This window comes from Photobacterium kasasachensis, assembly GCF_050336885.1.
GTDB lineage: Bacteria > Pseudomonadota > Gammaproteobacteria > Enterobacterales > Vibrionaceae > Photobacterium > Photobacterium kasasachensis.
In genome coordinates, this window is the sequence record NZ_JAKJSH010000019.1 from 1 (window position 1) to 57,671 (window position 57,671).

A 57,671-nucleotide genomic window follows, 5' to 3' on the forward strand; every position below is an offset into this window, starting at 1 on the left:
AGGATAAACAGAATTTGCTTGGCGACCATAGCATTATGGACCCACCTGATCCCATGCCGAACTCAGCAGTGAAACGTAATAGCGCCGATGGTAGTGTGGGGTCTCCCCATGTGAGAGTAGGACATCGCCAGGCTTCCAATTTAGATTATCGCAGTGAACGTGCGGTGATTTGAGTGGAGCGGTAGTTCAGTTGGTTAGAATACCGGCCTGTCACGCCGGGGGTCGCGGGTTCGAGTCCCGTCCGCTCCGCCACTTATACTAAACCCAAGCAGAAATGCTTGGGTTTTTTTATCTCTGTGATTTAACTTTGCTCTTCGAGCAAAAGAGTCCCGCCGGAATGCCGGCCCAGCCGCTCCGCCACTTATTAAGAAGCCTCAGCAGAGATGCTGGGGCTTTTTTGTGTTTGTTAACTCTGTCCACCCTTTGGTCGGATAGCCCGAGACTAGGCGTCTCCGTCGAAAGACTCGGGCTTTCTTACGCCTTTAAGGTATGTTCTGTAGTGGTCTAATAAAGCCGGACACCATTTTAGGTGGTAAAGTTACCACTCATTAAGAGGTGTTCAATGACCAAAAAACGTCGATCATTTAGTCCAGAGTTTAAGCATGATGCAGCAAGCCTAGTGCTTGACCAGAACTATTCAATTCCAGAAGCAAGCCGTGCCGTTGATGTTGGAGATACAGCATTGCGGCGCTGGGTCGAGCAACTAAAAGAGGAACGGAATGGAGCAACGCCGAACTCTAAAGCGTTGACGTCAGAGCAGCAGAAGATCCAAGAACTAGAGGCTCGTATTCATCGCCTGGAGCGAGAAAAAGCCATTTTAAAAAAGGCCACTGCTCTTTTAATGTCGGACGAACTCGAACGTACACGCTGATAGACCAGTTGAGGGAGCATGATACGGTTGAAATGGTCTGTTCCGTGTTCGAAGTCGTCTCATCAAGCTACTACGAGTACAAACAAAGACAGCGACACGTTAATGTTGAGCGATTGGCTTTACGCAGTGAAGTAAAGCGTTTATTTACGCTAAGCCGTAGTTCGGCTGGCAGTCGCTCTATCGTTGCAATGATGCACGAGCGTGGTTATACCGTCGGTCGTTTCAAAATGAGACACTTGATGAAAGAAGCCAGGCTCATGAGTAAGCAACCTGGCTCTCATGCATATAGAAGTGCGAGCATTGAGCGTCCAGATATCCCGAACCATCTGAACAGAGAGTTCGATGTCAGCGTGCCAAATCAAGTGTGGTGTGGTGACATTACATATATCTGGGCTGGAAATCGATGGTGCTATCTCGCCGTCGTTATTGATTTGTTCAGCCGTCGAGTTGTTGGTTGGGCGCTATCTGACAAGCCAGACGCGGCATTAGTAACAAAGGCACTAGCGATGGCTTACGAACAAAGAGGCTGTCCTGAGGGCATACTGTTTCACTCTGACCAAGGGTGCCAGTACGCCAGCCGTAAGTTCCGACAGCACTTGTGGCGCTACCGCATGGAGCAGAGCATGAGCCGCCGTGGTAACTGTTGGGATAATGCGCCGATGGAAAGACTGTTCCGAAGCTTGAAGTCAGAATGGGTGCCCACAGCGGGTTACCGCTCTGTGTCCGAAGCAATGAAGGATATCAGTTTTTATCTGATGGACTACTACAACTGGCAACGACCACACAGTTATCGTGGTGGTATCGCACCAGCTGAAGTAGAAAATCGACTTAACTTACTGTCCGGAATTAGTTGACCACTACATTCGCCCAGCGGTCGAATGAGTCCTGCTGGAATATCGGCACTGCCTAGGTGTGCCTGTTAACTCACAGAGATGCTGACTCAACTACCTGTAAAGAGTCTTTCAGAGTAAGCGCTATGCCGCTTTATATTAAAACTAGTTATAGGTAGTGATGCTTGGATGATGAGAGATATAAAAAAACAGCCTCCGAAGAGGCTGTTTTTTAGTCTCCTGATATTGAACTGTATAGCTATAGCAGCAAGCGAACAGCAGCAAGGTCTGTCGCTACGATGATTCCCGCATTCTGCATGTCGGCACAAGCTTGTTCTGTGGTATCGGGAGCAATCCCGCGGCAAGCTGAAAGATTAACAATAACTTTAAACTGTCCAGTCTGTTGCAGTTGTAAGGCGGTTGTTTTCACACAGTAGTCTGTCGCCAAGCCGCCGACAAGAATAGTGGTGACCTTTTGGCTATCAAGCCATTCGATCAGCCCAGTACTCAGTCTCTCTTCCAGATCATGAAAGCAGGCACCATAAGGGTGAAGATCAGGCTCGATCCCTTTCCAGATAACATGATCGTAATCGGTGACGGCTGGTAATCCTGGGATTGTTTTAAATCCAGCTGTACCTGGGACGGCATGAGCTACCCAGGTTAAGTCTGCATTGGGGTGAGGTAACGGTTGAAGCATTTTATCATGGCTATCAACGACCCATACCGCCTGGGGAGGGTGCGCATCTTTCGTCAATATCCGTAGATCAGCCAGCTCTGCCTGGGCATTGAGCGCGGGAGCGATTTGATCTCCCTCCGGTACAGGCAGCTCATCAGGACAAAGAGGGCTGAAAGTACGTTGCGGATCTACATCAATAGCGGCGATAGTCATGCGTATTTCCTCTACAGGATTTGATTAAGAATATGATCAGCCTTTATTCTGCGGATCCGTTTAATCAACTTCCGTACTGGAGCCGGATAGGTATCGACTTTCTCGATAAATTTATAGCTACCGACAAGCTGAGTATGGCTCAGAATACAGTCGAGCTCTTTTTGCTTCTGCTCGGCTAAAAGTTGGCTCTTATCATGCACTAAGATGGCATTCTCAAGATCTAACTTCCAAGCTCTTGGGTTGAGGTTATTACCTGTGATCAGCATATAGCTGCGGTCAACCCAGATACCTTTAAGGTGGAAGCTGTTGTCATTGTGCTTCCAGAGGTGGATAGCTAGTTGGCGACGAGCAATAGCCCCTTCATTCTGCTTGGCAAAGTTTCTCAGGTTCACCTCATAGAGGTAAGGGAGGCCTGCAATGGTCTTGAACGGCTCGTTAGGCGGAATGTAAAAGTCATTCGCTGTTTTATCACCGACGACAATGGTAACTTTTACGCCTCGTCGGATTGCACGCTTTACTTCACGGCTAATGAGACGGGGGAAATTAAAGTAAGGAGTACAAATGGTCAGCTCTTTCTGCGCACTGGCAATCAGGGTGCAGATATGCTGATTCAGTTTGTTTTTCCGCTTTCCGAGGCCAATCAGAGGTGTTAAGCCGACTTGATCGCTACCGACAGACTCAGGAGAAAAAGAATAACTCGCACGTTGTAATTGGTTGCGAAGATCTTTGATCGCTCCTTTCAGCGCCTTGGTTTCAGGGCGAATTGCCTGGCTCAAGCAATTCACAGCATCACTGTCTGCCAACGTTTCCTTAATGAGCTTCGCCATGCTATCGGCCAGATGAGCATTCTGTATGACGTGGTATCGGTCGTAACGGTAACGCTGATGCTGTGCAAGGTAGACATCATTAAGGCTAGCACCGCTATAGATAACCTTGTCATCAATCACAAAACCCTTCAGGTGCAATACACCGAAGACTTCTCTGTTACGCACCGGAACACCCAGTACATCAATTTGATGCTCATAGCTTTCTGCGAACTCGCGGTATAGTGCAGCATTTCCATCTGATTTAGCGGCACCAATAAGCCCTCGCTGCGCGCGATGCCAGTCGACCAGTACCTTAATATCCAAATCAGGGTTTGCCTGCTTGGCTTCATACAGTGCTGTTAGGATGCCTCGTCCAGCATCATCGTCTTGCAGGTAGAGAGCTACCAGATAAATACGCTGCTTAGCCTGAGTGATTTCTTGGTGAAGACGTTCGCGGAAAGATCCTGCATCTAGAAGTGTCTCTAAATCTTCCGGTTTGTGTGCAATACATGGCAATTGCTCAATGCGCTGCCTGTTAGCAATAGCTGAATCCATTATCGCCTCGTTTACGCGACCTATTAAAGATAAATCTGTTAATTTAGAGCGGAATTATACCAGAAAATTCCCTGATTCTATCAATACCATTATTGGCTTGGGTCACGGATAGGTTGAATAACTGTAAATTAGGGTTGATACCGCATTGCAATCAGCTTCTTTCCACTTTGCCGGTAGCGCCGGAGACGACTCAATAGCGGCTCGGGAAGTTCGCTCTCGGGGAGCGTGATAAAGTTTGCCCCCTGATATAGCGTCTCTAGGTGAGCAAAGGCAAAACAATAACAGGGTGTTTCTATAAGTTGTTGATAACAGCCTGTTAGTAGCTGTTTGGCTAAACCCATACCACGTTGTTCTGGGTGTACTAACATACCGGTGAGTAACTGATAGTTGTCAAATTGCTTGAATCTGACACAGCAGATGATACTGCTGTTATCCTCTCCCACCCAGATAACTTCATCTTTTTTGGCTTTCCCTGCTGGGTAGTAAGATTTATAGAAACGGTTGATCAACGGAAAACGGAGGGGTTCTAGCGGGTGGAATCTAAGCTTGCTCATGGGAAAACACTGCGTTGTCAGAATGAATCAGTTAAAATGCGGCCAATAGTATAAATGGTATGGTTCGATATTAGCATGAAAGTTTTGCAAGAAAGGTCGCTGGCGCCTTTTCACACCTTTGGCATAGAGGTCGCAGCCGAACATATTGTCGTTGCGGAGACGGCAGAGGATTTGGTCGCCATTTGGCAGCATGAACAATATCGGACTTTACCTAAGTTGATTGTCGGACAGGGAAGTAATTTACTGTTCTGTGAAAACTATGCAGGTGTTATCGTGCTGAACCGTATATCGGGCATCGATATAACGGAAACGACAGACAACTATCAACTGCATGTCGGCGCCGGTGAAGACTGGCACCAGCTGGTATGCACAACCATTGAAAACAATATGCCCGGTTTGGAAAATCTCGCGCTAATTCCCGGGTGTGTCGGTTCATCCCCTATCCAGAACATTGGCGCATATGGTGTAGAGCTAAAAGATATCTGCCAATACGTGGATGTGGTTGAGCTGGTAACTGGCAAGCTTTCCCGGCTGTCGGCAGCCGACTGTCAGTTTGGATATCGTGACTCAATCTTCAAGCATGCAATGAAAGATAGCCATGCCATCATTGCGGTTGGTTTGGAACTGCCGAAAGAATGGCTACCGAACTTAGGCTACGGCCCGCTGGCAAAATTTGATCCCGACGCCGTATCGGCCAAAGACATTTTTGACGAAGTGTGCCGAATTCGTCAAGAAAAGCTGCCTGATCCAGCAGTGCACGGCAATGCCGGAAGTTTCTTCAAAAATCCTGTGGTTGACAGTGAGAAGCGAGATGCACTATTGCAGGAGTACCCTCAAATGCCGAGTTATGACGTGGGGAATAGGTGTTACAAACTGGCCGCAGGTTGGCTGATAGATCAGTGCGGCCTGAAAGGCTATGAGGTTGGCGGCGCGAAGGTGCACGAGCAACAAGCGCTGGTGCTGGTAAACCATGCGCAGGCGACAGCCCGGGACGTCATTGAACTGGCGAATGATATAGTTATAACGGTGGACAGGACGTTTGGTGTCACCCTCGAGCATGAAGTACGCTTTATGGCTGCCTGCCAAGAGACAAAACTGGCGGAGATGATGTCATGATAGATCATGCTACACGTTTGGCGTTAGTCGCCATGTTATCGGATGGCCGATTCCATTCCGGTGAGGCGTTAGGAGAGTCGCTTGGGATCTCACGGGCGGCGATAAGCAAGCATATTAAAACGCTGCAAAGCTGGGGATTGGATATCTACCGGGTTCAGGGTAAAGGCTATAGCCTGGCATCAAAATTGGAACTGCTTGATTGCGATAAAATTTTAGCTCAGGTAAAGTGCTCGAGCTTAGATCTCATCCCTGTGATTGACTCAACCAACCAATTTCTGCTGGATCGGGTTGGTCAGCTACCCCAAGGCGCTGTCTGCCTGGCTGAGTATCAGGAGTCGGGCCGTGGCCGACGAGGAAGGCAGTGGCTTTCTCCGTTTGGTAGTAATTTATACCTTTCTATGTATTGGCGCCTTGATGCCGGTATGGCCGCTGCTATGGGGTTAAGCCTTGTTGTCGGAGTGGCGATAGCCGAGGCTCTGCAATCTCTCGGGGCAGATGATATCAAAGTCAAATGGCCCAACGATCTGTATTACCAAGATAGGAAGCTGGCCGGTATTCTTGTCGAAATGACAGGTCAGGCCGGAGAGGCTGCCCACCTGGTGATCGGGATGGGACTGAATGTTGCGATGACTGAGCAGGAAGGATCGGATATCGGCCAGGCGTGGACCAATTTGACGCAGGCTTGCAGCCACCTTCCGGAGCGAAACCAGCTGGCAGCAACGCTGATCCGGCGTTTGTACGAAACGCTTGAGCATTACGAGAGTGTTGGCCTGGATGGCTTCATTGAGCGCTGGAATCGATTAGATAACTTTTTGGATCGCCCTGTGAAATTATTAATTGGTGAGCGTGTGGTAGAAGGAATAGCCCGCGGAATTAATAGTCAGGGGGCGTTATTACTGGAAACCGAACAAGGTATTACGCCTTACGTCGGTGGTGAAATCAGCCTTAGAGGTTGTTAATGCAATTATTAATTGAAGCGGGCAACACCTATGTCAAGGTTGCCCAACTGTTTGACGATGGCAATTTCGAGCTATTAGGCCGATATCCAAGCCGTAAGCTGGAAATGGTGCTAGAGCCGCTGTTAGAGAAGGAAGTTAACAGAATCGTCTTTGCCAGTGTTGGCCCGGTGGAGGTCGATAACTCCATCCAGCGTATTGCCCAATTGGCCAATATTCCGGTAATGCAGGTAAAAACGCTGCGTAAAGATTTTGGCGTAAAGAATGCCTATGCCGAGTACCAATATCTGGGCGTCGATCGCTGGCTGACCTTGGTGGCCATTCGGCAGGAATTTAAAAGGCCAACAGTGATTGTCGATATCGGCACGGCGCTAACCTTTGATGTGCTGTCCGAAGACGGCAAGCATCAGGGCGGTTGGATAGCACCTGGCTACCAGCTCATGATGAAATCGGTACTGGAAAACACCACCAAGGTTTTTTCGGATCGCGAGCACAGTGAAACAATCAGCTTTGCTGACAATACCGCTGATGGTCTGAAAAATGGCTGCCGGGCTGCACTGCTGGGGCTGATTGAATATGGCCTGGGGCAAGCCCGCGATAAACTGAAGGCCGAGCCTGAAGTGATCCTATGCGGTGGAGGCGTTCGTCATTTACCTGTGTCTTGGTCAAAACACTACCGACACCGTTCAGACTTGGTACTGGAAGGCCTTGCTTTGTATGCAAAATGCCGATGATGGCTAAAATTACAACGCTTGATAGAAAAAACTGAAAAAAAAATAATATAGGTATTGCAAGGGCTGGGATCATTCTCTAGAATGCGCAGCACTTAAGCCGACTTAGCTCAGTAGGTAGAGCAACTGACTTGTAATCAGTAGGTCACCAGTTCGATTCCGGTAGTCGGCACCAGTTTCTTTGCAACACCCCTGGAGGGGTTCCCGAGTGGCCAAAGGGATCAGACTGTAAATCTGACGGCTCTGCCTTCGATGGTTCGAATCCATCTCCCTCCACCATTTTCAAATGATTGAATAGCTCTACGAGTTACGAGTTTTGCGGGCATCGTATAATGGCTATTACCTCAGCCTTCCAAGCTGATGATGCGGGTTCGATTCCCGCTGCCCGCTCCACACTTTTGTGTGCTGATATAGCTCAGTCGGTAGAGCGCACCCTTGGTAAGGGTGAGGTCGGCGGTTCAAATCCGCCTATCAGCACCACTCCCTCTCCAAGTCACTTCAATCCTTTTGATATATACTCTACAAACCCATGATTGGTTGTGTGGTCGTAATGCCACCAAATGCCGTGCCTAGAGGGACTATCCATGTCTAAAGAAAAATTTGAACGTACAAAACCGCACGTTAACGTTGGTACTATCGGCCACGTTGACCACGGTAAAACTACTCTAACAGCTGCTATCTGTACTACTCTGTCAAAAGTATACGGTGGTGAGGCTAAAGACTTCGCATCTATCGATAACGCTCCAGAAGAGCGCGAACGTGGTATCACAATCTCTACTTCTCACGTAGAGTACGATACTCCAAGTCGTCACTACGCACACGTAGACTGCCCAGGACACGCCGATTACGTTAAAAACATGATCACTGGTGCTGCGCAGATGGACGGTGGTATCCTGGTTGTTGCTGCAACTGACGGCCCTATGCCTCAGACTCGTGAGCACATCCTACTAGGCCGTCAGGTTGGTATCCCATACATCATCGTGTTCATGAACAAGTGTGACATGGTTGATGACGAAGAACTACTAGAGCTAGTAGAAATGGAAGTTCGTGAACTTCTATCTGAGTACGAATTCCCAGGTGACGACTGCCCAGTAATCATGGGTTCTGCTCTTGGCGCACTAAACGGCGAGAAAGAGTGGGAAGACAAGATCGTTGAGCTAGCTGAAGCACTAGACAACTACATCCCAGAGCCAGAGCGTGCGATCGACCGTCCGTTCATCCTACCTATCGAAGATGTATTCTCAATCCAGGGCCGTGGTACTGTTGTAACTGGTCGTGTTGAGCAGGGTATCATCACTGTAGGTGACGAAGTTGCTATCGTAGGTATCAAAGAAACTACGCTAACTACTTGTACTGGTGTTGAGATGTTCCGTAAGCTTCTTGACGAAGGCCGTGCTGGTGAGAACGTTGGTGTTCTACTACGTGGTACTAAGCGTGACGAAGTTGAGCGTGGTCAGGTTCTTGCTAAGCCAGGTTCTATCACTCCGCACACTACTTTCGAGTCAGAAGTATACGTTCTGTCTAAAGACGAAGGTGGCCGTCACACGCCATTCTTCAAAGGCTACCGTCCACAGTTCTACTTCCGTACAACTGACGTAACTGGTACTATCGAGCTACCAGAAGGCGTTGAAATGGTAATGCCTGGTGACAACATTAAAATGGTTGTTACTCTAATCGCTCCTATCGCGATGGACGAAGGTCTACGCTTTGCGATCCGTGAAGGCGGTCGTACAGTAGGTGCCGGTGTTGTTGCTAAGATCGTTGAATAATATTTGACGACAAGGCACCAAAAAGGGCATCATTTGATGCCCTTTTTCTGCGTTCGATTTTTGGTCAGGTTGTTTTTTGGTCAGGAACGCAGAGTAAAAGTTTATTGAGATGAAGTTTTTTCCATGTAATTAAGGCGTTAGCGCTTTCCTTCATTTATGGCCTCGCACTTGCGGGGTTATTTTCGTCTATATTGAGACTAGTTACAGGTTGGTTGTATGAAAGCGAATGCCGAAAACCAAAGCAGCTCTAGCAGTATGGATGGCCTAAAATGGGTCGCTGTATTTGCTTTGCTAGCTGCCGCTGTGGTTGGTAATTACCTGTACAGTGATGTTTCTGTAGTGTTGCGCGCCTCGGCCGTTGTAGTTCTTGTAGCTGCAGCTGGTGGTCTTGCCGCACTTACAGCAAAAGGTAAAACCGCGATTACGTTTGCCCGCGAATCGCGCATGGAAGTCCGCAAGGTAGTATGGCCTACTCGTCAGGAAGCTACGCAGACAACCTTTATCGTTTTAGCTGTCACTGTCATTATGGCGTTAGCCTTGTGGGGTATCGACGGCATCATGGTCCGTCTAGTCCGCCTAGTTACCGGTGTGTGAGGTAAGAGTTCATGAGCGAAGCTCCAAAAAAACGATGGTATGTAGTACAGGCCTTTTCAGGTTTTGAAGGTCGTGTAGCGCAATCACTACGTGAGCATATCAAGATGCATAGCATGGAAGACTACTTTGATGAGGTACTTGTACCTACTGAGGAAGTGGTTGAGATGCGTGCAGGTCAGCGCCGTAAGAGTGAACGTAAGTTCTTCCCAGGCTATGTGCTTGTACAGATGGTGATGAACGATGAGACATGGCATCTGGTACGTAGTATCCCTCGTGTAATGGGGTTCATCGGCGGCACTTCAGACCGTCCAGCTCCTATCTCTGATAAAGAGGCGGATGCCATTCTTAACCGTCTTCAGCAGGCAAGTGAATCACCAGTTCACAAAACTGTCTTTGAGCCGGGTGAAGTTGTACGTGTTACCGACGGGCCTTTTGCAGACTTTAACGGCGTTGTAGAAGAAGTTGACTACGACAAGAGCCGCGTGAAGGTTTCTGTATCGATCTTCGGCCGTGCAACACCGGTTGAGCTTGAGTTCGGTCAGGTTGAAAAAAGCTGATCAATAATTAATCAGCTGTTATTGTCAGGGGCGTGAAATTGGACTATAATTTCGCGCCCTTTCGTTAGACGGGGAGTCTGTTCTTTTACGAATAGACGTTCGAACCCAAATTTAGGTATATAGCAATGGCTAAAAAAGTAGAAGCATACATCAAGCTGCAGGTAGCAGCTGGTGCAGCAAACCCTAGTCCACCGGTTGGTCCAGCTCTTGGTCAGCACGGTGTGAACATTATGGAATTCTGTAAAGCGTTCAACGCTAAGACTGACTCAATCGAGAAAGGTCTTCCAATTCCTGTTGTTATCACAGTATACAACGACCGTTCTTTCACGTTCGTTACTAAGACTCCACCTGCAGCAGTTCTTCTGAAGAAAGCAGCAGGCGTTAAGTCTGGTTCTGGCCGTCCTAACACTGAGAAAGTTGGTACTGTTACTGACGCTCAGGTTCAGGAAATCGCTGAAACTAAAGCGGCTGATATGACTGGTGCTGACATCGAAGCTATGAAGCGTTCGATTGCAGGTACTGCTCGTTCAATGGGCCTAGTGGTAGAGGGTTAAGACAATGGCAAAACTGACTAAACGCATGCGCGTTATCCGTGACAAAGTTGACGTAACTAAAGAGTACGAAATCAACGAAGCTGTTGCTCTTCTTAAAGAACTAGCTACTGCTAAATTTACTGAAAGTGTTGACGTTGCTGTTAACCTTGGCATCGATGCACGTAAATCAGACCAAAACGTTCGTGGCGCAACTGTGCTACCACACGGTACTGGTCGTGATATCCGTGTTGCTGTGTTCACTCAAGGTGCAAACGCAGAAGCTGCTAAAGAAGCAGGCGCTGACCTAGTAGGTATGGAAGAACTTGCTGACCAGGTTAAGAAAGGCGTGATGGACTTTGACGTTGTTATCGCATCTCCAGATGCAATGCGCGTTGTAGGCCAGCTTGGTACTATTCTTGGTCCACGCGGTCTGATGCCAAACCCTAAAGTTGGTACTGTAACTCCTAACGTTGCTGAAGCAGTTAAGAACGCTAAAGCAGGTCAGGTTCGTTACCGTAACGACAAGAACGGCATCATCCACACTACTATCGGTAAAGTGGATTTTGACGCAGCAAACCTTAAAGAGAACCTAGAAGCACTTCTAGTTGCTCTGAAGAAAGCTAAGCCTTCTTCTGCTAAAGGTACTTTCATCAAGAAAGTTAGCATCTCCACCACTATGGGTGCAGGTGTAGCGCTAGACCAGAACTCTCTGGAAACTAACGCACAATAATTTGCAGAACTGCCAGGTTAGTGTATAATCTGGCGTTCACAAATTCATGGCTGAGGCTAATTGCTTGTAAATTAGCCTTCGTCCAAGACCGTAGGCGTTCTTAGGAACTTAATACTACCTACGTAGACGGTGCCAGAACATGATTGATGTAAATCTGTCTTGGATCTGCGCCGTAAAGACTCTCCTGTCATACTGGCAGTGAGTGGTGTAATGACTGGGGTAACCCAGCTAAATCCAGGAGCTAATCCAATGGCATTAAATCTTCAAGACAAAAAAGCAATTGTTGCTGAAGTCAACGAAGCTGCCAATGGTGCCCTGTCTGCAGTTGTTGCTGACTCTCGTGGCGTTGCAGTTGATGCGATGACTTCTCTACGTAAACAAGCTCGTGAAAACGGCGTTTACCTGAAAGTTGTTCGTAACACACTAGCACGCCGTGCAGTTGAAGGTACTGACTTCGAGTGTCTACAAGACACTTTCGTTGGTCCTACACTGATCGGTTTCTCTAACGAGCACCCAGGTGCTGCAGCGCGTCTTTTCAAAGACTTCGCTAAAGAGAACAAAGATTTCGAGATCAAAGCAGCCGCATTCGAAGGCGCTGTTGCTGACGCAGAAATTCTTGCGACACTACCAACTTACGACGAAGCGATTGCACGCCTAATGATGTGCATGAAAGAAGCTTCAGCTGGCAAGCTGGTACGTACTATCGCAGCTCTACGCGATCAGAAAGAAGAAGCAGCGGCATAATTGCCCTGGTTTTTCACTGGTTGCTATTTAAACTAATTGTTGATTTCAAAGAGAATTGTTATGTCTATCACTAACGAGCAAATCCTAGACGCAGTTGCAGAAATGTCTGTAATGCAAGTTGTTGAGCTTATCGAAGCTATGGAAGAAAAATTCGGTGTTTCTGCTGCAGCTGCAGTAGTAGCAGGCGGCGCAGCAGGCGGTGAAGCTGCTGAAGAGCAAACTGAATTTGACGTAATCCTAACTTCTGCTGGTTCTCAGAAAGTTCAGGTTATCAAAGCAGTACGCGGCGCAACTGGCCTAGGTCTGAAAGAAGCTAAAGGTCTTGTAGACGGCGCTCCAGCACCTCTGAAAGAAGGTGTTGACAAAGCTGAAGCTGAAGCTCTTAAAGCTCAGCTAGAAGAAGTTGGTGCTTCTGTTGAAATTAAGTAATTTTTACTTAATTTCTTAGCCTGAAAAGGCTAATGGCTGGTGGCTAATTGCCACCGGCCTTTTTGCGCTGTAGGGTAGTGGTGTTTTTCACATTGTTTTGCAACCACTAACTGTGCAAAAAAACAGCTCTTTTTTGATGCTGTTCCTACAATAAACAGTGTTATTAGTCACTGCTCCTCGTTTTGAGCAGTTTGGATCACTTATCAGCGATCTGAGGAACCTATGGTTTACTCTTATACCGAGAAAAAGCGTATCCGTAAGGATTTTGGTAAGCGTCCACAAGTGTTGGACATACCATACTTGCTGTCGATCCAGCTTGAGTCTTTTAAAAAGTTCATCGAGCAGGATCCGGAAGGGCACTACGGTCTAGAAGCTGCCTTTCGTTCTGTTTTTCCAATTCAGAGCTATAACGGCAATTCCGAGCTGCAATACGTTAGCTATCGTCTCGGTGAGCCGGTCTTCGATGTTAAAGAATGTCAGATTCGTGGCGTAACATACTCTGCACCGTTGCGTGTGAAGCTACGTCTTGTCATGTATGACAAAGATGCGCCAGCTGGCACCGTAAAAGACATCAAAGAACAAGAAGTTTACATGGGCGAGATTCCGCTCATGACTGATAACGGTACATTCGTTATTAACGGTACCGAGAGGGTTATCGTATCCCAGCTGCACCGTAGCCCGGGTGTCTTCTTCGACAGCGATAAGGGTAAAACCCACTCCTCAGGTAAAGTGCTTTATAATGCACGCGTAATCCCATACCGTGGTTCATGGTTGGATTTCGAATTTGATCCTAAGGATAACGTATTCGTACGTATCGACCGTCGTCGTAAGCTTCCAGCTTCAATTATTCTTCGTGCGCTAGGTTACACAACCGAGCAAATCCTTGACATGTTCTTCGAGAAAGTAAACTTCGAAGTTCAAGGTAAGTCTCTGGTTATGGAACTTGTGCCTGACCGTCTGCGTGGCGAAACTGCAAGCTTCAACATCGAAGCGAACGGTAAGCTATATGTAGAGCAAGGCCGCCGAATCACAGCCCGTCATATTCGCCAGCTTGGCAAAGACGGTGTTGACCATATTGAAGTCCCTGTTGAATACATCGTGGGTAAAATCGCATCACGTGATTACGTGAACGAGGAAACCGGCGAGCTAATCGCAGCAGCTAACCAAGAACTAAGCCTAGAGACTCTGGCTTTGCTTTCTCAAGCAGGTCACAAGTCACTGGAAGTTCTGTTCACCAATGACCTGGATTACGGTCCGTACATGTCTGACACCATCCGTGTCGACAGCACGACTGACCGCCTAAGTGCGCTAGTAGAAATCTACCGCATGATGCGTCCTGGTGAGCCGCCAACACGTGAAGCCGCAGAGCAGCTATTCGAAAGCCTGTTCTTCTCAGAAGATCGTTACGATCTCTCTGCTGTTGGTCGTATGAAGTTCAACAGCTCTCTTCTACGTGATGAGACAACGGGTGCGGGTACCCTGGATCACTCTGACATCATTGACGTGATGCGCAAACTGATCGACATCCGTAACGGCCGTGGTGAAGTTGATGATATCGACCACCTTGGTAACCGTCGTATCCGTTCTGTTGGCGAAATGGCTGAAAACCAGTTCCGTGTTGGTCTAGTTCGTGTTGAGCGTGCAGTTAAGGAACGTCTAAGCCTAGGCGATCTTGACGCTGTGATGCCTCAGGACCTAATCAATGCGAAGCCAATTTCTGCGGCAGTTAAAGAGTTCTTTGGCTCTTCTCAGCTGTCTCAGTTTATGGACCAGAACAATCCACTGTCAGAAGTTACTCACAAACGTCGTATTTCGGCGCTTGGTCCAGGTGGTCTGACTCGTGAGCGTGCTGGCTTCGAAGTTCGAGATGTTCACGCGACCCACTACGGTCGTCTATGTCCTATCGAAACGCCAGAAGGTCCAAACATCGGTCTGATCAACTCACTGTCGGCATTTGCCCAGTGTAATGCTTACGGTTTCCTGGAAACTCCATACCGTAAAGTAATCGACGGCAAGGTAACCGAAGAAATCGACTTCCTGTCTGCGATTGAAGAAGGCCAATATGTTATCGCTCAGGCGAATGCCGCGCTTAATGAAGACGGTTCTTTCGCTGACGAATTGATCACTGCTCGTCAGAAAGGTGAATCAGGCCTGCACCCACGCGACCATGTTCAGTACATGGACGTTGCAACCAACCAGGTTGTATCGGTGGCGGCATCTCTGATCCCGTTCCTAGAGCACGATGATGCAAACCGTGCCCTTATGGGTGCGAACATGCAGCGTCAGGCTGTTCCGACACTGCGCGCTGACAAGCCGCTAGTTGGTACAGGTATCGAGCGTAACGTAGCCGTTGACTCCGGTGTAACTGCCGTTGCCAAACGTGGCGGACAAGTACAGTCAGTAGATGCTTCTCGTATCGTTATCAAAGTTAACGAAGACGAGCTGGTACCAGGCGAAGCGGGTATCGACATCTACAACCTGACTAAGTACACCCGTTCTAACCAGAACACATGTATCAACCAGCGTCCGACTGTGATGCCGGGTGAGCCTGTGGCTCGTGGCGATGTGCTTGCTGATGGTCCTTCAACCGACCTGGGTGAGCTGGCGCTTGGTCAGAACATGCGTATCGCGTTCATGCCTTGGAACGGTTACAACTTCGAGGATTCCATCCTAGTTTCTGAGCGTGTTGTACAGGAAGATCGCCTGACAACTATCCACATCCAAGAGCTATCTTGTGTGGCGCGTGATACTAAGCTGGGTGCTGAAGAAATCACTGCTGATATCCCTAACGTGGGTGAAGCGGCGCTTTCTAAGCTGGATGAATCAGGTATCGTTTACATTGGTGCTGAAGTGAAGGGTGGCGACATCCTGGTTGGTAAAGTGACGCCTAAGGGCGAAACTCAGCTAACACCTGAAGAGAAGCTACTACGTGCTATCTTCGGCGAAAAAGCATCTGATGTGAAAGACTCTTCACTACGTGTACCGAACTCTGTGTCTGGTACGATCATCGACGTTCAGGTATTTACCCGCGATGGTGTAGAAAAAGACAAGCGTGCGCTTGAAATTGAAGAGATGCAGCTGAAAGAAGCGAAGAAAGATATCACGGAAGAATTCCAGATCCTTGAGGGTGGTCTTCTTGCACGTGTTCGTACGCTTCTGCTTTCTGCTGGTTACAGTGAAGACAAGATTGCTTCAATGGACCGCGAGAGACTGTTTGCACAGACACTTGATGACGAAGCACAGCAAAACCAGCTGGAGCAGCTTGCAGAGCAGTATGATGAACTGAAAGCTGAGTTCGATAAGAAGTTTGAAACCAAGCGTCGTAAGATCACACAGGGTGATGACCTAGCGCCGGGCGTACTTAAGATTGTTAAAGTATACCTAGCGGTTAAGCGTCGTATCCAGCCTGGTGATAAGATGGCGGGTCGTCACGGTAACAAGGGTGTAATCTCTAAGATCAACCCTGTTGAAGACATGCCGTACGATGAGAAAGGTCAGACAGTCGATATCGTACTGAACCCACTGGGTGTACCATCTCGTATGAACATCGGTCAGATCCTCGAGACTCACCTGGGTCTTGCAGCGAAAGGTATCGGTGACAAGATCAACGAGATGCTGAAGCAGCAGCAAGAACTTCACAAGTTCCGTGAATTCCTGCAAAAAGTCTACGATCTGGGCGATACGCGCCAGAAAGTTGATATCGCTGCTCTATCTGACGACGAAGTACGTACGTTGATTAAGAACCTACGTAACGGTCTACCGATTGCAACGCCTGTATTTGATGGTGCACCTGAAGCATCAATCAAAGAGCTGTTGAAACTGGGTGATCTGCCTGAGTCTGGTCAGCTGAAACTGTTTGACGGTCGTACCGGTGACATGTTTGAGCGTCCTGTAACCGTTGGTTACATGTACATGCTGAAACTGAACCACTTGGTTGATGACAAGATGCATGCCCGTTCTACCGGTTCTTATAGCCTTGTTACTCAGCAGCCGCTGGGTGGTAAAGCACAGTTCGGTGGTCAGCGTTTCGGTGAGATGGAAGTATGGGCGCTGGAAGCATACGGCGCAGCTTACACTCTACAGGAAATGCTAACTGTTAAGTCGGATGACGTTAACGGCCGTACGAAGATGTATAAGAACATCGTCGATGGCGACCATCGTATGGAACCTGGTATGCCGGAATCCTTCAACGTATTGTTGAAAGAAATCCGCTCGTTGGGTATCAACATCGAGCTGGAAGACGAATAAGCCTAGGCTAGTTACCTATACTTATTTAGTTACTCCGGTATAAATATGAAGGCGCCAGTAGACTGGCGCCTTTATGGGTCAACTCCTCACAGGAGCCGAATGTGAAAGACTTACTTAAGTTTCTGAAAGCACAACACAAGACTGAAGAATTTGATGCAATCAAAATCGGTCTTGCTTCACCTGACATGATCCGTTCATGGTCTTTCGGTGAAGTTAAAAAGCCAGAAACCATCAACTACCGTACTTTTAAGCCTGAGCGTGACGGTCTTTTCTGTGCACGTATCTTTGGCCCGGTAAAAGACTACGAGTGTCTTTGTGGCAAATATAAGCGCCTGAAGCACCGTGGTGTTATCTGTGAAAAATGTGGTGTTGAAGTTACTCAGACCAAAGTACGTCGTGAGCGTATGGGTCACATCGAGCTAGCTTCACCTGTAGCCCACATCTGGTTCCTTAAGTCACTGCCATCTCGTATCGGTCTGTTAATGGACATGCCGCTACGTGACATCGAGCGTGTACTTTACTTCGAATCTTACGTAGTGATCGAACCGGGTATGACCAACCTTGAGCGTAGCCAGCTGCTGTCTGAAGAACAGTACCTGGATGCACTTGAAGAGTGGGGCGACGAATTCGACGCGAAAATGGGTGCAGAAGCGGTTAAAGCATTGCTGGCCAACATGGACCTGAATGCCGAAATCGAGCTGATGCGCGAAGAGCTAGATGAAACTAACTCTGAAACCAAGCGTAAGAAACTAACCAAGCGTCTTAAGCTTGTAGAAGCATTCCTGCAGTCAGGTAACAACCCAGAGTGGATGATCCTGTCTGTACTGCCAGTTCTGCCGCCGGATCTACGTCCGCTGGTACCGCTGGACGGTGGTCGTTTCGCAACTTCGGATCTGAACGATCTGTACCGTCGCGTTATCAACCGTAACAACCGTCTGAAGCGCCTTCTAGACCTGGCTGCTCCTGATATCATCGTACGTAACGAAAAACGTATGCTTCAGGAGTCTGTTGATGCATTGCTAGATAACGGTCGCCGTGGCCGCGCTATCACAGGTTCAAACAAGCGTCCTCTGAAATCTTTGGCTGACATGATCAAAGGTAAGCAGGGTCGTTTCCGTCAGAACCTACTTGGTAAGCGTGTTGACTACTCAGGTCGTTCTGTTATCACCGTAGGTCCATACCTGCGTTTGCATCAGTGTGGTCTTCCTAAGAAGATGGCACTTGAGCTATTTAAGCCATTCATCTACGGCAAGCTAGAGACTCGTGGTCTGGCGACAACGATCAAAGCTGCCAAGAAGATGGTAGAACGCGAAGAAGCGGTTGTTTGGGATATCCTGGACGAAGTGATTCGCGAACACCCAGTAATGCTTAACCGTGCACCAACACTGCACCGTCTAGGTATTCAGGCATTCGAACCAGTACTTATCGAAGGTAAAGCGATCCAGCTTCACCCACTAGTGTGTGCGGCCTATAACGCCGACTTCGATGGTGACCAGATGGCGGTACACGTACCTCTGACTCTGGAAGCACAGCTTGAAGCACGTGCACTGATGATGTCTACCAACAACATCCTGTCGCCAGCGTCTGGTGATCCGATCATCGTACCTTCTCAGGACGTTGTATTGGGTCTTTACTACATGACGCGTGAGAAAATCAACGCGAAGGGTGAAGGCATGTACCTTGCTGGACCTGCCGAGGCAGAGAAAGCATACCGTACTAAGAGCGCAGAGCTTCATGCTCGCGTTAAAGTACGCATCACAGAGCATCGCTATGACGAGCAAGGTAACCTGGTTGCTGATACTAAGCTTGTTGATACGACTGTGGGCCGTGCAATGCTATGGACGATCGTACCAAAAGGTCTTCCATACAGCCTGGTGAACACTGAAGCTCTGGGTAAGAAACAAATATCTAAACTGCTTAACACTTGTTACCGTGAACTGGGCATGAAAGATACCGTTATCTTTGCTGACCAGATCATGTACACAGGTTTTGCTTACGCGGCACTGTCTGGTGTTTCTGTTGGTATCGACGATATGGTTGTACCAGAAGCGAAATACACCAAGATCGCAGAAGCTGAAGCAGAAGTTGCTGAAATCCAGGAACAGTTCCAGTCTGGTCTTGTAACTGCCGGCGAACGATACAACAAAGTTATCGATATCTGGGCAACTGCCAACGAGCAGGTTGCTAAAGCGATGATGGATAACCTGTCTTTCGATACTGTTATTAACCGTGACGGTGAAGAAGAGCAGCAGAAATCGTTCAACAGCGTATACATGATGGCCGACTCAGGTGCTCGTGGTTCCGCAGCACAGATTCGTCAGCTAGCGGGTATGCGTGGTCTGATGGCTAAGCCGGATGGCTCAATCATCGAAACGCCGATCACTGCGAACTTCCGTGAAGGTCTGAACGTACTACAGTACTTCATCTCTACTCACGGTGCTCGTAAGGGTCTTGCGGATACCGCACTTAAGACAGCGAACTCCGGTTACCTGACTCGTCGTCTGGTAGACGTTGCACAGGATGTAGTTATCACAGCAGACGATTGTGGTACGCATGCTGGTATCACCATGATGCCTCTGATCGAGGGTGGTGATGTTAAAGAGCAACTGGGTGATCGTGTTCTTGGCCGTGTTGTTGCTGAAGACGTTATCAAGCCGGGTACAGACGAAGTACTTGCTCCACGTAACACGCTACTTGATGAGAAGTGGTGTGAGATCCTGGAAGCAAACTCTGTTGACCAGGTGAAAGTACGTTCGGTAGTAACCTGTGAGAACGACTTCGGTTGTTGTAAGAACTGTTACGGTCGTGATCTGGCTCGTGGTCACTTGGTTAACCAGGGTGAGGCAGTGGGTGTTGTTGCTGCTCAGTCAATCGGTGAACCGGGTACACAGCTTACGATGCGTACGTTCCACATCGGTGGTGCGGCATCTGCGGCAGCTGCAGAAAACAGCATTCAGGTTAAGAACAATGGTTCGATGAAACTACATAATGCCAAGTTTGTTACTAACAACGAAGGCAAGCTAGTTATCACTTCTCGTGCGTCAGAAATGAGCGTTATCGATGAGTTCGGTCGTACCAAAGAGAACTACAAACTGCCATACGGCTCACACCTGACTAAAGGTGATGCTGCGGAAGTTAAAGCTGGCGAAGTTATCGCTAACTGGGACCCGCACACAATGCCAATCATCACTGAAGTGGCAGGTCGTGCTCAGTTTGTTGACCTGATTGATGGCGTAACGGTTTCTCGTCAGACTGATGAGCTAACAGGCCTGTCTATGATCACTGTACTTGACGCTGCAGAGCGTACCGGTGCAGGTAAAGACATGCGTCCGACAGTTAAGCTAGTTGATGAAAACGGTAACGACGTAATGATCGCCGGCACTGAAATGCCAGCTCAGTACTTCCTGCCGGGCAAAGCAATCATCCAGCTTGAAGACGGTGCCATGGTTGGTATCGGTGATACGCTAGCACGTATCCCTCAGGCTTCTGGCGGTACGAAAGATATCACCGGTGGTCTGCCACGAGTTGCTGACCTGTTCGAAGCACGTAAGCCGAAAGAGCCAGCAATTCTTGCTGAAATCACGGGTACGGTTTCGTTCGGTAAAGAGACGAAAGGTAAGCGTCGTCTGATCATCACACCTGCCGAAGGCAATGCATACGAAGAAATGGTTCCTAAGTGGCGCCAGCTGAACGTATTCGAAGGTGAGAAGGTCGAGAAAGGTGATGTAATCGCCGATGGTCCAGAGGCTCCGCACGATATTCTACGTCTACGTGGTGTACACGCAGTTGCAGAATACATCGTGAACGAAGTTCAGGAAGTTTACCGTCTACAGGGCGTTAAGATTAACGATAAGCACATTGAAACTATCGTTCGTCAGATGCTTCGTAAGGTAACGATCACTGTTTCTGGTGACTCTGAGTTCCTACCGGGTGAGCAGTTAGAGTACTCTCGCGTAACTATCGCAAACCGTAAGCTTGAAGCTGAAGGTAAGCTACCGGCTACGTACGAGCGTGATCTGCTTGGTATCACCAAAGCGTCTCTGGCAACTGAGTCGTTTATCTCGGCAGCATCGTTCCAGGAAACGACTCGCGTACTAACAGAAGCTGCGGTTTCTGGTAAGCGTGATGAGCTACGTGGCCTGAAAGAGAACGTAATCGTTGGTCGTCTGATCCCTGCGGGTACTGGCTTCGCCTACCACCAGGAGCGTCAGCGTCAACGTGATGCAGAGCTAGAGCCTGTAGCACCTCAGGTTGATGCAGAGCAAGCGTCTCAGGATCTTGCAGCACTGCTAAATGCTGGCCTGACTGACGAAAACTAATAGGTTTCGTCTCTTGAGCTAAGCAATAAAAAGGCACCCAATAGGGTGCCTTTTTGTTTATGGGGCTAATTCGCTTGAGATAAGTTGATAAGAGCCGCTATGTTATTGATATAAAAATCCCCAGTGTCAGCGAACACTGGGGATAGCAAGAGTTTCAGGGCAAGTGAGCGTGCAGGTGACTAGGGCATAGACACTCATAATCACGCATAGGCCGAAGAGAGCTGTGGGCGAGACAGCGAGAATTAGCCGGACTGAACAGGCTTCGTTGCTGTCTAGGTCATTTCTGCGTTCATGCCTAGTGGGGCTTTACGCTCCCGGCGGACACGCTAAGCTTTCGCTGATTAGCTCAATCAGGTTATCTTCTAATGCAAATCGGAGTTCGATCAATTCGCCGACAGAAGACAGATCGTTGTCAAAGTCGGGAATATCACCCCCTTCATCGACAGAGCAGTAGCGGTCGGTAAAATTCAGCAAAGGGTCGGTTGTCTGGGTGATTTGTGAATATAGCCGCGAGATATCTTCAGTAGGCGAATAGCCAGTTGCATTCCAGCGTTCCATCACCATGTCATAGATTTTGAAATGGCCTTCGGAGATATAGTCGACAAGCTGTTGGCTGAAAAGTTGGAGTTGTGAAGCGGTTGGAAGCTGGCGTGTATTGTGTTCAAACGGGGGGAGCCCCGCTAACTTGCAATAGTCGATCAGTAATTGCTGACGGGACATCAGCCAGTGATCGATGACATCGCTGGTGCCGCCCCACTGTTTCTGTACTTGCTCGAATTTACTTAACATGACCATGCCCTCATGATCGATCAGTACCGACACAAGGGCACTGATTTCGATACCTGTGAAACTCTTAAAAAAGAGAACCTTGTATGACGGATCAATAATCCGTTACTAGGTTTAGATTGCCAGTAAAAAGCAAACCCTGCAAGGATGGATGTGACATTGATGTTAAAAAAACAAGAATTAGCGTATTGGTGTATAGTTAAAAATCGTAAGTTATATTTGATTAATCATACACTTCCCCTGATGACTCCGGCCCAGGCAGGGGGAAATAGCGAACAGGCGCGCCATATTGGCGAGTATCACAAAAAGCCGGTTTATTGGCTGGAAGCCACTGAAAATTATAAGGAAGAAGATTTTTATTCTCAAAGGGAATTGTTGAACCTAGATAGTACTCTCTTCAATTTGGCAGGCAAAGCGACGCAACTCTCCCACATGCTGCACACTCAGGCTTATTGTTCTGCCTGCGGTGCGCGTTGCGAGCTGGTATCAACGGAGTTGGCGATGGTGTGCCAGGGTTGTCTAGCGCATCATTATCCGCGCTTATCTCCCTGCGTGATCGTTGCGGTGCGTAACCGGGACAAAATCCTGCTGGCTCAGCACCCGCGGCATAAGACAGGCATGTACACGGTGATCGCCGGGTTTGTCGAGGCCGGAGAAACGCTGGAGCAGTGTGTGGCCAGGGAAGTCGAAGAGGAAACAGGGATCACCGTCAAAAACATTCGTTATTTTGGCAGCCAGCCCTGGGCCTTTCCGTCTAACCTGATGATGGGTTTTCTGGCGGACTATGACAGCGGTGAGCTGAAGCCCGACTATGAAGAGCTGAGCGATGCTATCTGGGCGACGAAAGATCAACTGCCGGCACTGGCTCCGGAAGGAACGATTGCCAGAGCATTGATTAACCATACTTTATCGTTGATGGCTGAACGGTAGGATAAAAAAACCCTCCTAAGTGGAGGGGTAAGGTGCAGTTATTTGCTCTCGACGAGCAAAATCATTGTTATTATTGCTAGCGCGCAGATTTTGTACCATGGGAGCCCTGTGAGTCGCAAACCTAGTGAACAGATTGTTGCCGTAAACATGATCTGCTTAACAATTGGGCTCTTTTGTTGCTGTCATGGAGTGATACAATACGCCGCAGAATTAACCCATGGAGTCCAGAATGAGCGAATTAAAGAATGACCGCTACCTACGTGCGCTGTTGAAGCAACCGGTAGATTGCACACCGGTATGGATGATGCGTCAGGCAGGCCGCTATCTGCCAGAGTATCGTGCTACACGTAGTGTTGCTGGTGACTTCATGTCGCTATGTAAAAATGCCGAGCTGGCGAGTGAGGTAACCCTTCAGCCACTGCGCCGTTTTCCGCTGGATGCTGCAATTCTGTTCTCAGATATTCTGACTATCCCGGATGCGATGGGGCTGGGGCTGTACTTCGAAACGGGTGAAGGCCCTAAGTTCGAGCGTCCGATCACTTGCAAGGCCGATGTCGATAAAATTGGCTTACCGGATCCGGAAGGTGAGCTGCAGTACGTAATGAATGCCGTTCGTCAAATCCGTAAGGATCTTCAGGGCGAGGTGCCGCTCATTGGCTTCTCTGGCAGTCCGTGGACACTGGCCACCTATATGGTTGAAGGTGGAAGCTCTAAAGCCTTCACCAAGATCAAAAAGATGATGTATGCTGAGCCGGCGACACTGCACCTGTTGCTGGATAAGCTGGCTGACAGTGTTGTCGAGTATCTGAATGCCCAGATCAAAGCTGGTGCGCAGTCAGTGATGGTATTTGATACCTGGGGTGGTGTTCTGACGCCGCGCGACTACAACGAGTTCTCGCTGCGCTACATGCACAAGATCGTCGATGGCCTGATCCGTGAAAATGACGGCCGCCGTGTTCCTGTGACGCTGTTTACCAAGAACGGTGGCATGTGGCTGGAGCAGATCGCAGCAACGGGCTGTGATGCAGTAGGTCTTGATTGGACCATCAATATTGCTGATGCCAAACGTCGTGTCGGTGACAAAGTGGCCCTGCAGGGGAATATGGACCCATCTATCCTGTATGCTCAGCCAGAACGTATCCGTCAGGAAGTCGCGACAATTCTGGAAGGCTACGGCGACGAGGGAACCGGTCACGTGTTCAACCTTGGCCACGGTATTCACCTGGATGTGCCGCCTGAAAATGCAGGTGTGTTTGTGGAAGCGGTACACGAGCTGTCCAAGCCATATCATAAATAAGAGTGGGTTCCTGGGTACTAGGTTACTAGGCCCGAGGAAGAGGATTAAGAGCCCATGCAGTCTTACTGTGTGGGCTCTTTGTTTTCTCGCTTCTCGAAACTAGTCTCTCTACACTCCCAAATGCTGGTGGACGTAGTCGCGGATGTACGGTACCACCTCTTCCTCGAACCATGGGTTGCGCTTGAGCCACAGGGTATTGCGGGGGGAAGGGTGAGGCATCGGAATGTACCGGGGAGCCCACTGGCGCCATGCCTTCACCGTCTCGGTCAGTGTTTTGGGTTTGTTGGTCAGATAGCGCTGCTGGGCATATTGGCCGACCAATAACGTCATGCCGACATTAGGCAGTAATGGCCAGACTTGCGGGTGCCATTGCGGGGCACACTCTGGTCTTGGCGGGAGATCTCCCGACTTTCCTTTGCCCGGGTAGCAGAGCCCCATCGGCATGATGGCGATTTGGCCCGGATCGTAAAAGGTGTCGCGGTCGAGCTCGAGCCATGTCCTTAGACGGTTGCCGCTCGGATCGTTCCACGGGATCCCGGTCTCATGGACGCGCGTTCCCGGTGCCTGACCAACAATCATAAGCTTCGCTGTCGAGGCTGCCTGGATGACCGGACGTGGCCCGAGGGGAAGATGATCCTTGCAGATCTCGCACTGGCGGATTTGATCCAGCAGGTTATCAAGTTGTTGAACTGCCATAACGGTTGCCTGTAGTGACTAGTAGCCACGTTTAAAATCAACTTGGTACATCATCGGTTGTTGTTGGATATACCGTCGATAGTTTGCCGCAAATATCTCGAACACCTGCTCAGGAAAGCTCTCTGCAGCAATATGGGGAGTTATCGTAACGTTAGGGTGTTGCCAGAAAGCGTGGCTCTCGTCGAGCGGCTCCTGCTTGAATACATCAAGGTAGGCATGGGTTACACAGCCTTGCGCGATGGCGTTCAGCAACCCCTGCGCGCATACCGCATTACCTCGTCCTACGTTAAACAGTAGTGTACTTCTGCAATGGCTCAAGGTCTTGGCATTGAGGAGATTATTGGTGTCAGCCGTCGCGGGAAGGGTCGAGACGAGAATATCAGCCAACGCCAGCCCTTCAGTCAGCCGGGAGAGCGGATAGACGTGGTCGAAGCTCGTTTCTTGCGAACGACCCGAGCGATTGATACCGATGACTTCAAGGCCAAGAGCCTTGGCAACCCGGGCCAGATGTGAGCCGATAGATCCGGTGCCCAGAATGACCAGGGTTCTTTGGGCCAGTGAAGAATATGGAAGCGGCCGCCATTGGTGTCTGGATTGTTGTTGACGGTACTGGCTGAGATGGCGGGTATGATCCAGGGTATACCCCATCACATACTCGGCAATCAACTGGCCGAAGTGGCCCCGGATATTGGTTAGGGTGTAGTCCTGCCGGATGTCCGGCCGGGTCAGCGCATCAATGCCCGCAAAGGTCGACTGCAGCCATATCAGCGCCGGGTAATCGTCGAGCTTGTCGGCAATGCGGGGTGGATCGGCCAAAATGACGGTGGCGTGTTCAGGGTTTTCGGTTATTTCGAGATCCGGTAGCTGAGCCCGGGCGAGCATTTGTCGGTAAGCCTTCTCCTGCCGTGCCACAATCAATAACTGGTTCATTCCTTTATCCTTGTTTGCTGACAATATCTACCTGCCGTGTCGCAGTGGGCGGTATGCCTATATTGGTGTCGCTTGATGTTGAAGTGGTCTGGCTATACAAGTACACTTCGGGACAAATCACAATCGCAGATTATCCCATGCTAAAGAATCCTGTTCAGCTTCGCCTAGAAAAATTAGAACCATGGCAACACATCACCTTTATGGTCTCCCTGTGTGAGCGTATGTACCCCAACTATGTATTGTTCTGCCGAGAAACTGAATTTGCCGATGAGCAGAAATATCGCTCAATTCTTGACAGTATCTGGGAAATTCTAACGGTCAAAACGGCGAAGATTAATTTCGAGAAGCAGCTAGAGAAGCTAGAAGAGCTAGTTCCTAGTGCCGATGAGCATGATCTTTACGCGGTTAATCCTGCAATTGATGCCTGTGTTGCGTTGGCAGATCTGCTTCATGCCATGCTGGATCGTGATTTGATGCTGGAAACCCTGACGAAGCTAAGCTCGCTGTCAGCGGAAACGGTGGCAGATTTGGAATTTGCCCAGAGCGGCATTGAGATCACCAACGAGAACCAGAAAGAGAATGAAGCGGTCTGTGCCGAGTGGGATATGCAGTGGGCGATTTTCCGTGCGCTGAAGGAAGCCGAGCGTCGCGACATTGAGTTGATTAAAGACTTGCGACAAGAATTACGCGATGAGCCTGTCAGCAATATCGGCATTGAGCTATAAGCGATTATACTTAATTGAGAAAGGGCCCGTCAGGGCCCTTTTTTGTATTTTCCTGCCGAGCAGTGAAAAGGCACAGTGCGGCCTGCTGGGAGATGTAACCGTGATGTAAAGTTATAAAGCCCAAAAGTCGATTTCGTTTGTGGTTGTTTGTGCTTTTAATTGGAGGAATATTGGTCAATATCACTTATTTTGTTTTTTAGCTTGTATTGTCTGACTGCTGCCGTTTATAAAAAAGGTGTCGCGGAAAACGCTTTGGTTTTCCTATTTTTTTACCTGTCAGCTAGGACGAGTTATGCCTGTATCAGCTATCAATAGTGCTGTTTACTGCAATGGTTTCAAGGCCGTTGCGGCTAGCCTGCTCCTCCTGCTCTCTCTGGGTCTTATCCGGGGCTGACAGGCCGTATCTCATTTTTCCTGTCAGCTTGAAGCGAAGCTGACAGGTCCATATTCTCGCCCGAATTCACCTTAGTTTCCTTCAAGCGACTGCTGAAGAGGATAACTATGTTAAGTGCACGTAATATCGCCGCCTTGGGTTTTATGACTTTCGCCATGTACCTTGGCGCCGGCAACCTGATCTTCCCTCCGTTTCTTGGCTTGCAGGCTGGAGAGCATTTTGCTGCCGGTATGGCCGGGTTCTTGCTGACCGGGGTCGGTCTGCCAGCACTAGCCTTGGTGATAGTGGCACTGGTAAAAGGTTCAGACAACCTGACCGCTGCACTGCCAAAGCCTGCAGCAACCAGTTTTTGGGTGATGGTCTTTATCGTAATAGGGCCGGCATTCGTGATCCCGAGGGCGATCACCGTGGCCTATCAGTTTAGCTTTGCGCCTTTTATCGGCGAAGCCGCCCTTTTGCCATTCACCGCTTTCTTCTGCCTTGCAGTTATCATGTTTGCCCTGTATCCCGGCAAATTAGTCGATACGCTAGGTAAGTGGCTGACCCCTGTGCTGGTGGTGATTTTGACCGTGTTGGCAGCCACCGCCTTATTGTCTCCCGGTGGTGATGTCCTAGCGGCATCTGGTCCTTATCAAGACAAAGCTTTTGCTGAAGGCCTGACTCAGGGTTACATGACAATGGATGCACTGGGCTCGATTGGCTTTGGTTGGATTATCTTCCGCGCTATTCGTGAAATGGGCGTGGAATGTCCGAAGGCTACTGCCAAATACACCCTGATGGCTGCAGTCATGTACGCGGTAGCTATGGCATTGGTGTATTTGTCGCTGGCCTATATCGGCTCGACCAGTGCTGATTTGGGTACGTCTTTTGGTAACGGTGGCGAGATCCTAACGGCGTTCACCCTGGTCAACTACGGTGCCTTGGGCAGTGTCTTGCTGGGCGCGGTGATGATTCTGGCTTGCCTGACTACTGCAATCGGGGTGACAACCGCAGGCAGTGAGTTCTATAGCAGGACGTTCCAGCCAGTCACCTACCAGCGCAGCGTGTGGGTGACAATGCTGGTCGCCGGGCTGGTGGCTAATCTTGGCTTGGAGCAGTTACTGGCTATTACTTTGCCGGTTGTGGTTGCCTTGCACCCGGTTGCGATAGCACTGTTATTGATTGCGCCACTTCGCCGCCGTTTGACGACATCGGCTGTGATGGCTGCAGTGGTCACTGCGTTGGGTTTTGGCTGTGTGGATGCCTTGCATATCCTCGGCAAGATGCCGGCAGGGATTGATGCCTGGTTAGTACAATACTTGCCGCTTTATAGCGATTATGCCGGATGGGTGATACCAAGCTTGGTGGTGATTGCTTTAGGTGTGATGAGAAATCGGTTTCCACGCTCAGAGCTAGCGTTGCAACCGTAAACTAAGCGACCGACAGCTTTTCAGAAAAACAAAGGGGCCATTGGCCCCCTTGTTTATGATGGCGTGTGATCACTCATCATCCTTGCTTTCAATTACACCGTGGGTCTTTTTCCAGGCCTCCCAGCGCTGATACGCCAGCTGCTGCATGTCGGTGTTCTTGTCGGCTTCATCGACAATCTCCTCGCCGACGAGGTGCTCAAAAATATCTTCCATGGTCACAATACCCTGTACGGTCCCGTATTCATCGACGACCAGAACCAGCTGCGAGCGCTCTTTCATTAGCTGCTCAAAAGCTTTTGGCACACTGGCGTTGTTCATGATCACCGGGATTGGGCGCATCAGGGTGCCCAGCTCGCGATGGCCGCGGCCGGCCTGACTTTCAGCAAACAGCTCAAGGCGATGAGCGAAGCCGATAATATTGTCTTTTTGCTCACTGAAGACCAGCGGACGGGAGAACGGGCTGTCCTTGTGCTCGGACAGGAACTCGTTGATCGGCTGTTCGGCATCGACCCTGAACAGCACCGGGCGTGGTGTCATGATCTTGGTCACGCTGACATCACGGAACTGGAGCAGGTTGTTCATGATCTTAGACTCGCCTTCCGCCAGTTCGCCCGATTCCTTGGCCAGCATCGCCATGGCAGACAGCTCATCACGCAGCTTGGGTGCTTCATGGCCGCGGGAAAGGCGACGGGTTATTTGCTCCGACACCCAGACAAACGGAGTCAGCGCCCATACCATCCAGCGGAGCATGCTGGCAGAGGCCGGCGCCAGCTGGCGCCAATAGGTCGCACCGATGGTTTTCGGAATGATTTCTGAAAATAGCAGGATACCGATAGTCAGAACGCCGGAAAATACGCCCAGCCACTGGCTGCCGAATACGACCGCTGCCTGAGCACCGGCGGTTGCTGCCCCGATGGTGTGGGCAATGGTATTTAAGGTCAGGATCGAGGCGAGCGGGCGATCGATATTGTCTTTTAGGGCAGCAAGTCGAGGAGCTGCCGGGTGGTTCTGCTGGCGCAGAGTACCGATATAACTTGGCGAAATACTAAGGAGCACGGCTTCGAGCACCGAGCAAATAAACGAAACACCTATCGCAATTGCGATGTAAATCGTAAGGAGTAGCATGCTTACCTTGTCAGCTAATAAGGAAATTACGCCTATATTAATTGGTGCTCTAGGGAATAAATACAACTATTTCATTTTTCGGATTGGTAACATTTTGTGAACTTGCGCTCAGTTTATGGTTAAAGAGCCCGCACCTAACCACATGATAGCCGACAAACCTTTGCCACACGGGCTTCTTTTGAATTAGAGTTGATGCGTCTGAAGAAAAACCTTAGAAGGGAAACCTAATGAACAAGACCCAACTTATTGACCTGATCGCTGAAAAAGCAGATCTTTCTAAAGCTCAAGCGAAAGTAGCACTAGAGTCAACTCTAGACGGTATCACTGACGCGCTTAAGGAAGGTGACCAGGTTCAACTAATTGGCTTTGGTACATTTAAAGTAAACCACCGCGCAGCACGCACTGGCCGCAACCCGCAAACTGGTCAGGAAATCCAGATTGCAGCTGCGAACGTTCCTGCATTCGTAGCGGGTAAAGCACTGAAAGACTCAGTGAAATAATCTATACTCCGCCAGGTGATTCACCTGGCGGAGCTATTGTTATGAAACGTCTTCTTCCTTTTTTTCTTATCTCGCTCCTGGCTGGATGTGAAACTACCTCTGTTCCCGAAAATACCATCACCCCTATTCTGACCCATACTGGCGGCCAGACGATGGGCGATGCGACGTCACTGTACTGGTACACCTCGCAGCAAAACCGTCCGGTGAAGCTGGCCGAAGTGGTGACAGCCGGAGACTACGGCCAATACCAATCTGATTATCGCTGGCGTGACGGCAAGTTACGCGAGATCAAGCGTGAGGGAACTCGGTTGTACGAGAATACCCTTAAGCCCTTTACCCTTCATGTTCGCTATGACACCCAGGGAAGCGCGGTCTTTCAGCGCTACTCCGTAGACGGGGCTGTGCTGCCATTGTCTGACTCTCAGCTCTACCAGCTAACCCAGCAGGCCAAGAATGCCATCCGTGTTGTCAGAGAGCAGCGCAAAGACGGCCTGTCTCTGATACAGGGGCACTGGCAGGGGAATCGTCTGACACGTTGTGGAACGGACAAGCCGATGGTGATGAGTTTTGACCCGGCCTTGCCCGAATTTACCGCCCGGCAGCTTAGCCAGCAGGGGCAGAACCGCTTCATCGCGGTATCCGGCAAGGTGCGCCGCGAGAGTATCGAGGCAAGCCAGCTGCTGATGCTGACTGGTGACGGTAAGCAATGCATCGCTCCTCCTGTCTTGCTCGGCAATTAAGCCCTGATTCTTGTTTGTTCTCCTACGGGAGGCGAAACAAAAAACGCGCTGAGTCAGCGCGTTTTTTATTTCTGGGTATCGAAGGGGGGCGTTATGCCTGTTGCTCGCGCTCTATCGCACGGTAACCGATGTCATTGCGATGGAACATACCATTCCAGCTTACCTGTTTGGTCAACGCATAGGCGCGTTGCTGGGCTTCTGAGACCGTATTACCAAGAGCCGTGGCACAAAGCACTCGGCCGCCGTTTGTCACAAGCTCACCTTCTGGGTTATTCGCCGTGCCGGCATGGAAGATTTTTTGACCGTCAGCCTGTTCTGCAGGTAGGGTGATCACGTCGCCCTTGTCATAGTCAGCCGGGTAGCCACCGGCAGCCAGTACTACGCCGATTGAGGCGCGCGGGTCCCACTTAGATTCAGCCTGATCAAGCTTCTCGTCAATCGCCATGAGGCAAAGGTCGACCAGATCCGACTCCATACGCATCATGATTGGCTGGGTTTCCGGATCGCCGAAGCGACAGTTGTACTCGATGACCTTCGGGGTACCGTCAGCGGCAATCATCAGGCCGGCATAAAGGAAACCGGTATACGGGTGGCCTTCTGCATCCATACCACGTACCGTTGGATAGATAACCTCTTCCAGAATACGCTCATGAATCTCAGGCGTGACGACAGGGGCTGGTGAGTAGGCACCCATCCCCCCGGTATTCGGGCCTGTATCTTTATCACCCACACGCTTGTGATCCTGGCTGGTGGCCATTGGCAGCACGCTTGAACCGTCGACCATCACGATGAAGCTGGCCTCTTCGCCCTCCAGGAACTCTTCGATAACTACACGGCTGCCGGCTTCACCGAAGACGTTACCTGCCAGCATGTCTTTAATCGCATCTTCCGCTTCTTCAAGGGTCATCGCGACAATGACGCCTTTACCAGCGGCTAAACCATCGGCTTTCACCACGATAGGCGCACCTTGCTCACGTACATAAGCCAGGGCAGGTTCGATGTCGGTGAAATTAGCGTATGAACCTGTTGGGATTTTATGGCGAGCCAAAAAGTCCTTGGTAAATGCTTTGGAGCCTTCCAGTTGGGCGGCAGCCTGTGTCGGACCGAAGATTGGCAGGCCGGCCTCGCGGAAAGCATCGACAACGCCGATGACCAGTGGAGCTTCAGGGCCAACGATGGTCAGCTCGATGGCTTTCTCCTTGGCAAAGGCAACCAGGCCGGCAATATCCTCAACGCCGATGGCTACGTTTTCCAGCTTTGGCTCCAGTGCCGTACCGGCGTTGCCCGGCGCCACATATACAGTCTCAACATTTGGGTTTTGCGCTGCTTTCCAGCCCAAAGCATGTTCACGGCCGCCGGCGCCTATGATTAATACGTTCATAATATTTCCTTTGATTACTCCTCCCCTTTTTAAGGGGAGGTTGGGAGGGGTTTAGGTAGCTAGCGCTTCAAACCCCCTCTAACTCCCCCTTGAAAAGGGGGAGAACCAAAAAATTAGTGGCGGAAGTGGCGCATCCCGGTAAAGATCATCGCCATGCCGTGCTCGTCGGCGGCGTCAATGACTTCCTGATCGCGCATAGAGCCGCCCGGTTGGATAACGCACTTGATACCGGCTTCGGCGGCGGCATCAATACCGTCGCGGAACGGGAAGAAGGCATCGGATGCCATTACGCTGTCTGCCACTTCCAGGTTCTCGTCGGCGGCTTTGATACCGGCAATTTTCGCCGAATACACGCGGCTCATCTGGCCGGCACCGACGCCGATAGTCATATTGCCCTTGGCATAGACAATGGCGTTCGACTTAACGTACTTGGCAACCTTCCAGCAGAACAGGGCATCACGTAGCTCTTCGTCGCTTGGCTGGCGCTTGGAGACTACTTTCAGGTCGTCCTGGCTAACCATTCCCTGGTCACGGTCCTGAACCAGCAGGCCGCCGTTAACACGCTTGACGTCAAAGCCTGTGGTCTTGGTTGACCATTCGCCACACTCTAGCAGGCGAACGTTTTTCTTCGCCGCAACAACGTCGATAGCAGCTTCAGATACAGACGGGGCGATGATCACTTCCACGAACTGGCGCTCGACAATCGCCTGCGCGGTTTCGGCATCCAGCTCATGGTTGAAGGCAATGATGCCGCCAAAGGCTGATGTCGGGTCCGTCTGGTAAGCACGGTTGTAGGCTTCAAGAATGTTGTCGCCCAGTGCGACGCCACAAGGGTTGGCGTGTTTGGCGATGACACAGGCTGGTTGGTCGAATTCTTTTACACACTCAAGCGCAGCATCGGTATCAGCGATGTTGTTGTAGGACAGGGCTTTGCCCTGGATTTGGCGCGCTGTAGACACAGAGGCTTCTTCCGGGTTTGCTTCTACATAGAAAGCTGCTGCCTGGTGACTGTTCTCACCATAGCGCATGTCCTGCTTCTTCTCGAACTGCTGATTGAAGGTACGTGGGAACTTACTTTTGTTTTCAGGAGAAGGTTTGTCACCTTCCTTGTTGTCGCCGTAAGACGGCACCATAGTGCCGAAATAGTTGGCGATCATGCCGTCATAGGCGGCGGTGTGTTCAAAAGCGGCGATAGCTAAATCAAAGCGGGTAGCATGGGCCAAAGAGCCGCTGTTGGCTTCCAGTTCGGCCAGAACGCGGTCATAGTCATGGGCGTTTACCACAATCGTCACGTCTTTGTGGTTTTTCGCCGCCGAGCGAACCATCGTCGGACCGCCGATATCAATATTTTCAACCGCGTCTTCCAGCGTACAGCCTGCCTTGGCGACTGTCTGGGCAAATGGATACAGGTTCACCACCACCATATCGATCGGGTCGATACCGTGTTGAGCCATGATCTCATCGTCCTGGCCGCGGCGGCCCAATACGCCACCGTGTACTTTCGGGTGAAGTGTCTTGACCCGGCCGTCCATCATTTCCGGGAAGCCGGTATAATCTGATACTTCGGTGACCTTGATACCTTGCTCGGCAAGCAGGCGAGCTGTACCGCCAGTAGAAAGGATGTCAACACCACGGTTGGCAAGAGCTTGTGCGAACTCAACAATACCAGTTTTGTCAGATACGCTGATCAGCGCACGGCGAATAGGACGAGCGTTTTCCATTGCTACCATCTCTTTTATACACGGGGAATATTTGCCAAAATCTAACACAAGGATGGTGCTGGATTTTGGTAAATACCCTCATTAGAATCGAAGAGTGCCAGCTCTCGGGTAAGGGCTGCGATTTTTTGTCGCTGGCGCATATATTACATGAAATCCGACGTTGCGCAAACGTTTGCGTGGTGTGTTTTACGATGTTTACCGCAGGTGTTGGTATTTATAGAGAAATGGGTTGGGTATGTATTTGATAGGACAGCTGGCAAAGCTGTGTGACGTCAGTAGCGACACATTAAGGTTTTATGAGAAAAATGGCCTGCTCAAGCCTGCGGGCCGCAGCGACAGCGGATATCGCCTTTACAGCGAGGCTGATTTGTCACGGGTGAAGTTTATTATGCGCTCCAAGGCCATTGGCCTGAGCCTGGATGAAATTCGGGAACTACTGGATATTCGGCTCGAAGCCTGCCAGCACAGCTGTGCAGAGGTCAAAGCTATTACTCAGGCGAAACTGGATGAAGTCGACAAGAAAATGGCGGAGCTCAAGCGCATTCGGTTAGCCCTGAAGAAAATCAATGATGCCTGCTGTGGCCATGTCGATGACAATGCCAGCCACTGCTCTATTCTGGAAGCGCTGGGGGATCATGATGACGAGCCGGATAAATCTGATTCTAGTACTCAGTGCTGCTCAGGGCGTTGTAAAGGGGAGTGACGAGCCCGGATATATCTGGTTGGGAAAGCAGAGAAACTGTGATAGTTTCGAATTATCACGTCGTTATTGATAGGGAATGTCATGTTAAAGGTAAATGAATACTTTGATGGTCAGGTCAAGTCGATTGGCTTTGAAACCCAGGGCGAGCATACCAGCGTCGGGGTAATGGTACCGGGCGAATATACCTTCGGGACGGCTGCGCCGGAGCGTATGACGGTCGTCAAAGGTGCGCTAACAGTGAAGCTGCCGGGTCATATCGAATGGGAAACCTATAATGCCGGTGATGATTTCGAGGTGCCGGGTGACTCCTCCTTCCAGGTGAAAGTCACGGACACGACGGCCTACCTGTGCGACTACTTATAAGTTGTTATACCTGTTATTGAGATAAAAAAGCTTCGCCTCGGCGAAGCTTTTTTGATGGGCTATTGTTTCGGGATCAGCACGGTATCGATGATATGGATAATACCGTTGCTGGCCTCTATTCCTCCGGCAATGACCTTGGCACCGTTGACGGTAACGCTATCCTCGCCATTTTCGATGGTCACCGTTCCCCCTTGCAGGGTCTTGGGCAGTTTCAGCATGCCGACTTCTTTAGAGGAAATGGCACCTGGCAGGACGTGATATTTGAGCAGGGCCTGAAGCTGTTCTTTGTTTTCCGGCTTGAGCAGCTCGGCCAGCGCCCCTTCCGGCAGTTTGTTGAAGGCATCGTCAGTCGGTGCCAGAACGGTAAACGGTCCTTTCCCTTCCAGCGTGCCGCTCAGACCTGATGCCCGTATTGCCATCACCAGAGTTTGAAAGTCACTATTGGTGGCAGCAACCTCGACCAGGTTGATCTTTGGTTTTTCGTGATGAGTGGCGATGGCCAGACCTGATAGGGTGAGCAGGAATAAAGCACTCAGTGAATAGGAAAGAAAGCGTTGTACTGTCTTCATTGGTTAACCCTCGTTGTTATTGCTTGGTTGTTATCAGAGCTTTGTACGTACAAAGAGGGAGTATGGTTCACAGAAGAAGGTGCGTTGTCTTAAAAACAGAAAAGGCCTGACATGTGGTCAGGCCTTTGGTAGTTCGGGGTGAACCTAAATTAGTTCATGCCGTATTTTTTCAGCTTCTTGCGAAGTGTACCGCGGTTGATACCCATCATAGTAGCTGCGCGCGTTTGGTTACCGCGGGTGTACTGCATGATGGTGTCTAGTAGCGGCTGTTCAACTTCAGCAAGTACTAGCTCGTACAGATCATCGACTTCCTGACCGTTTAACTGAGCAAGGTAGTTTTTAAGCGACGCTTTGACAGAGTCACGTAGTGGCTTCTGTGTGATTTGGTCCTGTGAAGTAACAGTTGTCACTGTTAGTGCTTCGGAAGTCAGATTTTGTTCGAACATATTCTGTAAGCTCTTCTAGTATTTATGCAACGTTTTCGAAGTAGCCTTGCAGCGCATCGAGTTGCTGTTGGGCATCTTCGATAGCGTTGAAGGTCCGGCGAAAATCACCAGCAGGGGCATGTTCCTTTAGGTACCAAGACACGTGTTTACGTGCGATGCGTAATCCTAAATACTCCCCGTAGAAACGGTGAAGTTCCTGAACATGACCCAGCATAATGCCACCCACTTCATCCATGGACGGAGCAGGCAGGTGTTCGCCAGTTGTTAAGTAATGGTGGATTTCCTGGAAAATCCACGGCCGCCCCTGTGCAGGTCGGCCAATCATCAAAGCATCGGCACCGGTATAATCCAGTACGAAGCGCGCCTTTTCCGGAGAGTCGATATCACCGTTAGCGATCACCGGGATAGACACTGCTTTTTTCGCTGCTTTGATGTAGTCGTATTCTGCCTCGCCTTTGTACATGCAAGCCTTGGTGCGGCCGTGAAGGGCCAGCGCCTGAATGCCACACTGCTCGGCAAGCTGTGCGATAGAGACACAGTTACGGTTATCAAGATCCCAGCCCGTACGCGTTTTCAGCGTTACAGGAACGTCAACGGCATCCACCACGGTCCGAAGAATCTCTTCGATCAGATCGGGATATTGCAGCAGTGCCGAACCGGCAAGCCGCTTGTTGACCTTCTTGGCCGGACAGCCCATGTTGATATCGATGATTTGCGCACCGTTCTCAACACTGAATTGTGCCGCTTCAGCCATTAGCTTCGGATCGGCACCGGCAATCTGAACCGAGCGGATGCCCGATTCGCCTTCGTGAACCATCCGGTTCTGGGACTTAGACGTTTTCCATAGATCTGGATTTGAAGACATCATCTCGCTTACAGCCATTCCTGCCCCGTAGCGCAGGCATAGTTCACGAAATGGCCGATCGGTCACACCCGCCATTGGCGCGACTATCAGCTGGTTTTTAAGTTGATATGGACCGATCTTCAAACGTCTGTTCCTGACTGTGCCAGTAAGGGCGCGCATTTTACGCATTTTTTCCCTTTCTGAAAAGGCCAATAATTGAGCATTTAGTTTTTGATTTGCAAAACTGCATATTTTTCAATCGATTGGCTATTTATTGCACAGTAAATTTGTCTTGAGTATTCGTCGATTAGGCCTTGCGACCTGCAATACGGCACCATTCCTCGCGGGCGGTGATCGGGTCCAGGTTCAGCTCGTCACTGTAGTAGGAAGCAACGTCTTCCGCCTGGCTTTCCAGTACGCCCGAGATGGCAAGATCGCCGCCGGTTTTCACCAGGCTCTTAATCACAGGCGACAGCTCGCGTAGCGGGCCGGCCAGGATGTTGGCAACGACGACATCGGCCTGGATGCCTTCCGGCTGATCTTTCGGCAGGTACAGCTCCAGCTGGTCGGAAACGCCGTTGCGCTCTGCGTTGTCACGCGAGGCAAGAATAGCCTGCGGGTCAATATCGATACCGATCACTTTGGCCGCACCTAGCTTGATAGCGGCAATTGCCAAGATACCCGAGCCACAGCCGAAGTCGATGACGGTTTTGCCTGTGAGATCCTGGCCGTCGAGCCACTCCAGACACAGAGAGGTGGTCGGGTGGGTACCGGTACCAAAGGCCAGGCCCGGATCCAGCAAGACATTCACGGCATCCGGCTCCGGGGCTTCACGCCAGCTCGGGCAGATCCACAGGCGACGGCCGAAACGCATTGGGTGGAAGTTTTCCATCCACTCACGCTCCCAGTCCTTGTCTTCCAGCTGTTCAACTTTATAGGCGAAGTCTTCGGCAATCAGCGGGCTGTTGTTCAGCATGCTGAGCACGAAATCCATGTCAGCTTCGGCATCATACAAACCAATCACATCGGTATCACCCCAGAGGCGGGTTTCACCGGGTAGCGGCTCGAATACCGGTGTGTCTTGCGCATCGAGGAATGTCACGGACAGGGCGCCAGTTTCTTCCATCAGCATATCGCCAATAGCTTCAGCATTCTCAGCTGTTGCGTTCAGTTTAATTTGAATCCAAGGCATGGGTTAATTCGCTTTAATGTTTGGCTACGGTTCAAGGACGCGGAGTCTAGCATAAAATTTAGTCAGCCCGCATCTACTTCGTCGGTCTGCGGCTGCGTGTCCGGCGGGTTTGAACAAGGAAAAGATAGCACCAAATGGTGCTATCTTGCGGGTAAAGCGTAAGGTTTAGAGCTGATGTTGCGGGCTAGGTGCCGAAACGGGTTTGACCAGGCTGCCGAGCACAAAGGTGACCAGGCTAAGGGCCAGCGTCGGGACGATAGCGTGCATCCCCCCCAGATCCGGCTTGACCAGCGACAGACCGATGTAGCAACCAAGGCCAGTCACCATAGAGGCGAATGCCCCGGTGGCAGACGCTTTTTTCCAGTACAGCCCGAGAACCAGTGGCCACAGGAACACGGCCTGCATACCGCCGAAGGCCAGCAGGTTGAGCCAGATAATCATGTCCGGCGGGTTGGTGGCGGCGACAAAGACCAGGGCCGAGAAAATACCGGTTACCCATAGCGATAGTTTCGGCAGGCGGGACTCGGCTTCCGGCCCCTCGGCGGCTTTGGGGTTGATGTAGTTGAGGTACAGATCCTTGAGCAACGTTGCCGAGGCCTGGATAAGCTGCGAGTCGATGGTCGACATAATCGCGGCCATCGGTCCGGCCAGAAAGACCCCGGCGACGACAGGAGGCAGCACGGTCACCATCAGAGTCGGCATGATCTGATCCGGGGTGGCAATATCGGGCACGATGGCGCGGCCAAGCGCGCCGGCCAGGTGCATGCCCAGCATCAGGAACGCGACCATGGCCGTGCTGATCACCATGCCCTTGTGCAGCGAGCTGCTGTCTTTGTACGACATACAGCGCACCGCGGCGTGCGGCAGGCCGATCACCCCGAAACAGACCAGAACCCAGAAACTGAGCATAAAGGGCTGGGAGAGGAAATTATCCGGCCCAAACGGCGTGACCAGCTCGGGATCGATATGATGCAGCTCGGTCACCAGCTCGCCGATACTGCCACCGGCATGCACAATGCCGACCAGCAGGGCGATGGTACCGATGATCATCATGACGCCCTGAACGGTGTCAGTCATTACTACGGCACGAAAGCCGCCGATAGTGGTATACAGGCCGACCGTCACGGCAAACAGCATCAGGCCGTGAGAATAAGACAGCCCGGTGACGGTTTGCAGCAGGCGGGCTCCGCCGACAAACTGCACCACCATGGTGCCAAAGAAGGCCAGCAGCAGGGCCAGCGAGGCGAAGATAACGACGGCCCGGTTTTTGTAGCGGGCATAGAGAATGTCATTGAGGGTCAGGGCATTGTGGCGGCGTGCCTCGATAGCAAATTTTTTGCCGAGTACCCCTAGCGTGAGCCAGGCGGCAGGCAGCTGGATCATGGCCAGCAAGACCCAGCCCAATCCCATCTTGTAGGCTGCGCCCGGGCCACCGATAAAGGAGCTGGCGCTGGCATAGGTGGCTGCCAGTGTCATGGCCAGCACGAAGCCGCCCATGCTGCGGTTGCCGACCAGATATTCATTGAGGAAGCCCTTGCCGTGCTTGTGGTGTCGGCGGGTAAACAGGGCCAGGCCGAAGACGGCTGCCAAATAGAGGATAAGTGGAATTAGTAGCTGACTATTCATCCGGGGTGTCCTTGTCAAAATCCAGAGACATATCCCGGTAGACGTACTTCACCATCAGGCCACATAGCAGGGTAAAGATCACCGGGCCGATAATGCAGGCCAGCAGGAACCAGAGCGGAAAGCCCCAATACAGCTGCGGTAAGGTCTCGTGTACGTTGCTTGGTGCGAACGCGTAGGCCGAGCAGTACCACCAGAGGAAGTAGGCCAGAGCGAGGCCGATTGCCCATTTGGCTTCCTTATGGGCCTGGCGGTAGCGAGCAGAGAGCGTCTTCATGCCGAAGTCTCCAGTCAATTAGCAACACTACTCAGAAAAGAGGTTGATAATACTGAGAGTGAGCATTGTTCATACAAATAAAGGTGGGGTATTGTGGCAAAAGAAAAGCAGCAGTGCCAGAAAGCAGATCAAATTGGTGCTGGTGGGAATGACGCGGGCATAAAAAGGGCTGCCAGTCTGGCAGCCTTTGTATTATACAGTGAGCAATTACTGTAGACCGAGTTTCTTCTCGAGATAGTGGATGTTGGCGCCACCATGCTGGAAGTTTTCGTCTGCCATAATTTCTTGCTGCAGAGGAATGTTGGTCTTGATACCGTCGATGATTGCTTCACCCAGCGCGTTGCGCATGCGCGAGATCGCCACGTCACGGTTTTCGCCGAAGGCAATCAGCTTGCCAATCATTGAATCGTAGTGTGGTGGTACCGAGTAGCCGGTGTAGATGTGAGATTCCCAACGGATCCCCATACCGCCCGGTGCGTGGAAACGCTCAATCTTACCCGGACATGGCAGGAAGCGCTCTGGATCTTCGGCGTTGATACGACATTCAACAGCATGGCCACGAACCTGGATGTCACTCTGGCTGAACGACAGCGGCTGACCGGCAGCAATACGAAGCTGCTCTTTGATCAGGTCAACGCCGGTAACCATCTCGGTTACTGGGTGCTCTACCTGGATACGGGTGTTCATTTCAATGAAATAGAACTCGCCATTCTCGTACAGGAACTCGAAGGTGCCCGCGCCGCGGTAGTCGATCTCGATACATGCACGCGTACAGCGCTCGCCGATGTACTTACGCATCTCTTCGGTGATACCCGGTGCCGGTGCCTCTTCCACCACTTTCTGGTGGCGACGCTGCATAGAACAGTCACGCTCTCCCAGGTGGATAGCGTTGCCCTGGCCGTCAGCCAGAACCTGGACTTCGATATGACGAGGGTTTTCTAGGAATTTCTCCATATAAACCATGTCATTGTTGAAACACGCTTTGGCTTCGGCACGGGTCATGGCAATCGCTTCGGATAGCTCGGCTTCGGTGCGTACGACACGCATACCACGACCGCCGCCGCCACCTGATGCCTTGATGATCACCGGGTAGCCGATGCGCTTGGCAAAAGACTTGTTCTTGATGGCATCATCATCCAGAGGACCATCAGAGCCTGGTACACAAGGAACCCCGGCTTTTTTCATCGCAGTGATTGCTGATACTTTGTCACCCATCATGCGGATAGTTTCCGCTTTCGGGCCAACGAAGATAAAGCCGGAACGCTCAACCTGCTCGGCAAAGTCAGCATTTTCAGATAGGAAACCGTATCCCGGGTGGATAGCCACTGCACCGGTGATTTCAGCTGCACTGATAATACGTGGAATATTCAGGTAGCTGTCGGTGCCTTTTGCCGGACCGATACAGATAGACTCGTCAGCAAGAAGAACGTGCTTCAGATCGCGGTCAGCTGTGGAGTGAACCGCAACGGTTTTGATCCCTAGCTCTTTACACGCACGTAGTATACGTAACGCAATTTCGCCTCGGTTGGCGATAACTAATTTATCTAACATAGGGTGCCCCGGTTACTCGATGATAACTAGCGGCTGGTCGAACTCGATCGCGTCGCCGTCTTCAGCCAGAATAGCAACCACAGTACCCGCCTTGTCAGCTTCGATTTGGTTCATCATCTTCATTGCTTCAACGATACATAGCGTATCGCCGACATTGACGCTCTGACCGACTTCAACAAATGTTTTTGCTTCAGGGCTAGGGGCGCGGTAGAAAGTACCTACCATTGGAGAAAGAACCTGGTGGCCAGCAGGTGCCGCTGGTGCCGCAGGCGCTTCGGCTACTGCAGGAGCGGCTGCCGGTGCGGCAACAGGTGCAGCTGGTGCTGCGGCAACAACTTGAGCTGGCGCGGCAACAGTGGCTACTGGAGAGTTACGGCTGATGCGTACAGACTCTTCGCCTTCAGAAATCTCAAGCTCCGAGATACCAGACTCTTCTACCAGTTCGATTAGCTTCTTGATCTTACGAATATCCATTTATCTTTCTCTTTATGTTGTTCATTTAGCTGTCTGAATGCAGGCGTCGAACTGCTGCATTCAGGGCGAATTCATATCCGTCCGGGCCGAGACCACAAATTACCCCGACTGCCTTATCGGACAGGTAGGAATGGTGGCGGAACGGCTCTCGGGCATGGACGTTAGACAGATGCACTTCAATAAACGGGATCTGGACCCCGAGCAGGGCATCGCGGATCGCTACGCTGGTGTGCGTGAAAGCGGCCGGGTTGATAATGATAAAGTCCACCGTGCCGTGGGCATTATGGATAGCATCAATCAACTCATGCTCGGCGTTAGATTGAATGTGGTCTAGCTCTACGCCCAGTTCGGTTGCTTTGGCAGTTAAACTCGTAACGATTTGAGCCAGTGCCTGCTGGCCGTAGTGGCCGGGCTCTCTGAGACCTAATAAGTTCAGGTTAGGTCCATTGATAAGTAAAATTCGTTGAACGGTCGACATCTTGACGTTATATCACTTGTTTTTTGAGGTTTTACTCTAACAACGTGCAGGTAACTGCAACCTTGCTTCCCGTGTATCTCAATTCTGCTGCCAAAACATGCTTGGTGAGCAATTATAGTGAATTCAACGCAAATCGCAGCAAAATACTGGTCTAATCACCACAATTTTATGTGGACACGTGTACGCTGTATTCTTGAGATTGTTGAATTAGACGGCAGTTTGTTCGCAGAGTTCAGCCCGGTGCATCTAAGTTGTGGCGGAGTCCACGCTTTTGGTTGCAGACTTGTTTCATTTATCACATTCCTGAATACCGACGTGGAGAGTGATAGGGATTGGATGCCAGGTAGTGTAGCTGGCTTGGCAGTATAAGCTAGTTATCTGGCTGGAAATTTTGACATTTGACGAGAAAACCGCCCGAAGGCGGTTTTCTCATGTTGTCGAGGAAAGATTAGAGGACTTTTTGCTTCTCGGCGATAAGTTTGTCGACCACGCTCGGATCGGCCAGGGTCGAGGTATCCCCCAGGGTGCCGGTGTCGCCGGTGGCGATCTTGCGCAGAATACGTCGCATAATCTTGCCGGAGCGGGTTTTCGGCAGGGCATCGGTCCAGTGGAGGAAGTCCGGTGTGGCAATCGGGCCGATTTCCTTGCGTACCCATTCCTTTACTTCTTTGTGTAGCTCGGCGCTTGGTACTTCGCCGTTGTTGAGGGTGATGTAGGCATAAATGGCCTGGCCCTTGATGTCATGCGGTACGCCGACGATGGCGGCTTCGGCAATCTTGTCGAAGGCCACCAGGGCTGATTCGATTTCTGCGGTGCCCATCCGGTGGCCGGAGATATTCAGCACATCATCGACACGCCCTGTGATCCAGTAGTAACCGTCTTCGTCACGACGGGCACCGTCACCGGTGAAGTACATTCCCTGGAAGGTGGAGAAATAGGTCTGTTCGAAGCGGTCATGGTCGCCCCACAGCGTGCGCATCTGGCCCGGCCACGAATCAATCATCACCAGGTTGCCTTCGGTTGCCCCCTCAAGGATGTTGCCCATGTTATCGACGATGGCAGGCTGGACACCGAAGAAAGGTCGGGTTGCCGATCCCGGTTTAAGCTCGGTCGCTCCCGGTAATGGGGTAATAAGGATCCCGCCGGTTTCGGTTTGCCACCAGGTATCGACAATCGGACAGCGGCTGTCGCCGATGGTGCGGTGATACCATTCCCAGGCTTCCGGGTTGATCGGCTCACCGACCGATCCCATGATACGCAGCGATGAACGGTGGGTGCCTTCAATGGCCTGGTTGCCTTTGGCCATCAGGGCACGGATTGCCGTCGGCGCGGTATAGAGGATGTTGACGTTGTGCTTGTCGACCACTTCGCTCATACGGCTGGTGGACGGATAGTTCGGCACGCCTTCAAATAGCAGGGTGGTTGCGCCGTTGGCCAGCGGCCCGTATACCAAATAGCTATGACCGGTGATCCAGCCGACATCAGCCGTACACCAGTAAACATCGCCTTCCTGATAGTCGAAGACATACTTGAAGGTCATTGTCGCATAGACCAGATAGCCACCGGTGGTATGCAGCACGCCTTTCGGTTTGCCGGTCGAGCCTGAGGTATAAAGGATGAACAATGGATCTTCGGCGTTCATTTCTTCCGGTTCGCAGTTCGCCGAGGCAACGGCTGTCGCGTCGTGCCACCACACATCGCGGGTGTCATTCCACTCGACTTCGCCGCCGGTACGCTTGAGTACTAATACCTTTTCAACAGTGGTCACGTCGTCATTGGCCAGCGCGTCATCGACATTTTTCTTTAGCGGCACGGCACGGCCGCCACGGACACCCTCATCAGCCGTCACGACGACCTTGGCGTTGGAATCAATAATACGCCCGGCCAGTGCCTCCGGCGAGAAACCGCCAAAGACGATAGTGTGGACGGCACCGATACGGGTACAGGCCAGCATGGCAATAGCAGCTTCGGCTACCATCGGCATGTAGAGGCAGACAACGTCGCCCTTGCGCACGCCCTGGCTCTTCAGGGCATTGGAAAACTTACAGACTTCCTCGTACAACTCGTTGTAGGTCAGGGTGGCATCGTCAGACGGGTCATCGCCTTCCCAGATAATCGCGGCCTGGTCACCGCGGGTTGCCAGATGGCGGTCGAGGCAGTTGGCGGACACGTTCAGGGTTCCGTCTTCAAACCATTTGACACTGACATGGCCGGTGTCAAAGGAGGTGTTCTTGACCTGGGAAAAAGGCTTAATCCAGTCAACAATCTGGCCGTGTTCACGCCAGAAGCCAGCCGGGTTGATCACCGACTGCTGATACATTTCACGGTATTGCTCGTCAGTCACATGGGCGTTAGCAGCAATATCCTTGTGTACTGGATATATATGAACCTCACTCATCCTATTCTCCTTGTGTTCCGTCAATGTCCGTACCGGACCGGATTATTTTTTTCATTTTGTAATTACTAACTTGTGACAGATCGCAGCTAGCCACAATTAGACTTTAGGATGAGAGTTGGGAAATTATTGTGGCAAGGTATAAGTTACATAACGTTTGCATTAAAAACCTTGCACCGCGCAAGGTGTTGGCGGGCGTTTTGGGATCAGGCGGAACGCAGGGTCGGGATGTCGCCATGCTTGAGCCGGACATAAATCAGGGCGGCAGTAATGGCATCCTGCAGCGCATCATGACGATCCGTGACCGGCAGATCCAGGTGGCGGCTGATGGCTTCCAGGCTGAGGTCGTAATAGGCATTGGGCAGCAGCCGTTCGAGCCTTTCATGATAGAGGTGGCTGACCTCGACCATTTTGTTGGGCAGGGAGAAGTCGAACAGGCGCTGGTAGTAGCGGTCGAGGATCGTTTTATCATAGCGGATATGGTAGCCGACCAGAGGCCGGTTGCCGATGAACTCCAACAGCGTAACGAGCGCCTGGCGTTCTTCGAGCCCTTCCTGAAGGTCCTGGTGGCGAATCCGGTGGATGGCGATTGAATCGGCATCGAGGCTGACCGGTGCGCGCAGGGTCAGGTGAATCGACTGGCTGGTGAGGATCCGGTTGGCCTTGATTCGGGTGGCGGCAATGGTGACTAGCTCGGCACTGTGGGGATCCAGGCTGGTGGTCTCGCAGTCCAGCGAGACCAGTTCATCGCCCAGATAGTTCTCGAACAGTGCCTGATAGGGACTGGCCTTGAGTTTATGTTGGTACCACCAGCGTCGTAAAATATTCATACTGTGTTCGAGTGCCACGGCGTTAGTTTCTAGGTCATAGATTCTAGCGTCTTGGCGCTCGCTCCTTAGTCTCTGATCTGATAGTGATAGCCCAGCCACTCTTTGAATTTCTTGACCACGTGAAGGCTGTGGCGAAGCAGGTCGCGCTCGGCGCGGCTGAGATAGCTGATATTGAGGTGTTGCTGCAGCCCGTTGGCCTGATGGTCGAGCTGCTGCCTGAGGCGAAGCTTGATAAATAGCTTTAGCGCCTCGCTCAGGTTCGAGGCGGTGGAGGGCTCCAGTACCTTGTGTTGTTCCAGTTGGCTCAGGCGCAGGAAGGTATTGTTGTCTTCGATGTTGTGCTCCAGTGCCAGGGCCCGAATACCGTGAACAATCGGGAAAATACCGCCGCGTTTGATATCCAGCCCTTCCTTGCCGGCCTTCAGTTTGCCAAACAGCGTTAGCGGAACGCTGAACTTCAGTGCTGGGCGGGTGAAGGTAGCCAGTAGCAGCTCCTGATCGGCCAGCTGCCGGTGGAGATGGGTTTGCAGGGGCTCGAGCAGGGCACGGTTGCCGGCAACCGCGTGGCTGTCGGCCAATATAGCCAGGTCCATCATGGTGGCTTCGGTGCCGGCCTTGGCAAGCTCGCTGATAGTATGTAACCACTCACTTTGATGCCTGACCCACTTGGGGTTGTTGACCATCACCTTGCCGGGACAGAGCGGGTAGCCGAGCTGGTGCAGGGTATGGGTCAGTTGCTCCATGACCTGCGGGCACTCCGGCCAGTCGACGCCGTCCTGGATGATCAGTGCATTGTCCTGATCGGTTTTCAGCACTTGCTCACCGCGACCCTCTGAGCCCATGACCATAAAACAGCAGCGGCCATGCATATGCTCTGGCACTACCAGCCTGAACGCTTTCTCGATGATTTGCTCGTTGACCGTGGCGATAAGCTCCATCACAAACAGGGTGTGGATCCCGTTGTTAAACAGGGTTTCGACCAGCCGGTGCTGGCTGCCGGCTGCCATGGCCAGTTCCTCGATGGTTTCTGCCCGGGCAATGCGCAGGGTCAGGACATGCGAGTGGGTCGAGAACAGGCTGAGCACCTGGGTGAGATCCAGCATACCGGTCACCTGATTGCCATCAAGCACCTGGACCCGTTTCACCTTGTTGCGGGTCATGGCCAGCATGGCATTGAACAGGAAGTCGCCTTTGTTGACGCTGATAACCGGTGTTGTTGCTATCTGGCTGACCGGTGTCGTGGCTGGCAGATTGTCCAGCATCACGGCATGAAGCAGGTTGGTTCGGGTCACGATACCGTATTGCGGCTGTGGGTTGAGTTCGACCAGGGCGGCATCCATGCCTTTGCTGCGCATTTGCTCCGTCACCGATTTGAGATCGGTATCGCAGGGCACAATCATGCAGGGCTGGATGTTGTCGTCACTGACCTTGGTAAGGATAAACTCGGCCAGGTTTTGCTGTTTCTGGGCTTCATCCAGCAACTGCTGGCGCCGAGCGAGGTTGCCGTCGAAGTAGGCCGCAAACTGATCGCAGGAACGGTAAAGATCGACAAAAATGGACCTGGGAAGCAAATAGCACAGGGTGTCTTCCAGTGCCGTGTAGCGGTGGCGGCTGTGATGTTCGAGCTGCGAGCGAACATCAAACATATCGTCGCCGGTATAGTGGGCGAAGATTTCCTTGCCGTCTGCCGATGTTTCTTCCACGCTGCCCTTGATGATGATGTAGAGCTGGGAGCATGGCTCCTCGGCATCAATGATGATGTCCCCGGCCCGGTAATAGGCAACATCCAGGGCCTCTGTCAGCAGGCTTTGCTGCTCGTTGCTGAGGCGGTCAAAGGGGGGCAGTGAGGTATCAAACTTATCAGGCATGGCAACCATCCGACTAATTGGGTGCAGCGCACACAGGAAAATGGGTTTGGCATTGATGCAATCAGTGTCGCCCAGGATAGGAGATGGCTCCAGACGACTTTAGTCTAGAGTGGGAAAAGAGGAAGTAAAATTGTCTGATAATTTCATTGGGAGACGGTAGCGAATTCGGCATAATGGCCAACCGTTATACTTATCTCTGCATATAGGACTTGGCATGTTTCGTAGTAGCCCCTATGGATGGACCTCGCAATACCTGCTTGGTTTTTTCTTTAATTATGGTGTGTACCTCCCTTTTTGGGCGTTGTGGCTTGCGCATTTGGAGGTGAGCGCCTCGAATATAGGGCTGTTGCTGGGGTTGGGTTTTGGCGTGCGTTGTCTGGCCAACCTGGTGATCACCCCGCGGATCCATAAGGCAGAGCATTTGATCCCGGCACTTCGCTGGCTGGCACTGGCTGCTTTGATAAGCTGCGTCGTGTATATCTATTGTGGTGGTAGTTTGTGGGCACTTACTATAGTCACAATCATCTATAACATGCTGGTCGGGCCGATCGTGCCGCTGTCTGATGCATTGGCTAACCACTATGCCAAAGACGGCCATTTAGACTATGGTCGTACCCGGCTATGGGGCTCCATCGCCTTTATCGCCGGCTCAACGGTCGTGGGCCTGCTGGCGGCGGAATATAGCCCTGATGTGATCCCTTGGGTAGCCGCGGCGGGTCTGGTGGCGGCATTGGTGCTATCGATGCGTCAGCCGACAGTGTTGCCTGTTTCGGAAGACGGCCATGATCAGGCTCGTCCTGCCTTGATGGCGCTGATGCGTGATAGCCAGGTTGTCCGTTTTCTTGGCGCGGTTGCCTTGCTACAGGGCAGTCATGCGGCCTATTACAGTTTTAGTGCGATTTACTGGAAAGAAGTCGGCTACAGCGAAGCGGTCATTGGATACCTCTGGAGTTTCAGTGTGGTTGCCGAAGTCGCTGTCTTTGCCCTGAGCAAGCGTATATTTGCCGGCTGGAGTATCTCGGCCATGTTCCGCCTTGCGGCATTGGGCGTGTTGTTGCGCTGGGGAGTGACTGCCAGCATGACCGAACTGCCTGTCTTGGTGATGGCGCAGGCGCTGCACGGTGTTACTTTTGCGGCCTGCCACCTGGCAACGATTCGCTATATTCAGCAAGCCAAGAGCAACCAGATGGTGGCGTTGCAGGCACTGTATAATGCGCTGCCGATGGGGGCCTTCATGGCTATGATGACGGCCCTGAGCGGTTGGTTGTACGGGATCTGGGGCGCGGATCTGTTCTGGCTGATGGCTGTGATGGGGGCGCCGGTACTGCTGATGAAGATTGAAACCCAGCCACGGTCGCGTTATGTGACCAATAGCTAGTCGAAAGTGATTGATTTTGGCCGGAAAGGGACGTTTCGGCCAAAGCTGTGATCGTCTTGATTGAGTCAATGGGTGTGAATTCGTTACCATGGGCTTACATCTTTTTTACAATCAGGACGTATCATGGCACAGGGATGGATTGTCGTGCCGGTCTCGCTGGCATATCTCGGGCTGCTCTTTTTTATCGCCTGGTATGGCGATAAAAGGCCGCAATGGCTGGCAGGCTGGCGGGCATGGATTTATAGCCTTTCAATTGCGGTCTACTGTACCTCTTGGACCTTCTATGGCACGGTCGGACAGGCCAGCCAGGATATCTGGTCATTCTTGCCTATCTACCTTGCGCCGATTGTGGTTTTCACCTTTGGCTGGCGCATTCTTGCCCGGCTGATCTTAATTGCCAAGCGCGAGCATATTACCTCCATTGCCGACTTTATCGCTGCCCGTTACGGAAAATCCCAGGGGCTGGCCGTTCTGGTGACGATCATTGCGGTGATCGGGATTTTGCCGTATATCGCCTTGCAGCTTCGCGGCATTACCATGGGGCTGGAGCAAATTGCGCCGGATCTGGGCCAGCAGAGCGGAGTCGATGATGCCGACATTGCCTGGATGGTAACGCTGGCACTGGCGGTGTTTACCGTTCTGTTCGGCACCCGGCACATCGATACCACCGAGCACCACCGTGGGATGATGATGGCCGTGGCGTTCGAGTCAATCGTTAAGCTGGTGGCTTTTCTGGTGGTGGGGGTTTTTGCTGTAGGGTTATTGTTCGAGCTGCCCGATCTGCAGGCTGTAAGACAGGAATATCTGCAGCCGAGCACGCCGAATATCGGTAGCCTGCTGATCCATACCATCCTTACCATGGCGGCGATAATTTGTTTGCCGCGCCAGTTTCATACCATTGTGGTGGAGAATAGCCGGGCGCAGGACCTGCACATGGCCCGTTGGGTTTTTCCGATTTATCTGCTGCTGATGGGGCTGTTTGTGGTGCCGCTGGCGTTGGCCGGCCAGTCGCTGCTGCCGCACATTTCTGCCGATACTTATGTCATCAACCTGCCGCTGCAGCAGGGAGTAGAGAGTATTGCGCTGCTGGCGTTTTTGGGCGGGACATCGGCGGCGACAGGTATGGTCATCGTCTCGACCATTGCCCTGGCCATCATGGTCTCCAACGACTTGGTTCTTCCGCTGCTGTTGCGGCGACTGCGGGTATCCGGCCGCAATTTCAACGCCTTCTCCGGCATGCTGCTCAATATTCGGCGCGCATTGATCCTGCTGCTACTCATGGCCGCCTGGGGATTCCATCAGGTTCTGGATGAAATTCAGTCACTGTCCGGTATCGGGCTATTGTCTTTTGCGGCCATTGCCCAGTTTGCACCGGCTTTGCTGGGGGGAATTTACTGGCGTGAGGGCAACCGTAACGGTGTGTATGCGGGTTTGCTGGGCGGCTCGGCGGTATGGGTGATCACCATGATGGGCCAGACCAATATGCTGGCCGGTGATGCCGAAACCAACTTACTGCTGTGGTTGCTTACTCCGCCGCAATGGCCGGTACTGCACCAGCTATCGGCCGTTGACTGGGGCATGTTGCTCAGTGTTGTTGTGAACATTTCTTTGTATTTTTCGGTATCGATGCTGACCCGGACATCGCTGACCGAGCGAATGCAGGCAGCCACTTTTGTCGGCGCGCCGTTGCCTGAGTCGGATAATGGCAGCCTGTACCAGGCCCGGGTAACCGTGGCCGAGCTTGAGATGCTGGCTGCCCGCTTTGTCGGGCGCAAGCGGGTGCGACTTGCCTTCAGGCAGTTCGCCGATCAGCACCAGGCTGATTTGCTGCCCCAGCAGCAGGCAACGGCACCGCTGATCCGCCATACCGAGCGGGTGCTGGCCGGGGTGTTCGGGGCCTCCTCGGCGCGTCTGGTTCTGACCTCTGCCCTTCAGGGGCGCAATATGCAGCTGGAAGAGGTGGCAACCATTGTTGATGAAGCCTCCGAGCTGTTTGATTTCAGCCGTGGTTTGCTGCAGGGAGCGATTGAGCACATCAGCCAGGGAATAACGGTGGTGGACAAGCAGCTAAGGCTGGTGGCCTGGAACCAGCGCTATCTGGAAATGTTTACTTTTCCGCCGGGGTTGATCCAAGTCGGTCGTCCCATTGCGGATGTGATTCGCCACAACGCCCAGCTGGGGCTGTGTGGCCCCGGCGATCCGGAGGCGCATGTCGCCAAGCGTGTCGAACACCTCAAGCGGGGCACTGCCCATACCTCATCACGGATCAGGCCGGATGGCCAGGTTATCGAGGTACAGGGCAATCCGATGCCCGGTGGCGGGTTTGTGATGAGCTTTACCGATATCACCGCGTTCCGGCAAGCGGAGCTGGCGTTGAAAGAGGCCAACGAAAACCTTGAAGAACGGGTGAGGCTGCGTACCCAGGAGCTGGAGCAGCTGAACCGCCAGTTGGTTTCTGCCACGCAGCAGGCTGAACAGCAGGCCCACTCGAAAGGGCGCTTTCTGGCCGCGGTCAGCCACGACCTTATGCAACCGCTGAATGCCGCGCGGTTGTTTTCGTCGTCTCTGACAGAAGTGGCCAAAGAAGAGGAAACCACCAAGCTTGCCCACCATATCGAGAGTGCGCTGGGAGCGGCGGAGGACTTAATTGGTGATCTGCTGGATGTCTCCCGTCTGGAAGCGGGCAAGCTGCAGGTCAATGTGCATCCGTTTCTGGTTAGTGATGTGTTCAGTACACTCAGTGCAGAGTTTGGCGCCTTGGCGCAGCAGCAGGGGATCCGCTTTGAGGTGGTCAACAGCAATGCGGTGATTGTTTCCGATCCTAAGTTGCTGCGCCGGGCGTTGCAGAACTTTCTGACCAATGCCTTTCGCTATAATCCGAACGGCAAGGTGGTGCTGGGGGCGCGAAGGAAGCAAGGGCAATTGACGATCGAGGTCTGGGACAACGGTCCGGGGATCCCGAAAGAGAAGCAGGCCCATATTTTTGATGAATTTACCCGTATTGAGCGAAGCGGAGTCGATCATGGCCTTGGCCTCGGTCTGGCGATTGCACGCGGGATCAGCCGGGTTCTGGATCATCAGCTGTCATTGCGATCCTGGCCCGGCCAGGGAACGGTCTTCGGGCTCGATGTCCGCCGTGGCGAGCTTGCCCGCCGGGTGGAAAAGGCGATTCCTGTCGAGGAGAAAACCGCACCGCTGGCGGGTATCAAAGTGCTTTGTGTCGACAATGAGCCGGACATTCTGCTGGGGATGGAAACCTTGCTGGCCCGCTGGGGATGCGATGTCCGACTGGCCGAGACCGTGGCGGGTGCCATGCAGCAGATTGATGATGACTGGCAGCCAGACTTCGTACTGAGCGACTATCACCTGGCCAACGAGCAAACAGGCTTGCAGGTGCTGCAGCAGTGCAGCCTGCGACTGGGCAAAACGTTCCGAGGCGCGGTTATCAGTGCCGACCGGACGGCAGAAACCCAGCAGGTGATCCGTGGTCATGGTTTCAGTTTTATTAGCAAGCCGGTGAAACCGCTGAAGCTGAGGGCGTTATTAAACCAACATGTACGGGAGTTAGGTTAATGGGGATTTGAAGGGAGCACGCCAGCAGGTGCTGGCGTGTTTCTTGTTTCTGAATAACGAGCTATCGACCGGGGCAAATGGGCTAGCCCATATTGCCAACCACCGACACGTTCTTGTCATCCGGAATTTCATTGAAAGACAATACATGCAGGCCACGGGCGCATACCCGGGCATAGCGTGCAAGCAGCGGACGTAGTTGCGGCAGGACCAGCAGGATTGGGCTGTGGCCGTGAAGTCGCATATTGTCCAGGACTTCAGGCAGGCTGCGTTGGAGCTTTTCGATGACAGTCGGCTCCAGGGCAAAGCCGTCAAGCTGAACGTGTCCGCCTGACTGCGCTTGACTGAGCGCGCCCAGCAGGATGTTTTCCAGCTCGCCGGACAGGGTGACTGCCGGGACATCGGCGCGCATGCCGATCAGGCTGCCGAGAACCACCCGGCGCAAGACGCAGCGGACATCGGCAGCCAGTAGGATCGGGTCCTGCGACAGTTCTGCCGATTCGACCAGCGAATTGGCAATCGTCACGATATCGGCCAGCGATACGCCGTCGATTGTCAGCTGGCGAAACACCCGTAGTAGCTGCTGCGGGTTGAGTTTCTGCTGCAAGTCATCAGCCAGCTTGCTGTTCAGGCTGGCCAGCCGTTCTATGACTCCCGAGACTTCTTCCGGGCTCAGGATATCGTCGATATGGTCGTTGATCACCTTGCTGACATGGGTCGAGATGATGGTGGCGTGGTCGACAACGGTATAGCCGAGATTGACGGCCTTGTCTTTTTCGGTCGGCATAATCCACAGCGCTTCCATGCCATAGGCCGGATCTTTGGTGATGATGCCGTCGACATTACCGTAAACCTGCCCCGGATTAATCGCCAGCAGACGATCGGCCTCAAGCTCGGCCTCAACGATAGTCGCGCCCCGGACGGCAATCTTGTATTGGCTGGCCTCGAGCGCCAGATCATCTTTGACATGGATCTGCGGGATCACAAACCCGCGCTGTTCGGTCAGGGTCTTGCGGATCCCTATCAGCCGGCTGAGCAGCTCGGCACCCTGGCGGCGGTCGATCAGGTTGACCAGCCGGAAACCGACATTCAGGCTCAGTGCATGAACCAGAGGAATATCACCGGCAGCCAGCTCCTTGTTCTCTGGCTGGTCATGCTGTTCGACAATCTCCTCGGCCCGGGCCAGGTCCTCGTCATCGACTTCTGTCGTGTCAATATTGCGCATCCGCCAGCCGGCAAGGCCGATCACGGCGGCAAAACACAGGAAGGCCAGATGCGGCATACCCGGGATCAGGCCAAGTATCAGCATAATGCCGGACACGACAAACATAATGACTGGTGACGCCAGCATCTGTTTGCCGATTTGCTTTGACAGGTCGTTGCTGTCGGCAACTCGGGTCACAATAATCGCTGCGGCCGTCGCCAGTAGCAGTGACGGGATCTGGGCAACCAGACCATCACCGATAGTCAGCAGGGCATAGGTTTCAAAGGCTTCGGAAAACGACAGGCCGTACTGGAATACCCCGATGCTGATCCCGCCGATGATGTTGATAAACAGGATCAGCATCCCGGCAATCGCATCACCGCGGACAAATTTTGAGGCACCGTCCATCGAACCGTAGAAGTCGGCTTCCTGGGCGACGTCCTCACGGCGGCGTTTGGCCTGGTTGTGATCGATAATACCGGCATTCAGGTCGGCATCGATGGCCATCTGCTTACCCGGCATGGCATCAAGGGTAAAGCGGGCACTTACTTCCGAGATACGCTCGCCACCTTTGGTGACAACCACGAAGTTAATGATCATCAGGATCACGAACACCACCATACCGACGACGTAGTTGCCGCCGATCACTACATCACCAAATGCCTGAATGACCTTACCGGCCGATTCGCCCCCTTCATGGCCGTTGAGCAGCACCACCCGGGTCGAGGCGACATTCAGCATCAGGCGGAGCAGGGTTGCTACCAGCAGGATGCTCGGGAATACCGAGAAATCAAGCGGCCGTTTGCTATAGACACTGACCAGCATTACCAGCAGGGCCAGAACGATGTTGAAGGTAAACAGCATATCCAGCACGAACGGCGGGATAGGCAGGATCACCATCGCCAGTATCGTCATCAGGAGCAGCGGGATCCCCAGTTGCCCTTTGGCTAGTAGCTGTATTAACGGGGTGAGTTTTTGTTTCATTTCAGCTCAGATCCGGTTAGCGACGCAATTCCTTGGGAATTGAGACTTGTGGGAATTCAGGTTTATGGGACTGGCGTCCCTGTTTGTATTGCTCCATCTGGAACACAAAGGTCAGCACATGGGCAACGGCAACGTACAACGGGGCAGGGATTTCCTGCCATTCGTTGGTGGAGTAATAAACGGCTCGTGTGAGGGCCGGTATTTCGACAATCGGGCGTTCGTGTTGGCGCGCGATCTGCTGCATCTGCAGGGCTAGCTGATCAACCCCTTTGGCGAGGACAAAGGGAGCACCTGCCTTGTCCAGATCGTATTTCAGGGCAATGGCGTAGTGGGTCGGGTTGGTGATCACCACGTCGGCCTGCGGGACGGTTTTCATCATCTGGCGCTGGGACATCTGGCGCTGCAGCTGGCGGATTTTCGCCTTGACCTCAGGTTTACCCTCGCTGTTCTTGTGTTCTTCCTTGACCTCTTGCTTGGTCATCTTGAGCTGTTTGGTATACTCCCAGCCAGCATACGGCATTTCTAGAACGGCAATCAGCAACAGGGCGAGGCCAAAGCTGAACAGGCCCTGCCACAGTAAGTCGACGGTTTGCAGAATTGCTTCGGTGAGTGGCAGGCGCTGGAGCATGGCTATCTGGGTCAGGTTGTTGCTCAGCATCAGGTACAGGGTGGCACTGATCAAGGTGACTTTAAGAATACTTTTGATCAGTTCGGCCAGCGACTTGGTCGAAAACATCCGCTTGATTCCCGATAACGGATTCAGCTTGGAAAGCTTCGGCTGGGCAGCCTTGCCCGAGACGTTCCAGCCACCTCGAACGATATTGGCAAGTATGGTGATAAGCACCAGTAGCCCGAGCATCGGCGCGACGGCCAGCAGCATGGATTTGAGGCTGATACCGAGATGCTTGAGCATGTACTCGGGCTCGAAGGCGGCACTTTTCGGCAGCTTCATATTCAGGGTGGTGATCACCTGAAACATTTCAGCCAGTGCGCCCGAGAAGGCATTGAGCAGCAGGGCGGCTCCGAGCGTCATCAGTGCGGTGACCAGCTCTTTCGAACGCGGAAGGTTACCTTCCTCCCTGGCTTTTCGCAGTTTCTGTTCACTGGGCTGTTCCGTTTTGTCCTGGCTGCTGTTGTCACTCATTAGCGACTCGCCTCCAGATCAGCCATCATCTGCAGTGTTTCGCTGCAAAGACGGGTAAAGTTCTCCGGAATACCGGACGTGGTGATAAGCAGGCACATCATGCCGAGCAGCATGGTCATCGGGAAACCCAGTGCAAAAACGTTGAGCTGCGGCGCGGCGCGGTTCATCATGCCGAAGGCACCGTTCACCAGTAGCATCGCGCATACCGCGGGCAGTGCCAGCAAGAAGGCCGCGGCAATCATCCAGCCCAGGCGCATGATCACGCTATACAGCGCATCCTGGCTCGGCATCTCGCCCACCGGCCAGACGTCAAAGCTTTGCACCACTACATCAAGGGCGACCAAATGGCCATCGAGGGCGAGAAATAGCAGCAGGGTGTAAAACTGGTAGTACTTACCAAGGGTCGGAATACTGACGCCGTTTACCGGATCGTTGCTCATGGCCATACCGAGGCCCATTTGCATCGACAGGATTTGCCCCATGGTGGTGAATACTGCAAACAGCAGCTCGAGCATCAATCCCATGATGCCGCCGATCACCATTTGCTGGGCACCGAACAGCAGGGCATCGAGCGAGAAGGGGTCGATGCTGGGCATCGACGGCATCAGCGGTGCCGCCAGCATACTGAGCATCAGCGCCAGCCCGATCCGGATTTGGGTCGGGATTGCCGTGCCGCCAAAAATCGGCATCACCAGCATCGCGGCGCTGAGGCGAAAAAAAGGCCACCAGATCTGTCCTAGCCAGGCGGTCAGTTGGGCTGCTGAGATATCAAGCATGGGTTAGCCGATCAGGTGCGGAATATCGAGGAACAGGCGATTGAACAAGTCCCCCAGGGTCCGCAGCAGCCAAGGGCCGGCAAAGCCCAGCATGGCAAACGTCATCAGCAGGCGAGGCAAAAAGCTCAGTGTCTGTTCGTTAATCTGGGTCGCGGCCTGAAAGATACTCACGACCAGCCCGACCAGCAAACTGGGGACAATCATGACACAGACCATACTGACGATGATCAGCAGCGCTTCACCAAAAAACGAGGCGATAAATTCAGTACCCATATCTATCCAAAGCTCGCACTGAGTGTGCCGACGGTCATCGACCAGCCGTCGACCATAACGAATACCATCAATTTGAACGGCAGCGAAATAATGAGCGGCGACAGCATCATCATCCCCATCGCCATCAGTACGCTGGCCACCACAATATCGATGATAAGAAACGGAATGAACAGCATGAATCCGATTTGGAAGGCCGTCTTCAGCTCACTGAGAATGAAGGCGGGCATCACAATCAGGAAATCCAGCTCGTCCATATTCTGCGGTGTCGGTTCATTGGCAATGCGCAAAATCTGCTCGAGATCGGTCTCGCGGGTCTGCTGCAACATAAACTGACGCAGGGGCTTTTCTGCGGTGTGGAAGGCATCGACCATGGTCAGCTCGCCGCTCTGGTAGGGAACTACGGCATTGTCGTAGATGTCATAGAGCACCGGGCGCATGATAAACAGAGACAGTGTCAGGGCGATACCGACCAGAACCCGGTTCGGCGGGCTTTGTTGCAAGCCCATTGCCTGGCGCAAAATGCCCAATACGATGATGATCCGGGTAAAGCTGGTCACCATCAACAGCATGGCCGGCAGAAAGGCCAGTGCCGTCATTAACAGGAATATTTGCAGCTTGACGCTGTATTCTTCCGGGCCGTCCGGGCCGTTGATAGTCAGCAGCGACAGATCCTGTGCCAGCGACGGAAAGCTAAGCAGCAGGAGCGCCAGCAGTAGCCCGAACTTACGCATTATTTGGTTAGCCCTTTTAACATGTCGTTGTCGTCGACAACATTGACCAGACGCAGGCCATATTTGTTGTTGACGATCACCACTTCTGCGTGGCCGAGTAAGGTGCCGTTGACTTTGACATCCATGGCCTCGC

General features: G+C 52.0%; 51 protein-coding genes, 5 tRNA genes and 1 rRNA gene (1 of these 57 running past the window's edge). 30 read left to right on the forward strand and 27 right to left on the reverse strand.

Annotated elements, in window-relative coordinates:
- The first annotated feature begins 17 nt into the window (after positions 1-17).
- From rrf to L4D19_RS22800, 3 genes are all read left to right on the forward strand, one after another.
- A 5S ribosomal RNA gene (gene rrf / locus L4D19_RS22790) occupies positions 18-133 on the forward strand.
- A gap of 42 nt (positions 134-175) precedes the next feature.
- A tRNA-Asp gene (locus L4D19_RS22795) sits at positions 176-252 on the forward strand.
- A 310-nt stretch (positions 253-562) separates the two neighbouring features.
- Positions 563-1,725, forward strand: a protein-coding gene (locus tag L4D19_RS22800) for an IS3 family transposase (protein WP_428454391.1) whose coding sequence is annotated in 2 segments (ribosomal slippage) — positions 563-818 and positions 818-1,725 — 1,164 coding nt in all. Because the reading frame shifts where the segments join, the coding sequence is not laid out codon by codon here.
- Positions 1,726-1,960: 235 nt separating this feature from the next.
- On the opposite strand, the gene L4D19_RS22805 is transcribed toward L4D19_RS22800, so the two are convergent.
- From L4D19_RS22805 to L4D19_RS22815, 3 genes are all read right to left on the reverse strand, one after another.
- Positions 1,961-2,590, reverse strand: coding sequence for a nicotinamidase (locus L4D19_RS22805; RefSeq protein ID WP_428454392.1), 630 nt, complete (start codon positions 2,588-2,590; stop codon positions 1,961-1,963).
- Positions 2,591-2,601: 11 nt separating this feature from the next.
- Entirely contained in the window at positions 2,602-3,951 is a 1,350-nt protein-coding gene (gene pssA, locus L4D19_RS22810; RefSeq protein ID WP_160658467.1) for a CDP-diacylglycerol--serine O-phosphatidyltransferase, read from the reverse strand.
- A gap of 128 nt (positions 3,952-4,079) precedes the next feature.
- Positions 4,080-4,505 carry a GNAT family N-acetyltransferase gene (locus L4D19_RS22815; RefSeq protein WP_428454393.1) on the reverse strand — a complete coding sequence of 142 codons (426 nt, stop codon included), beginning with the start codon at positions 4,503-4,505 and terminating at the stop codon, positions 4,080-4,082.
- Positions 4,506-4,580: 75 nt separating this feature from the next.
- Between L4D19_RS22815 and murB the strand changes: the two genes are divergently transcribed.
- The 16 genes from murB to rpoC all read left to right on the forward strand — a co-directional run bounded on the left by murB (position 4,581) and on the right by rpoC (position 21,231).
- Positions 4,581-5,621: a UDP-N-acetylmuramate dehydrogenase gene (murB, locus tag L4D19_RS22820; RefSeq protein WP_428454394.1), complete on the forward strand. Its 1,041-nt coding sequence runs from the start codon at positions 4,581-4,583 to the stop codon at positions 5,619-5,621.
- A complete protein-coding gene (gene birA, locus L4D19_RS22825) occupies positions 5,618-6,580 on the forward strand; it encodes a bifunctional biotin--[acetyl-CoA-carboxylase] ligase/biotin operon repressor BirA (RefSeq protein ID WP_239411368.1) in 963 nt (320 codons plus the stop codon). The genes murB and birA overlap by 4 nt, the downstream gene beginning before the upstream one ends.
- Entirely contained in the window at positions 6,580-7,311 is a 732-nt protein-coding gene (locus tag L4D19_RS22830; protein WP_075763484.1) for a type III pantothenate kinase, read from the forward strand. Before birA ends, L4D19_RS22830 begins: the two co-directional genes overlap by 1 nt.
- 96 nt (positions 7,312-7,407) lie before the next feature.
- A tRNA-Thr gene (locus tag L4D19_RS22835) sits at positions 7,408-7,483 on the forward strand.
- A gap of 19 nt (positions 7,484-7,502) precedes the next feature.
- Positions 7,503-7,587, forward strand: a tRNA-Tyr gene (locus L4D19_RS22840).
- Between the two features lie 39 nt (positions 7,588-7,626).
- Positions 7,627-7,701, forward strand: a tRNA-Gly gene (locus tag L4D19_RS22845).
- An 11-nt stretch (positions 7,702-7,712) separates the two neighbouring features.
- Positions 7,713-7,788 (forward strand) — tRNA-Thr (locus L4D19_RS22850).
- Between the two features lie 104 nt (positions 7,789-7,892).
- Complete coding sequence (gene tuf / locus L4D19_RS22855) at positions 7,893-9,077, forward strand: elongation factor Tu (protein ID WP_428454395.1); 1,185 nt, start codon at positions 7,893-7,895, stop codon at positions 9,075-9,077.
- A gap of 216 nt (positions 9,078-9,293) precedes the next feature.
- Positions 9,294-9,671: a preprotein translocase subunit SecE gene (gene secE / locus L4D19_RS22860; RefSeq protein WP_075763486.1), complete on the forward strand. Its 378-nt coding sequence runs from the start codon at positions 9,294-9,296 to the stop codon at positions 9,669-9,671.
- A gap of 11 nt (positions 9,672-9,682) precedes the next feature.
- Positions 9,683-10,228 (forward strand): transcription termination/antitermination protein NusG, encoded by a 546-nt coding sequence (nusG, locus tag L4D19_RS22865; protein ID WP_075763487.1) that lies wholly within the window; start codon positions 9,683-9,685, stop codon positions 10,226-10,228.
- A gap of 125 nt (positions 10,229-10,353) precedes the next feature.
- Complete coding sequence (rplK, locus tag L4D19_RS22870) at positions 10,354-10,782, forward strand: 50S ribosomal protein L11 (RefSeq protein WP_075763488.1); 429 nt, start codon at positions 10,354-10,356, stop codon at positions 10,780-10,782.
- Positions 10,783-10,786: 4 nt separating this feature from the next.
- Entirely contained in the window at positions 10,787-11,491 is a 705-nt protein-coding gene (gene rplA / locus L4D19_RS22875) for a 50S ribosomal protein L1 (protein WP_160656143.1), read from the forward strand.
- Positions 11,492-11,740: 249 nt separating this feature from the next.
- Positions 11,741-12,235, forward strand: coding sequence for a 50S ribosomal protein L10 (gene rplJ / locus L4D19_RS22880; RefSeq protein ID WP_075763490.1), 495 nt, complete (start codon positions 11,741-11,743; stop codon positions 12,233-12,235).
- A gap of 60 nt (positions 12,236-12,295) precedes the next feature.
- A complete protein-coding gene (gene rplL / locus L4D19_RS22885; RefSeq protein ID WP_428454396.1) occupies positions 12,296-12,664 on the forward strand; it encodes a 50S ribosomal protein L7/L12 in 369 nt (122 codons plus the stop codon).
- Between the two features lie 222 nt (positions 12,665-12,886).
- Complete coding sequence (rpoB, locus tag L4D19_RS22890; RefSeq protein ID WP_160656145.1) at positions 12,887-16,912, forward strand: DNA-directed RNA polymerase subunit beta; 4,026 nt, start codon at positions 12,887-12,889, stop codon at positions 16,910-16,912.
- Positions 16,913-17,013: 101 nt separating this feature from the next.
- Positions 17,014-21,231: a DNA-directed RNA polymerase subunit beta' gene (gene rpoC, locus L4D19_RS22895; RefSeq protein ID WP_428454397.1), complete on the forward strand. Its 4,218-nt coding sequence runs from the start codon at positions 17,014-17,016 to the stop codon at positions 21,229-21,231.
- 306 nt (positions 21,232-21,537) lie between these two features.
- On the opposite strand, the gene L4D19_RS22900 is transcribed toward rpoC, so the two are convergent.
- The gene (locus L4D19_RS22900) at positions 21,538-22,020 is read right to left on the reverse strand and encodes an Rsd/AlgQ family anti-sigma factor (RefSeq protein WP_075763510.1); all 483 of its coding nucleotides are present in this window, start codon (positions 22,018-22,020) and stop codon (positions 21,538-21,540) included.
- 159 nt (positions 22,021-22,179) lie between these two features.
- Between L4D19_RS22900 and nudC the strand changes: the two genes are divergently transcribed.
- Entirely contained in the window at positions 22,180-22,947 is a 768-nt protein-coding gene (gene nudC / locus L4D19_RS22905) for an NAD(+) diphosphatase (protein WP_428454398.1), read from the forward strand.
- Positions 22,948-23,176: 229 nt separating this feature from the next.
- Positions 23,177-24,244 carry a uroporphyrinogen decarboxylase gene (hemE, locus tag L4D19_RS22910; protein WP_075763494.1) on the forward strand — a complete coding sequence of 356 codons (1,068 nt, stop codon included), beginning with the start codon at positions 23,177-23,179 and terminating at the stop codon, positions 24,242-24,244.
- A gap of 108 nt (positions 24,245-24,352) precedes the next feature.
- Here hemE and L4D19_RS22915 read toward each other — a convergent pair whose 3' ends face one another.
- Both L4D19_RS22915 and L4D19_RS22920 read right to left on the reverse strand, forming a co-directional pair.
- Positions 24,353-24,940: a uracil-DNA glycosylase family protein gene (locus tag L4D19_RS22915; RefSeq protein ID WP_428454399.1), complete on the reverse strand. Its 588-nt coding sequence runs from the start codon at positions 24,938-24,940 to the stop codon at positions 24,353-24,355.
- Positions 24,941-24,958: 18 nt separating this feature from the next.
- A complete protein-coding gene (locus L4D19_RS22920; protein WP_428454464.1) occupies positions 24,959-25,870 on the reverse strand; it encodes a D-2-hydroxyacid dehydrogenase in 912 nt (303 codons plus the stop codon).
- A 137-nt stretch (positions 25,871-26,007) separates the two neighbouring features.
- On the opposite strand from L4D19_RS22920, the gene L4D19_RS22925 reads away from it, so the two are divergent.
- On the forward strand, positions 26,008-26,595 hold the full coding sequence (locus L4D19_RS22925) for a YjaG family protein (protein WP_428454400.1): 588 nt from the start codon (positions 26,008-26,010) through the stop codon (positions 26,593-26,595).
- A 501-nt stretch (positions 26,596-27,096) separates the two neighbouring features.
- Positions 27,097-28,398, forward strand: coding sequence for a branched-chain amino acid transport system II carrier protein (brnQ, locus tag L4D19_RS22930; RefSeq protein WP_428454401.1), 1,302 nt, complete (start codon positions 27,097-27,099; stop codon positions 28,396-28,398).
- Between the two features lie 69 nt (positions 28,399-28,467).
- On the opposite strand, the gene L4D19_RS22935 is transcribed toward brnQ, so the two are convergent.
- Positions 28,468-29,523: a CNNM domain-containing protein gene (locus L4D19_RS22935; protein ID WP_428454402.1), complete on the reverse strand. Its 1,056-nt coding sequence runs from the start codon at positions 29,521-29,523 to the stop codon at positions 28,468-28,470.
- Positions 29,524-29,750: 227 nt separating this feature from the next.
- On the opposite strand from L4D19_RS22935, the gene hupA reads away from it, so the two are divergent.
- Both hupA and L4D19_RS22945 read left to right on the forward strand, forming a co-directional pair.
- On the forward strand, positions 29,751-30,023 hold the full coding sequence (gene hupA, locus L4D19_RS22940; RefSeq protein ID WP_039458747.1) for a nucleoid-associated protein HU-alpha: 273 nt from the start codon (positions 29,751-29,753) through the stop codon (positions 30,021-30,023).
- Positions 30,024-30,064: 41 nt separating this feature from the next.
- Positions 30,065-30,763 (forward strand): DUF1481 domain-containing protein, encoded by a 699-nt coding sequence (locus L4D19_RS22945; RefSeq protein ID WP_428454403.1) that lies wholly within the window; start codon positions 30,065-30,067, stop codon positions 30,761-30,763.
- Between the two features lie 91 nt (positions 30,764-30,854).
- Here the strand turns inward: L4D19_RS22945 and purD are convergent, their stop codons facing one another.
- On the reverse strand, positions 30,855-32,144 hold the full coding sequence (gene purD / locus L4D19_RS22950; protein ID WP_428454404.1) for a phosphoribosylamine--glycine ligase: 1,290 nt from the start codon (positions 32,142-32,144) through the stop codon (positions 30,855-30,857).
- A gap of 113 nt (positions 32,145-32,257) precedes the next feature.
- Positions 32,258-33,865 carry a bifunctional phosphoribosylaminoimidazolecarboxamide formyltransferase/IMP cyclohydrolase gene (gene purH, locus L4D19_RS22955; protein ID WP_428454405.1) on the reverse strand — a complete coding sequence of 536 codons (1,608 nt, stop codon included), beginning with the start codon at positions 33,863-33,865 and terminating at the stop codon, positions 32,258-32,260.
- A 235-nt stretch (positions 33,866-34,100) separates the two neighbouring features.
- Between purH and zntR the strand changes: the two genes are divergently transcribed.
- Entirely contained in the window at positions 34,101-34,568 is a 468-nt protein-coding gene (zntR, locus tag L4D19_RS22960) for a Zn(2+)-responsive transcriptional regulator (RefSeq protein WP_428454406.1), read from the forward strand.
- An 81-nt stretch (positions 34,569-34,649) separates the two neighbouring features.
- The gene (ppnP, locus tag L4D19_RS22965) at positions 34,650-34,931 is read left to right on the forward strand and encodes a pyrimidine/purine nucleoside phosphorylase (protein WP_075763503.1); all 282 of its coding nucleotides are present in this window, start codon (positions 34,650-34,652) and stop codon (positions 34,929-34,931) included.
- 59 nt (positions 34,932-34,990) lie between these two features.
- Here ppnP and L4D19_RS22970 read toward each other — a convergent pair whose 3' ends face one another.
- From L4D19_RS22970 to L4D19_RS22995, 6 genes are all read right to left on the reverse strand, one after another.
- Positions 34,991-35,500 carry a fasciclin domain-containing protein gene (locus L4D19_RS22970; RefSeq protein WP_428454407.1) on the reverse strand — a complete coding sequence of 170 codons (510 nt, stop codon included), beginning with the start codon at positions 35,498-35,500 and terminating at the stop codon, positions 34,991-34,993.
- Between the two features lie 149 nt (positions 35,501-35,649).
- Entirely contained in the window at positions 35,650-35,946 is a 297-nt protein-coding gene (fis, locus tag L4D19_RS22975) for a DNA-binding transcriptional regulator Fis (protein WP_005372656.1), read from the reverse strand.
- A gap of 22 nt (positions 35,947-35,968) precedes the next feature.
- Complete coding sequence (dusB, locus tag L4D19_RS22980) at positions 35,969-36,934, reverse strand: tRNA dihydrouridine synthase DusB (protein ID WP_075768221.1); 966 nt, start codon at positions 36,932-36,934, stop codon at positions 35,969-35,971.
- Between the two features lie 163 nt (positions 36,935-37,097).
- Positions 37,098-37,982 (reverse strand): 50S ribosomal protein L11 methyltransferase, encoded by an 885-nt coding sequence (gene prmA / locus L4D19_RS22985; RefSeq protein WP_160656186.1) that lies wholly within the window; start codon positions 37,980-37,982, stop codon positions 37,098-37,100.
- 165 nt (positions 37,983-38,147) lie between these two features.
- The gene (gene panF, locus L4D19_RS22990) at positions 38,148-39,608 is read right to left on the reverse strand and encodes a sodium/pantothenate symporter (RefSeq protein WP_428454408.1); all 1,461 of its coding nucleotides are present in this window, start codon (positions 39,606-39,608) and stop codon (positions 38,148-38,150) included.
- Positions 39,601-39,882: a YhdT family protein gene (locus L4D19_RS22995; protein WP_075768218.1), complete on the reverse strand. Its 282-nt coding sequence runs from the start codon at positions 39,880-39,882 to the stop codon at positions 39,601-39,603. The genes panF and L4D19_RS22995 overlap by 8 nt, the downstream gene beginning before the upstream one ends.
- 93 nt (positions 39,883-39,975) lie before the next feature.
- Here L4D19_RS22995 and L4D19_RS23000 point away from each other — a divergent pair, with 93 nt between their 5' ends.
- A complete protein-coding gene (locus tag L4D19_RS23000) occupies positions 39,976-40,098 on the forward strand; it encodes a hypothetical protein (protein ID WP_428454409.1) in 123 nt (40 codons plus the stop codon).
- Here L4D19_RS23000 and accC read toward each other — a convergent pair.
- The 6 genes from accC to L4D19_RS23030 all read right to left on the reverse strand — a co-directional run bounded on the left by accC (position 40,090) and on the right by L4D19_RS23030 (position 47,478).
- Positions 40,090-41,433: an acetyl-CoA carboxylase biotin carboxylase subunit gene (accC, locus tag L4D19_RS23005; RefSeq protein ID WP_428454410.1), complete on the reverse strand. Its 1,344-nt coding sequence runs from the start codon at positions 41,431-41,433 to the stop codon at positions 40,090-40,092. The genes L4D19_RS23000 and accC overlap by 9 nt on opposite strands.
- A 12-nt stretch (positions 41,434-41,445) precedes the next feature.
- Positions 41,446-41,907 (reverse strand): acetyl-CoA carboxylase biotin carboxyl carrier protein, encoded by a 462-nt coding sequence (gene accB, locus L4D19_RS23010; protein WP_428454411.1) that lies wholly within the window; start codon positions 41,905-41,907, stop codon positions 41,446-41,448.
- A gap of 25 nt (positions 41,908-41,932) precedes the next feature.
- Complete coding sequence (gene aroQ / locus L4D19_RS23015) at positions 41,933-42,385, reverse strand: type II 3-dehydroquinate dehydratase (RefSeq protein WP_428454412.1); 453 nt, start codon at positions 42,383-42,385, stop codon at positions 41,933-41,935.
- A 448-nt stretch (positions 42,386-42,833) separates the two neighbouring features.
- On the reverse strand, positions 42,834-44,783 hold the full coding sequence (gene acs / locus L4D19_RS23020) for an acetate--CoA ligase (RefSeq protein ID WP_428454413.1): 1,950 nt from the start codon (positions 44,781-44,783) through the stop codon (positions 42,834-42,836).
- Between the two features lie 203 nt (positions 44,784-44,986).
- Positions 44,987-45,610 carry a 3'-5' exonuclease gene (locus L4D19_RS23025; protein ID WP_428454414.1) on the reverse strand — a complete coding sequence of 208 codons (624 nt, stop codon included), beginning with the start codon at positions 45,608-45,610 and terminating at the stop codon, positions 44,987-44,989.
- Between the two features lie 65 nt (positions 45,611-45,675).
- A complete protein-coding gene (locus L4D19_RS23030) occupies positions 45,676-47,478 on the reverse strand; it encodes a DUF294 nucleotidyltransferase-like domain-containing protein (protein ID WP_428454415.1) in 1,803 nt (600 codons plus the stop codon).
- 214 nt (positions 47,479-47,692) lie between these two features.
- Between L4D19_RS23030 and L4D19_RS23035 the strand changes: the two genes are divergently transcribed.
- Both L4D19_RS23035 and L4D19_RS23040 read left to right on the forward strand, forming a co-directional pair.
- Positions 47,693-48,856, forward strand: a complete 1,164-nt coding sequence (locus L4D19_RS23035; protein ID WP_428454416.1) for a 3-phenylpropionate MFS transporter — start codon at positions 47,693-47,695, stop codon at positions 48,854-48,856.
- A gap of 123 nt (positions 48,857-48,979) precedes the next feature.
- Positions 48,980-52,429, forward strand: coding sequence for a hybrid sensor histidine kinase/response regulator (locus L4D19_RS23040; protein WP_428454417.1), 3,450 nt, complete (start codon positions 48,980-48,982; stop codon positions 52,427-52,429).
- 82 nt (positions 52,430-52,511) lie between these two features.
- On the opposite strand, the gene flhA is transcribed toward L4D19_RS23040, so the two are convergent.
- The 6 genes in view from flhA to fliN are tightly spaced (at most 16 nt apart) and all read right to left on the reverse strand, a layout consistent with a single transcriptional unit that may run on beyond the window.
- On the reverse strand, positions 52,512-54,614 hold the full coding sequence (flhA, locus tag L4D19_RS23045; protein ID WP_428454418.1) for a flagellar biosynthesis protein FlhA: 2,103 nt from the start codon (positions 54,612-54,614) through the stop codon (positions 52,512-52,514).
- Between the two features lie 16 nt (positions 54,615-54,630).
- Positions 54,631-55,758, reverse strand: a complete 1,128-nt coding sequence (gene flhB / locus L4D19_RS23050; RefSeq protein WP_428454419.1) for a flagellar biosynthesis protein FlhB — start codon at positions 55,756-55,758, stop codon at positions 54,631-54,633.
- A complete protein-coding gene (gene fliR, locus L4D19_RS23055; protein ID WP_428454420.1) occupies positions 55,758-56,534 on the reverse strand; it encodes a flagellar biosynthetic protein FliR in 777 nt (258 codons plus the stop codon). The genes flhB and fliR overlap by 1 nt, the downstream gene beginning before the upstream one ends.
- A 3-nt stretch (positions 56,535-56,537) precedes the next feature.
- Positions 56,538-56,807, reverse strand: a complete 270-nt coding sequence (locus L4D19_RS23060; protein WP_160656228.1) for a flagellar biosynthetic protein FliQ — start codon at positions 56,805-56,807, stop codon at positions 56,538-56,540.
- A 2-nt stretch (positions 56,808-56,809) separates the two neighbouring features.
- Positions 56,810-57,538: a flagellar type III secretion system pore protein FliP gene (gene fliP / locus L4D19_RS23065; protein ID WP_428454421.1), complete on the reverse strand. Its 729-nt coding sequence runs from the start codon at positions 57,536-57,538 to the stop codon at positions 56,810-56,812.
- Positions 57,538-57,671: the 3' end of a flagellar motor switch protein FliN gene (fliN, locus tag L4D19_RS23070; protein ID WP_428454422.1), read on the reverse strand. The gene runs 223 nt beyond the window's last position; the window shows 134 of its 357 coding nt (coding positions 224-357); its start codon lies off the right edge, out of view; the stop codon is at positions 57,538-57,540. Before fliN ends, fliP begins: the two co-directional genes overlap by 1 nt.

What these genes read in the sequence shown, in the direction of transcription:
- L4D19_RS22805 (WP_428454392.1), bottom strand. Translation starts at nt 2,590, where the DNA reads ATGACTATCGCCGCTATTGATGTAGATCCGCAACGTACTTTCAGCCCT.
- pssA (WP_160658467.1), bottom strand. Translation starts at nt 3,951, where the DNA reads ATGGATTCAGCTATTGCTAACAGGCAGCGCATTGAGCAATTGCCATGT.
- L4D19_RS22815 (WP_428454393.1), bottom strand. Translation starts at nt 4,505, where the DNA reads ATGAGCAAGCTTAGATTCCACCCGCTAGAACCCCTCCGTTTTCCGTTG.
- murB (WP_428454394.1), top strand. Translation starts at nt 4,581, where the DNA reads ATGAAAGTTTTGCAAGAAAGGTCGCTGGCGCCTTTTCACACCTTTGGC.
- birA (WP_239411368.1), top strand. Translation starts at nt 5,618, where the DNA reads ATGATAGATCATGCTACACGTTTGGCGTTAGTCGCCATGTTATCGGAT.
- L4D19_RS22830 (WP_075763484.1), top strand. Translation starts at nt 6,580, where the DNA reads ATGCAATTATTAATTGAAGCGGGCAACACCTATGTCAAGGTTGCCCAA.
- tuf (WP_428454395.1), top strand. Translation starts at nt 7,893, where the DNA reads ATGTCTAAAGAAAAATTTGAACGTACAAAACCGCACGTTAACGTTGGT.
- secE (WP_075763486.1), top strand. Translation starts at nt 9,294, where the DNA reads ATGAAAGCGAATGCCGAAAACCAAAGCAGCTCTAGCAGTATGGATGGC.
- nusG (WP_075763487.1), top strand. Translation starts at nt 9,683, where the DNA reads ATGAGCGAAGCTCCAAAAAAACGATGGTATGTAGTACAGGCCTTTTCA.
- rplK (WP_075763488.1), top strand. Translation starts at nt 10,354, where the DNA reads ATGGCTAAAAAAGTAGAAGCATACATCAAGCTGCAGGTAGCAGCTGGT.
- rplA (WP_160656143.1), top strand. Translation starts at nt 10,787, where the DNA reads ATGGCAAAACTGACTAAACGCATGCGCGTTATCCGTGACAAAGTTGAC.
- rplJ (WP_075763490.1), top strand. Translation starts at nt 11,741, where the DNA reads ATGGCATTAAATCTTCAAGACAAAAAAGCAATTGTTGCTGAAGTCAAC.
- rplL (WP_428454396.1), top strand. Translation starts at nt 12,296, where the DNA reads ATGTCTATCACTAACGAGCAAATCCTAGACGCAGTTGCAGAAATGTCT.
- rpoB (WP_160656145.1), top strand. Translation starts at nt 12,887, where the DNA reads ATGGTTTACTCTTATACCGAGAAAAAGCGTATCCGTAAGGATTTTGGT.
- L4D19_RS22900 (WP_075763510.1), bottom strand. Translation starts at nt 22,020, where the DNA reads ATGTTAAGTAAATTCGAGCAAGTACAGAAACAGTGGGGCGGCACCAGC.
- nudC (WP_428454398.1), top strand. Translation starts at nt 22,180, where the DNA reads ATGTTAAAAAAACAAGAATTAGCGTATTGGTGTATAGTTAAAAATCGT.
- hemE (WP_075763494.1), top strand. Translation starts at nt 23,177, where the DNA reads ATGAGCGAATTAAAGAATGACCGCTACCTACGTGCGCTGTTGAAGCAA.
- L4D19_RS22915 (WP_428454399.1), bottom strand. Translation starts at nt 24,940, where the DNA reads ATGGCAGTTCAACAACTTGATAACCTGCTGGATCAAATCCGCCAGTGC.
- L4D19_RS22920 (WP_428454464.1), bottom strand. Translation starts at nt 25,870, where the DNA reads ATGAACCAGTTATTGATTGTGGCACGGCAGGAGAAGGCTTACCGACAA.
- L4D19_RS22925 (WP_428454400.1), top strand. Translation starts at nt 26,008, where the DNA reads ATGCTAAAGAATCCTGTTCAGCTTCGCCTAGAAAAATTAGAACCATGG.
- brnQ (WP_428454401.1), top strand. Translation starts at nt 27,097, where the DNA reads ATGTTAAGTGCACGTAATATCGCCGCCTTGGGTTTTATGACTTTCGCC.
- L4D19_RS22935 (WP_428454402.1), bottom strand. Translation starts at nt 29,523, where the DNA reads ATGCTACTCCTTACGATTTACATCGCAATTGCGATAGGTGTTTCGTTT.
- hupA (WP_039458747.1), top strand. Translation starts at nt 29,751, where the DNA reads ATGAACAAGACCCAACTTATTGACCTGATCGCTGAAAAAGCAGATCTT.
- L4D19_RS22945 (WP_428454403.1), top strand. Translation starts at nt 30,065, where the DNA reads ATGAAACGTCTTCTTCCTTTTTTTCTTATCTCGCTCCTGGCTGGATGT.
- purD (WP_428454404.1), bottom strand. Translation starts at nt 32,144, where the DNA reads ATGAACGTATTAATCATAGGCGCCGGCGGCCGTGAACATGCTTTGGGC.
- purH (WP_428454405.1), bottom strand. Translation starts at nt 33,865, where the DNA reads ATGGAAAACGCTCGTCCTATTCGCCGTGCGCTGATCAGCGTATCTGAC.
- zntR (WP_428454406.1), top strand. Translation starts at nt 34,101, where the DNA reads ATGTATTTGATAGGACAGCTGGCAAAGCTGTGTGACGTCAGTAGCGAC.
- ppnP (WP_075763503.1), top strand. Translation starts at nt 34,650, where the DNA reads ATGTTAAAGGTAAATGAATACTTTGATGGTCAGGTCAAGTCGATTGGC.
- L4D19_RS22970 (WP_428454407.1), bottom strand. Translation starts at nt 35,500, where the DNA reads ATGAAGACAGTACAACGCTTTCTTTCCTATTCACTGAGTGCTTTATTC.
- fis (WP_005372656.1), bottom strand. Translation starts at nt 35,946, where the DNA reads ATGTTCGAACAAAATCTGACTTCCGAAGCACTAACAGTGACAACTGTT.
- prmA (WP_160656186.1), bottom strand. Translation starts at nt 37,982, where the DNA reads ATGCCTTGGATTCAAATTAAACTGAACGCAACAGCTGAGAATGCTGAA.
- panF (WP_428454408.1), bottom strand. Translation starts at nt 39,608, where the DNA reads ATGAATAGTCAGCTACTAATTCCACTTATCCTCTATTTGGCAGCCGTC.
- L4D19_RS22995 (WP_075768218.1), bottom strand. Translation starts at nt 39,882, where the DNA reads ATGAAGACGCTCTCTGCTCGCTACCGCCAGGCCCATAAGGAAGCCAAA.
- accC (WP_428454410.1), bottom strand. Translation starts at nt 41,433, where the DNA reads ATGTTAGATAAATTAGTTATCGCCAACCGAGGCGAAATTGCGTTACGT.
- accB (WP_428454411.1), bottom strand. Translation starts at nt 41,907, where the DNA reads ATGGATATTCGTAAGATCAAGAAGCTAATCGAACTGGTAGAAGAGTCT.
- aroQ (WP_428454412.1), bottom strand. Translation starts at nt 42,385, where the DNA reads ATGTCGACCGTTCAACGAATTTTACTTATCAATGGACCTAACCTGAAC.
- acs (WP_428454413.1), bottom strand. Translation starts at nt 44,783, where the DNA reads ATGAGTGAGGTTCATATATATCCAGTACACAAGGATATTGCTGCTAAC.
- L4D19_RS23025 (WP_428454414.1), bottom strand. Translation starts at nt 45,610, where the DNA reads ATGAATATTTTACGACGCTGGTGGTACCAACATAAACTCAAGGCCAGT.
- L4D19_RS23030 (WP_428454415.1), bottom strand. Translation starts at nt 47,478, where the DNA reads ATGCCTGATAAGTTTGATACCTCACTGCCCCCCTTTGACCGCCTCAGC.
- L4D19_RS23035 (WP_428454416.1), top strand. Translation starts at nt 47,693, where the DNA reads ATGTTTCGTAGTAGCCCCTATGGATGGACCTCGCAATACCTGCTTGGT.
- L4D19_RS23040 (WP_428454417.1), top strand. Translation starts at nt 48,980, where the DNA reads ATGGCACAGGGATGGATTGTCGTGCCGGTCTCGCTGGCATATCTCGGG.
- flhA (WP_428454418.1), bottom strand. Translation starts at nt 54,614, where the DNA reads ATGAAACAAAAACTCACCCCGTTAATACAGCTACTAGCCAAAGGGCAA.
- flhB (WP_428454419.1), bottom strand. Translation starts at nt 55,758, where the DNA reads ATGAGTGACAACAGCAGCCAGGACAAAACGGAACAGCCCAGTGAACAG.
- fliR (WP_428454420.1), bottom strand. Translation starts at nt 56,534, where the DNA reads ATGCTTGATATCTCAGCAGCCCAACTGACCGCCTGGCTAGGACAGATC.
- L4D19_RS23060 (WP_160656228.1), bottom strand. Translation starts at nt 56,807, where the DNA reads ATGGGTACTGAATTTATCGCCTCGTTTTTTGGTGAAGCGCTGCTGATC.
- fliP (WP_428454421.1), bottom strand. Translation starts at nt 57,538, where the DNA reads ATGCGTAAGTTCGGGCTACTGCTGGCGCTCCTGCTGCTTAGCTTTCCG.